The organism is Paenibacillus humicus NBRC 102415, assembly GCF_004000905.1.
Taxonomy (GTDB): domain Bacteria; phylum Bacillota; class Bacilli; order Paenibacillales; family Paenibacillaceae; genus Paenibacillus_O; species Paenibacillus_O humicus.
In genome coordinates this window covers 1-57,671 of the sequence record NZ_BIMD01000025.1, presented here as the reverse complement: position 1 = coordinate 57,671, position 57,671 = coordinate 1, and the positions used below count along the sequence as shown (strand labels likewise).

The 57,671-nt window shown below is 55.6% G+C and carries 49 protein-coding genes (1 of these 49 running past the window's edge); 8 read left to right on the top strand and 41 right to left on the bottom strand.

The features are described from left to right. Positions 1–763, top strand: partial view of an amidase domain-containing protein gene (locus PHU01S_RS15570; protein ID WP_127508362.1) — the 3' portion only. Its footprint begins 335 nt before the window's first position; the window shows 763 of its 1,098 coding nt (coding positions 336–1,098); the start codon falls outside the window, past its left edge; its stop codon occupies positions 761–763. A 63-nt stretch (positions 764–826) separates the two neighbouring features. On the opposite strand, the gene PHU01S_RS15565 is transcribed toward PHU01S_RS15570, so the two are convergent. From PHU01S_RS15565 to PHU01S_RS15530, 8 genes are all read right to left on the bottom strand, one after another. Further along, positions 827–1,795, bottom strand: coding sequence for an S-layer homology domain-containing protein (locus PHU01S_RS15565; RefSeq protein ID WP_127508359.1), 969 nt, complete (start codon positions 1,793–1,795; stop codon positions 827–829). A 2-nt stretch (positions 1,796–1,797) separates the two neighbouring features. Continuing rightward, a complete protein-coding gene (locus PHU01S_RS15560; protein WP_127508355.1) occupies positions 1,798–2,502 on the bottom strand; it encodes a winged helix-turn-helix domain-containing protein in 705 nt (234 codons plus the stop codon). A gap of 39 nt (positions 2,503–2,541) precedes the next feature. Continuing rightward, positions 2,542–2,820: a hypothetical protein gene (locus tag PHU01S_RS15555; RefSeq protein WP_127508352.1), complete on the bottom strand. Its 279-nt coding sequence runs from the start codon at positions 2,818–2,820 to the stop codon at positions 2,542–2,544. A gap of 148 nt (positions 2,821–2,968) precedes the next feature. Beyond that, complete coding sequence (locus tag PHU01S_RS15550; protein ID WP_076359504.1) at positions 2,969–3,400, bottom strand: SET domain-containing protein; 432 nt, start codon at positions 3,398–3,400, stop codon at positions 2,969–2,971. A 185-nt stretch (positions 3,401–3,585) separates the two neighbouring features. Further along, positions 3,586–5,244 carry an alpha-amylase family glycosyl hydrolase gene (locus tag PHU01S_RS15545; RefSeq protein ID WP_127508349.1) on the bottom strand — a complete coding sequence of 553 codons (1,659 nt, stop codon included), beginning with the start codon at positions 5,242–5,244 and terminating at the stop codon, positions 3,586–3,588. Beyond that, entirely contained in the window at positions 5,241–6,083 is an 843-nt protein-coding gene (locus PHU01S_RS15540) for a sugar ABC transporter permease (protein ID WP_076359363.1), read from the bottom strand. The genes PHU01S_RS15545 and PHU01S_RS15540 overlap by 4 nt, the downstream gene beginning before the upstream one ends. After that, the gene (locus PHU01S_RS15535) at positions 6,080–7,414 is read right to left on the bottom strand and encodes a carbohydrate ABC transporter permease (RefSeq protein ID WP_076359503.1); all 1,335 of its coding nucleotides are present in this window, start codon (positions 7,412–7,414) and stop codon (positions 6,080–6,082) included. Before PHU01S_RS15535 ends, PHU01S_RS15540 begins: the two co-directional genes overlap by 4 nt. Before the next feature lie 134 nt (positions 7,415–7,548). After that, the gene (locus tag PHU01S_RS15530; protein WP_127508346.1) at positions 7,549–8,883 is read right to left on the bottom strand and encodes a sugar ABC transporter substrate-binding protein; all 1,335 of its coding nucleotides are present in this window, start codon (positions 8,881–8,883) and stop codon (positions 7,549–7,551) included. Between the two features lie 448 nt (positions 8,884–9,331). Here PHU01S_RS15530 and PHU01S_RS15525 point away from each other — a divergent pair, with 448 nt between their 5' ends. Both PHU01S_RS15525 and PHU01S_RS15520 read left to right on the top strand, forming a co-directional pair. Then, the gene (locus PHU01S_RS15525) at positions 9,332–10,366 is read left to right on the top strand and encodes a LacI family DNA-binding transcriptional regulator (protein WP_127508343.1); all 1,035 of its coding nucleotides are present in this window, start codon (positions 9,332–9,334) and stop codon (positions 10,364–10,366) included. A gap of 141 nt (positions 10,367–10,507) precedes the next feature. Further along, positions 10,508–11,878: an MATE family efflux transporter gene (locus PHU01S_RS15520; RefSeq protein ID WP_307721809.1), complete on the top strand. Its 1,371-nt coding sequence runs from the start codon at positions 10,508–10,510 to the stop codon at positions 11,876–11,878. Positions 11,879–11,953: 75 nt separating this feature from the next. On the opposite strand, the gene PHU01S_RS15515 is transcribed toward PHU01S_RS15520, so the two are convergent. Then, positions 11,954–12,364: a winged helix-turn-helix transcriptional regulator gene (locus PHU01S_RS15515; protein ID WP_076359360.1), complete on the bottom strand. Its 411-nt coding sequence runs from the start codon at positions 12,362–12,364 to the stop codon at positions 11,954–11,956. A gap of 116 nt (positions 12,365–12,480) precedes the next feature. On the opposite strand from PHU01S_RS15515, the gene PHU01S_RS15510 reads away from it, so the two are divergent. From PHU01S_RS15510 to PHU01S_RS15500, 3 genes are all read left to right on the top strand, one after another. Further along, entirely contained in the window at positions 12,481–13,494 is a 1,014-nt protein-coding gene (locus PHU01S_RS15510) for a zinc-dependent alcohol dehydrogenase family protein (RefSeq protein ID WP_127508340.1), read from the top strand. Between the two features lie 377 nt (positions 13,495–13,871). Further along, a complete protein-coding gene (locus PHU01S_RS15505) occupies positions 13,872–15,323 on the top strand; it encodes a serine hydrolase domain-containing protein (RefSeq protein WP_127508336.1) in 1,452 nt (483 codons plus the stop codon). 226 nt (positions 15,324–15,549) lie between these two features. Beyond that, entirely contained in the window at positions 15,550–16,110 is a 561-nt protein-coding gene (locus PHU01S_RS15500; protein ID WP_076359357.1) for a hypothetical protein, read from the top strand. A 95-nt stretch (positions 16,111–16,205) separates the two neighbouring features. Here the strand turns inward: PHU01S_RS15500 and PHU01S_RS15495 are convergent, their stop codons facing one another. From PHU01S_RS15495 to PHU01S_RS15410, 18 genes are all read right to left on the bottom strand, one after another. Further along, complete coding sequence (locus tag PHU01S_RS15495) at positions 16,206–17,072, bottom strand: glycerophosphodiester phosphodiesterase (RefSeq protein WP_127508333.1); 867 nt, start codon at positions 17,070–17,072, stop codon at positions 16,206–16,208. Further along, positions 17,069–17,905 carry a carbohydrate ABC transporter permease gene (locus PHU01S_RS15490; RefSeq protein WP_076359501.1) on the bottom strand — a complete coding sequence of 279 codons (837 nt, stop codon included), beginning with the start codon at positions 17,903–17,905 and terminating at the stop codon, positions 17,069–17,071. The genes PHU01S_RS15495 and PHU01S_RS15490 overlap by 4 nt, the downstream gene beginning before the upstream one ends. Before the next feature lie 103 nt (positions 17,906–18,008). Further along, a complete protein-coding gene (locus tag PHU01S_RS15485; protein ID WP_083688668.1) occupies positions 18,009–18,884 on the bottom strand; it encodes a carbohydrate ABC transporter permease in 876 nt (291 codons plus the stop codon). After that, positions 18,881–19,981, bottom strand: a complete 1,101-nt coding sequence (locus PHU01S_RS15480; protein ID WP_127508330.1) for an ABC transporter ATP-binding protein — start codon at positions 19,979–19,981, stop codon at positions 18,881–18,883. The genes PHU01S_RS15485 and PHU01S_RS15480 overlap by 4 nt, the downstream gene beginning before the upstream one ends. A gap of 65 nt (positions 19,982–20,046) precedes the next feature. Beyond that, on the bottom strand, positions 20,047–21,378 hold the full coding sequence (locus tag PHU01S_RS15475; RefSeq protein ID WP_127508327.1) for an ABC transporter substrate-binding protein: 1,332 nt from the start codon (positions 21,376–21,378) through the stop codon (positions 20,047–20,049). 212 nt (positions 21,379–21,590) lie between these two features. Next, on the bottom strand, positions 21,591–22,208 hold the full coding sequence (locus PHU01S_RS15470) for a glycerol-3-phosphate responsive antiterminator (protein WP_127508324.1): 618 nt from the start codon (positions 22,206–22,208) through the stop codon (positions 21,591–21,593). Then, positions 22,205–23,053 carry a metallophosphoesterase family protein gene (locus PHU01S_RS15465; RefSeq protein WP_234993092.1) on the bottom strand — a complete coding sequence of 283 codons (849 nt, stop codon included), beginning with the start codon at positions 23,051–23,053 and terminating at the stop codon, positions 22,205–22,207. The genes PHU01S_RS15470 and PHU01S_RS15465 overlap by 4 nt, the downstream gene beginning before the upstream one ends. A 167-nt stretch (positions 23,054–23,220) precedes the next feature. After that, positions 23,221–24,876, bottom strand: coding sequence for a hypothetical protein (locus PHU01S_RS15460; RefSeq protein ID WP_127508320.1), 1,656 nt, complete (start codon positions 24,874–24,876; stop codon positions 23,221–23,223). Then, entirely contained in the window at positions 24,876–25,625 is a 750-nt protein-coding gene (locus PHU01S_RS15455) for an ABC transporter ATP-binding protein (RefSeq protein ID WP_076359499.1), read from the bottom strand. Before PHU01S_RS15455 ends, PHU01S_RS15460 begins: the two co-directional genes overlap by 1 nt. Before the next feature lie 173 nt (positions 25,626–25,798). Further along, a complete protein-coding gene (locus PHU01S_RS15450; RefSeq protein WP_127508317.1) occupies positions 25,799–27,151 on the bottom strand; it encodes a D-arabinono-1,4-lactone oxidase in 1,353 nt (450 codons plus the stop codon). Next, positions 27,139–28,326: an amino acid deaminase/aldolase gene (locus PHU01S_RS15445; protein ID WP_127508314.1), complete on the bottom strand. Its 1,188-nt coding sequence runs from the start codon at positions 28,324–28,326 to the stop codon at positions 27,139–27,141. Before PHU01S_RS15445 ends, PHU01S_RS15450 begins: the two co-directional genes overlap by 13 nt. Positions 28,327–28,868: 542 nt before the next feature. Further along, entirely contained in the window at positions 28,869–29,600 is a 732-nt protein-coding gene (locus tag PHU01S_RS15440; protein ID WP_127508312.1) for a CTP synthase C-terminal region-related (seleno)protein, read from the bottom strand. A 395-nt stretch (positions 29,601–29,995) separates the two neighbouring features. After that, positions 29,996–32,068, bottom strand: coding sequence for a beta-galactosidase (locus PHU01S_RS15435; protein WP_246029249.1), 2,073 nt, complete (start codon positions 32,066–32,068; stop codon positions 29,996–29,998). Between the two features lie 202 nt (positions 32,069–32,270). Continuing rightward, the gene (locus tag PHU01S_RS15430) at positions 32,271–33,851 is read right to left on the bottom strand and encodes a DUF3502 domain-containing protein (RefSeq protein WP_127508309.1); all 1,581 of its coding nucleotides are present in this window, start codon (positions 33,849–33,851) and stop codon (positions 32,271–32,273) included. Positions 33,852–34,379: 528 nt separating this feature from the next. Further along, the gene (locus tag PHU01S_RS15425) at positions 34,380–35,246 is read right to left on the bottom strand and encodes a carbohydrate ABC transporter permease (RefSeq protein WP_246029250.1); all 867 of its coding nucleotides are present in this window, start codon (positions 35,244–35,246) and stop codon (positions 34,380–34,382) included. Positions 35,247–35,331: 85 nt separating this feature from the next. Continuing rightward, positions 35,332–36,198: an ABC transporter permease gene (locus tag PHU01S_RS15420; protein ID WP_127508393.1), complete on the bottom strand. Its 867-nt coding sequence runs from the start codon at positions 36,196–36,198 to the stop codon at positions 35,332–35,334. A gap of 182 nt (positions 36,199–36,380) precedes the next feature. Further along, on the bottom strand, positions 36,381–37,958 hold the full coding sequence (locus PHU01S_RS15415; protein WP_127508304.1) for a response regulator: 1,578 nt from the start codon (positions 37,956–37,958) through the stop codon (positions 36,381–36,383). Between the two features lie 21 nt (positions 37,959–37,979). Next, positions 37,980–39,707, bottom strand: coding sequence for a sensor histidine kinase (locus PHU01S_RS15410; protein ID WP_246029248.1), 1,728 nt, complete (start codon positions 39,705–39,707; stop codon positions 37,980–37,982). A gap of 331 nt (positions 39,708–40,038) precedes the next feature. Here PHU01S_RS15410 and PHU01S_RS15405 point away from each other — a divergent pair, with 331 nt between their 5' ends. Next, positions 40,039–41,088: a glycoside hydrolase family 53 protein gene (locus PHU01S_RS15405; RefSeq protein WP_127508300.1), complete on the top strand. Its 1,050-nt coding sequence runs from the start codon at positions 40,039–40,041 to the stop codon at positions 41,086–41,088. A gap of 175 nt (positions 41,089–41,263) precedes the next feature. On the opposite strand, the gene PHU01S_RS15400 is transcribed toward PHU01S_RS15405, so the two are convergent. The 14 genes from PHU01S_RS15400 to PHU01S_RS15335 form a co-directional block, all read right to left on the bottom strand. Further along, positions 41,264–42,295 (bottom strand): Ldh family oxidoreductase, encoded by a 1,032-nt coding sequence (locus PHU01S_RS15400; RefSeq protein ID WP_164763082.1) that lies wholly within the window; start codon positions 42,293–42,295, stop codon positions 41,264–41,266. A 32-nt stretch (positions 42,296–42,327) separates the two neighbouring features. Continuing rightward, positions 42,328–44,088, bottom strand: a complete 1,761-nt coding sequence (locus tag PHU01S_RS15395; protein WP_127508296.1) for an ABC transporter ATP-binding protein — start codon at positions 44,086–44,088, stop codon at positions 42,328–42,330. Further along, positions 44,085–45,863, bottom strand: coding sequence for an ABC transporter ATP-binding protein (locus tag PHU01S_RS15390; protein ID WP_127508293.1), 1,779 nt, complete (start codon positions 45,861–45,863; stop codon positions 44,085–44,087). The genes PHU01S_RS15395 and PHU01S_RS15390 overlap by 4 nt, the downstream gene beginning before the upstream one ends. After that, positions 45,857–46,324 carry a hypothetical protein gene (locus tag PHU01S_RS15385; RefSeq protein ID WP_127508291.1) on the bottom strand — a complete coding sequence of 156 codons (468 nt, stop codon included), beginning with the start codon at positions 46,322–46,324 and terminating at the stop codon, positions 45,857–45,859. Before PHU01S_RS15385 ends, PHU01S_RS15390 begins: the two co-directional genes overlap by 7 nt. Positions 46,325–46,345: 21 nt before the next feature. Continuing rightward, positions 46,346–47,641, bottom strand: coding sequence for a phenylacetate--CoA ligase family protein (locus PHU01S_RS15380; RefSeq protein WP_127508289.1), 1,296 nt, complete (start codon positions 47,639–47,641; stop codon positions 46,346–46,348). Between the two features lie 14 nt (positions 47,642–47,655). Then, positions 47,656–49,152, bottom strand: coding sequence for a Gfo/Idh/MocA family oxidoreductase (locus PHU01S_RS15375; RefSeq protein WP_164763081.1), 1,497 nt, complete (start codon positions 49,150–49,152; stop codon positions 47,656–47,658). 43 nt (positions 49,153–49,195) lie between these two features. After that, the gene (locus PHU01S_RS15370; RefSeq protein ID WP_127508284.1) at positions 49,196–50,515 is read right to left on the bottom strand and encodes a radical SAM protein; all 1,320 of its coding nucleotides are present in this window, start codon (positions 50,513–50,515) and stop codon (positions 49,196–49,198) included. Positions 50,516–50,560: 45 nt separating this feature from the next. Continuing rightward, a complete protein-coding gene (locus PHU01S_RS15365) occupies positions 50,561–50,833 on the bottom strand; it encodes an acyl carrier protein (protein WP_127508282.1) in 273 nt (90 codons plus the stop codon). Positions 50,834–50,836: 3 nt separating this feature from the next. Beyond that, positions 50,837–52,369, bottom strand: coding sequence for a class I adenylate-forming enzyme family protein (locus tag PHU01S_RS15360; RefSeq protein WP_127508280.1), 1,533 nt, complete (start codon positions 52,367–52,369; stop codon positions 50,837–50,839). A 10-nt stretch (positions 52,370–52,379) separates the two neighbouring features. Then, entirely contained in the window at positions 52,380–52,826 is a 447-nt protein-coding gene (locus PHU01S_RS15355) for an NUDIX domain-containing protein (RefSeq protein ID WP_127508278.1), read from the bottom strand. Further along, entirely contained in the window at positions 52,804–53,460 is a 657-nt protein-coding gene (locus PHU01S_RS15350; RefSeq protein ID WP_127508276.1) for a histidine phosphatase family protein, read from the bottom strand. The genes PHU01S_RS15355 and PHU01S_RS15350 overlap by 23 nt, the downstream gene beginning before the upstream one ends. Positions 53,461–53,475: 15 nt before the next feature. Beyond that, positions 53,476–54,468, bottom strand: a complete 993-nt coding sequence (locus tag PHU01S_RS15345) for a hypothetical protein (protein WP_127508274.1) — start codon at positions 54,466–54,468, stop codon at positions 53,476–53,478. A 237-nt stretch (positions 54,469–54,705) separates the two neighbouring features. Continuing rightward, positions 54,706–56,334, bottom strand: a complete 1,629-nt coding sequence (locus PHU01S_RS15340; protein ID WP_127508272.1) for an ABC-F family ATP-binding cassette domain-containing protein — start codon at positions 56,332–56,334, stop codon at positions 54,706–54,708. A 253-nt stretch (positions 56,335–56,587) separates the two neighbouring features. Then, positions 56,588–57,274: a putative endonuclease domain-containing protein gene (locus PHU01S_RS15335; RefSeq protein WP_127508270.1), complete on the bottom strand. Its 687-nt coding sequence runs from the start codon at positions 57,272–57,274 to the stop codon at positions 56,588–56,590. Positions 57,275–57,299: 25 nt separating this feature from the next. On the opposite strand from PHU01S_RS15335, the gene PHU01S_RS26365 reads away from it, so the two are divergent. After that, the coding region (locus PHU01S_RS26365; protein WP_218032458.1) for a hypothetical protein at positions 57,300–57,671 on the top strand (372 nt) is incomplete at its 3' end.

Genomic DNA, 57,671 nt, shown 5'->3' with positions numbered 1-57,671 from the left:
CAAAGACCGAAACGCCGCTCGAGCCGCGAGCTACGTGGAACAGCGGAAAAAAGAATTTCAGGAATACATCGGCGCCAAGCAGGAGCAGAACGACTCCTTCCTGCTCACGGCTCAAGTAAATGATGGGGCTATGGAAGCTTCCACGTTGAAGCTGGAGTTCCAGAACGTAGAGGAATGGATTCCGGCATCTGCATTCGTCCCGGCATCGCCATCCGCCCTCGCGCTGAGCGGAGTGCAGGATCTGTCCGCAGCCGCCTCGGATTCCATTTCCGTCAAGCCCTCGGCAGCCGTGGCGGCCGTCTCCTACGACCGTCTGGCCGCCCGGGATTACGCCAACAAATGGACTTCCGAACGATCGCCGGGAGACCCTGACCCCACCAAATACAATACCAAGGAGTACGGCACGTATTACGACAACGACTGCGCCAACTTCGTCTCGCAAGCGCTGAAAGCGGGCGGTATCCCGACCGATGCGACTTGGAAGCCTTACACGATCGCGTGGATAAATACGGGACAAAACAGAGATGACGGGCTTATGGATTACATGGTCGGAACGAAGGGGTATTTCAAGAAAGCGACAAAAACGACCACTGCGGCCGGAGGAATCATCAATGATGTTCAAGAAGGCAATTCCCATGTCATGATGGTTGTCGCCAATGACGGGACGACCATGACTTACAGCGCCCACACGACGGACCGGTTGAAGCATTCCTTCGCCACTTTCTCAACTTCTGCATATGAATTCTATGTTTTCAATTCCTAAGCGGAAACGGGCCAAGGGGGGAGGCGAAAAGCCTCCCCCCTTGGCCGTACGCCCGCCTGCAGCCTACTTGATGAACTCAAATGTCGACCAGAAACGGAAAGCTTCCTTGGCCATTTTTTGATAGGCATCCGTTTCTGTCTTGTCCTCTGGATCCCACTCCACATCCGTTGGAGGCGCAAAGACATATACCTGACCCTCCAGCTCGCCAAGAACATGAAGATTGGCATATTCGCCGATCACATTTTCTTTGTTGGCTTCCCATTCTTCTTTCGGCCTTGTGGAGATGGCAAAAACAATGCCTCCAAAACGGCTTTTAGGCACTCTTGTAAAGGATAAGATATCCTTATCAGCAGCCTTTTCGACCTCAAATGCATTCTTCCAGCTCAGCGGCATCGCCAGAGTGAACTTGTATGGCTCGTTTCGATAGACAAACACGTTTTCGCTCCGGTCATAGCTTTGCTTGTCCTTCGGCGCCGCTTTCAGCTCCGGCAGCTTCTCCTTCAGACGCTGGATGAACGTGACGGCCTCCGCCCGCGTCAAAGGCTTCTCTTTGCCGTAACCGGCTACCGTTTTCCGGCTCTGGCCGCTGGCCAGATCGGTGTCGAGCAGGTACTGCACGGAGTCGTCCTCGCCATAGTTCCGGCCGATAGCATTCACCGCCAGGCCTGCTGCCTGACCGCGGCTAAGGACGCCTCCTGCCGGGAGCAGCTTCCATCCCTTGCTTTTGGCATAGGAGACATAAGCGGCATCCCACGGGGAGCCGGAGCCGGGCTGCTTGAAGTCCGCCGGCTCATAAGCCCGCTCCAGCATCGCCAGCCACTCGCTCTGGGTGACGCTTTGAGCGGGGTGGAAGCTATGGTCGGGATACCCCGTTACGATTCCTTCTGCGACTGCCTTCTGAATGCTGCCGAAAGCCCAGTGGCTTTGCTTCACATCCGCAAAGCCTGCTTCCGCCGCCGTGACTTGACCCGCAATTGAGGCGCAGACGCTGAATGCGACCAGCGCCGCCAGACGTTTCTTGTTGAGTTTCATCCTTAACCCTCCATGGATTGGATTTGGGCCATTGCTCCTGGACCGGATGGCTCCCGGGTATACAGACAACCTCCCGATTTGCGTGATGAGATCGTGGCGCTTGCCGGACCGAGCTTGATCTTCAAACGCTTGATGAGCTTCAAGACTCCGCTCGGCTGAATGAATCCGCCCCAAAGCTCGGCGGCAAGAGCATGCTTGGTGATAAGCTTCCCTTCATGCCGAATGAAGTACGAGAGCAGGCAGGCTTCCTTCTCGGAGAGCTCCACCCGGATTTCCTTGCCATCGCCTACCCAGCATTGTTCGGGATGAAAAACGATTCCGCAGCCTACATCCAGGATACGGCCGGCAAACGAAGCCGGGGACTTGCCGACCTGTTCAGCCTCAGCTCGATGCTCCTCAAGCAAAGGCTGATCGTGGGGAGGCGGCTGATGAAGAATGTGTCTGACTCCCGCAACATGGGCCATGGCGGCCTCTTCCTCGGACAGCGTCTCGGGGACCATCAAGTAGGTTTCGATGCCAAGCTCCAGCAAACTCTTGAGATGAATCCATTCCTCCTCCCCCATGCGGTCGACGACAAAAATGACCAGGGTGTACTCTCCATCCTCCAGCAGCTTGCTGGCGGAATAAAGCATGCAGACGGCCTCGCGGAACAATCGGCACAAAAACTGTCCCTTCTCGAATCGGTCCGTGACCACGGCGATGGGCATCTTGCGACTCCCTTCTTCGGCTCGCCGGCGCTGTCCGTACTATTGACGCCGCAGCGGCCATCTATGTTTCTCTCTCAACTTAAATTTTTTCCCTAATAATGTTAATAGGACCAAAAAATCAATTTCATCAAAATCAAGTTCTAAAGTAGTAGAGGATGATACAAATAACATATTGTTAAATAATGGATGTCCAATTAAGGCCCGAACTCCCCCGATATCGAGATCGGCGGCAGCGGCGGCAGCTGCATTCGCATCGCGTTCTTGTTCTTCTCCGCGCGCCGCAGCATTCCATTTCCGGGCGGGCGGAGTCCGAGGCACCGCTGCTTCCTGCCATCAACCGGAACGAAGCACGCCGAAAAAGGCGCAAAGCGGCGATGTTCGCCAGCCGTGCACCTTGCCGTAAAATACGATCTGAATGGTCGAAGTGGATATTTCGAGCCGCGGGACTTGCCTGCCGCTGACGTTCTTATTCCGCTTCTTTGCCGTCGGCTTCGCTATCCTCATCCGCTTCGCCTTCATCATCCTCTTCCATGAACCAGAGCGGATCCATATTGTCCTCTTCGCCATTGTAGTTGATGAAGACCTCGTCGCCGGCCTTGATGTCCGTATAGGCGAAGAAATCGAAGCTGTGCGTGTCGAAGTTGATGTCATACGTGGCGTTGGGCGTATACGAGTGGTTGAACAGACTGCCGAACCCGAGCAGGATCGCCGTATGGTTGGCGCCGTAGTTATAGACGTAATCATCGAGAATCGTTTTTTCGATATGCTCGTGATCTTCATTGGGATAGGGAATGACGGGCGCGACATGGATCAGCTCGCCCTTCTTGATATCCTGCGTGGCGAATACGCCGCGCCGGAATTCTCCCCCGCTGATCGGCGAGGTTTTAACTTCGAGCATGCCTGTCACCTGAGCCTTCCAAAATGGATTGATGCCGGACGCCAGGCGCGATGGGACTGCGATATGGCGATGAGAGCGGCCGGCCTGAAAGCCTAATTGTACCTTATGGTCCCTATGATCGGCAAATGCGAACAGGACCGCAGGCGCCAAGCGCCTGCGGTCCTGTCTGTGCCCTTCAAGGCGGTTTATTTCAGCACTACGGTGCTGTAAGGAGCCATATCCAGCAGGCCGCCGGACAGCGCGCTATCCGGCGAGGTCGTGTGCGCGACGGCGGCAAAAGCCGCAGCCGTCGCCTCGTCCAGCTGCACCTTCTGGGCGGTGCCCTTCAGGTTGTGGACGACGAGCACGCGATCGGCGGCTGTCAGCCGCATGTACGCTTCGATGCCGTCCCCCTTTACGGTCGACGGCGCGATGCCGCCATCCCGCAGAGCGGGCTCGGAGACGCGCCACTGGATCAGCGTCTTGTACAGGCTCAGCAGCGAGGAAGGATCGTTCTCCTGCTCCTCGACCGTGACGCCCGAGGAGGCAGGATTCGCCAGATCCTTCTGCCAGTCCGTCTGGCCCTTGCCGCTGCCGGCCGAATGCCAGCGCATCGGGAGCCGCTTGAATTCGTCCCGCCCGGCGCCCTTCATGCCGAGCTCGTCGCCGTAGTAGATGAACGGGTTGCCCGGCAGCGTCAGCTCGATCCCGGCAGCCATCCTCGCATGCTCCGGACTGCCTGCCGTGCTGGCCAGCCGGTCGAAGTCGTGGTTGCCGATGAACAGGCCGTCCACAAAGGAGCCGCCCGAGCTTTTCTCGAACGCCTTGTAGACCCGATCCAGGCTGCCGGCGATGCCGGGCGCCCGCTCGGCGGCGACCGCGCTGCGGATGGAATCGTTCAGGTTGAAGTTGAAGGAGGAATCGAAGGCATGATCGAGATAAGGCGCGATCGTTCCCGGTCCGTCCCATACCTCGCTGATGAGATAGGCGTCCGGGTACTTCTCCATGATGCCCGTCCGGAATTCCTGCCACCACTTCTTGTTCTTCGCCGCTGTCTGCGGATCGGATTTCGAGGTGTTGAAGTCATCGTAGATATGCTTGGCCGCGTCGATGCGGAAGCCGTCCACGCCGGCGCTGAGCCAGAAGTCGGCGATCGAGATCATCTCGGCGCGCACTTCGGGATTGTCGTAGTTCAGGTCGGGCATGCCTTCCCAGAATACGCCGAGATAATGGCTGCCGTTCTTCTCGTGCCAGGCTTGGCCGTTGGTCGCGCTCACCGCCGCGGGCTTCTCGATGCCCTTGTCCTCGGCCCAAGTATACCAGTCCCGATGCTTGCTGGACTTTCCTTGGGCGGAGTCGATGAACCATGGATTGTCGGTGCTGCTGTGGTTCGCGACGAGATCCATGATGACCTTGATGCCGCGCTTGTGGGCTTCGTCCAGCAGGCGCTTCATATCGTCCATCGAGCCGTAATCCTTGTTGACGGCGCGATAGTCGGTCACGTCGTAGCCATGGTAGCTCGGGGACGGATTGATCGGCATGAGCCAGATGCCCTCCGCTCCAAGCTCCTTCACATAGTCCAGCTTCTCGGTGACGCCGTTCAGATCGCCGATGCCGTCCCCGTCGCTGTCATAGAACGAGCGGACGAATATTTCGTACCATACCGTGGAGGGCTGCTCGTCAACGGCGGCGGCAGCGGGAGAGGCCGGCGGAGATGCGGCCGGCGCCTTGCTTGGAGCGACGGCATTCTCCGCTTCCTTGCCGTTGTTGGCCGGATCGGAATCGGTGCCGGACCCGGATTCGCAGCCGGACAGCACCGTTGTCGCCAGGATGCCGGCGGCAAGCCATTTCGGCCAGCTCCTCATCCTTTGCTCGCTCCTGCGGTGAGGCCGTCGACGAAGAAGCGCTGCATGAACATGAACAGGATGGCGATCGGAGCCGCGATCAGGACGGAAGCAGCCGCGAACAGCGTGAAGTTGCTGTTCTGCATGGAAGAGATCTGCTCATACAAGCCGACCGCCACCGTGAAGTTTTCCCGGGTGCGGAGAACCATTTTCGCGAAGATGAAGTCAACCCAGGGACCGACGAACTGCGTCAGAGCCAGGTAGGCCAGCATCGGCTTCGAGAGCGGCAGCATGATCCGGAAGAAGATGGTGATGTTGTTCGCTCCGTCGATTCGCGCGGCCTCGTCGAGCGATCTTGGAATCGTATCGAAGAATCCTTTGGCCAGGAAGGCGCCCATGATGGGGGCTCCCATGGAGTAGACGAGCACGAGCGCGAAATGCGTATCCATCAGGTTCATCGACTTCAGCAGGATGTACAGGGCGATCAAGCTCATGAAGCCCGGGAACATGCCCAGCACGAGGACGACCGACAGCACGTTCTGGCGCCCCTTGAACCGGAACCGCGAGACGGCGTAGCCGGTAAGCAGCACGAGCAGCGTGCCGAGCACCATCGTCATCAGCGCGATCTTGAGCGTGTTCATGTACCAGTCCGCGAACAGGAAGCTCTTGGAGGTGAACAGCTCCCGGTAGTGGTCCAGAGTGAATCGTTCCGGAATCAGCGTTTTGCTGTACAGGGATTTGCCCGGCCGGAAGGAAGCGAGAACGACCCAGACGGTCGGGTAAAGCACGCATACGCAGGAAATGACGAGAAACAGGTAACTGAGGGAAAGCCGGAAGATTTTGCTTGTTTTACGGTTCATTGGATCATATCCTCCTCCCGGAACGAACGGGTTCTGCGGTAATTATAGATCGAGATCGACGCGACCAGGATGAAGATGATGATGCCGATCGCCGAAGCGAAGGCGTATTGGTTCTGATTGAGAGTCAGCTTGTAGAGCCAGGTAACGAGCAGGTCGGTCGCGCCGGCATACTGATAGTCGCCTTTGACCGGGTTGCCGTCGGTAAGCAGGAAGATCGCGTTGAAGTTGTTGATGTTGCCCGCGAACTGGGTGATCAGGATCGGCCCTGTCGAGAAGAGCACCATCGGCAGCGTGACGATGCGGAACTTCTGCCACATGCTCGCTCCGTCGACCTCGGCGGCTTCGTACATGTCCTTCGGAATGGTCGTCAGGATGCCCATGATCAGCAGCATGGAGACCGGGATGCCGACCCACATGTTGACGATGATGACGGTCGCCTTGGCCCACATCGGATCGGTCAGCCACGGCACCCTGCCTAGTCCGAAGTAGCCGAGATATTGGTTGATCGGGCCGAACTGACCATTGAAGAGGTTGCGCATGACGAGCAGCGAGATCATCTGCGGGATGGCGTACGGGAGAATCAGGATCGTGCGCCACAGTCCCTTGAGCTTGATATCGGATTGCTGGATGATCAGCGCGACGAGGAAGCCCCCGAAGTAGGTCGTAACCGTCGAAAGCACGGCCCAGATGATCGTCCAGATGAAGACGCCGTAGAACGTATGGCTCCATGTCTTCAGCGTGACGAGCTTCTTGAACGTGTCGAAGCCCACCCAATCGACCAGGCTCGCCGGCGGAAGGTGGTTGGGCGCGGAGAAGTTCGTGAAGGCGAGCATGATCATGAAGATGATTGGCATGACGGTGAGGAACAGGACGCCGATGCCGGGAATGACCAGGAACGCCTCGGCGAACTTGTTGTCTCGGATATAGGCAAGGGATTGGATGAAGCTGTTCGGCTTGCGGCCGGCTTCGATCTGGGAACCCACTTTGTAGGCGTCTTTGATATTGAGAACGTAGATGAGCAGGAACAGCGCGAACAGCAAAAGGACAATCAAGCCATCGATCAGCAGGATGGTCGAGTTGTCTCCCATGATTTTCTTTCCGATGTTGCGTTTGGTTTCGCCCAGCGTCCAGATTCCCCAGACGGCATGGCCGAGCTTGCTCGTAAAGAACGGCACAGCTGCCGCTTCGACGGCGAGCAGAATGAGTCCCTTGATCCATTGCCGGTTATAGAGCTGGCCGAGGCCCGCGCACAGCAGAGACAGCAGGGCTGCCATTCTTCCGCGCGTAGACGCCTGCGGCTTCTCTGTTTGTACAGCCGGTTGATAAGACATCATGCTTCTCTCCTTCTCCTAAAATGAAGGTTCACGCCTTCCGCGCGCACGGATGCGCGCGGGGCGGCGTGAACCTTTCTTTTGTGTATTTCTATATCGGTCTGCTTGGTTCCGGCGGTCGCCGGGGGAGAGCTTTAGCCGTTGCTTGCGATGAGCTCTTCGATTTGCTTTTTGGCATTGTCGAGAGCGGCCTTAGGATCTTTGTTGTCATTCCATACCGTCGTGAAGGCGGCTTCCATCGGAGACCACACGTTGTTCATTTCCGGAATGTTAGGCATCGGCTGCGAGTTCTTGAACTGCTCCATGAAGCCGCTCACGTACTCGTCGCCCGTGATTTGCGGATCGGCCTGAGCTTCCTTGTTCGTCGGAATGGAACCGACCTTGGAGTTCAGCAGCAGCTGGGCCTTCTTGTCGGAAGCGAATTCCGCGAACAGCTTGGCTGCGTTCGGGTACTGGCTGTAGGAGCTGACGTACCAGGCTTTGATGCCGGAGAAGGATACGGCCGGCTTGCCTGCGACCATAGGGATCGGAGCGACGCCGAGCTTGTCGCCGAGCGCTTCTTTGTACGTGCTCAGTTCCCAAGGACCGTTGATGTCCATCGCCACGTCGCCGCCGGTGAACAGGCCGCGCTTGATGTCGGGGTTCACGTCGCCGGTTTTGATCGGCAGGATCGCCTTCAGGCTTTGGTAGACCTTCATGCCTTCCAGGGCGCCCTCGTTGTTCATGCCGAGATCCGCCTTGTCGGTGCCGTTGTTGCCGAACAGGTAGCCGCCGGTGGAGGCGATGAACGGATAGTTGAAGTAAGTATTGCCCGCTTCCCACATGAGGGCGTATTTGTTTTTAGCCGGATCGTTCAGCTTGGAAGCCAGCGCGATGACGTCGTCGAAGCTTTTCGGAGCATCGGGAACGAGCGATTTATTGTAGTACAGGGCATAGGTTTCCGCAGCGCGCGGGTAGCCGTACAGAACGCCGTCGTAGCTTACGCCTTGAATGGAGTTTTCCGTATTGTTCGCGGTCGTTTCCGCACCGAACTCTTCGTTCGGCAGGATCATTTGTCCCGTCACCGCGCGGCCGAGGTGGTCATGCGGGAAGACGATGACATCGGCGCCGACGCCGGTGGGACCGTCCGTCTGGAGGCGCGTGACCTGATCCGTCGAAGCGACTTCGTCGATCTTGACCGGAATGTTGTATTTCGCCGTGAATTCCTTGGCGATCTCGTCGGTGAAGGGTCTCTCTTCTTTACTTTCCCATACGAGAAGGCTCGCTCCTTCTTCAGGCTGGATGGCCGGAGCATCGGCCGCGTCTGCGCCTGTGTTTGCTGCAGCGTTGGCTGCCGGTTCGTTGACGGCTCCCGTATTGCCGTCCGTGCCTGCATTGTTGCTGCTATCGTTGCCGTTGCCGCATGCGGCCAGTGATACGGACAAGGTGCATACCGTCGCGAAGGCGGCGAGTTTTTGCCATCTGTTCATTTTTTACTGATCCCCTTCCAGCTGGTTCGTTGATATTCCGATTGCGTCCTCCTGCACTCCACAGAAAAGGCGTCCATACGCCGGCATTTCCCTACAAAAGCGCAAACGTTTGTACGGAAGAAGAGTCTCGTTATCTTTAAAATGCCGTTTTTCGAACGATCGCCTGTTTGAAAGCGCTTCAAGTCAATCGGATTGATTCCATCATACCCGCCGCCTCATTCTCTTGTAAAAACGTTTGCACTCTTGTTTTCGGGCAATTTCGTTGGGAAACCTTTGGGAAACCGGTTTTTCGCTCTCTTATTCTTAGGTTTCCTTCTATTTGCTCCAAATTGCTGCAGTGGGATAACAATCCACCACTAACAGGAAGAACCTCGCTTGCATTTTTTTTGCTTCACGCTTACAATTTGCTTGATCCTCACACACAAACGTTTGCGCAGGTGACAAGGTAATGAACATAACGATCATTGATGTGGCCAAAGCGGCCGGAGTGTCGCCTTCGACCGTATCGAGGGTCATATCCGGCAGCACGAGAATAAGCGCAGCGACGTCGAAAAAGGTCAAGGCAATCATGGAGGAGCTCGGCTATCACCCGAACGCCATGGCCAAAAACCTCGTCTCCCGGACGACCATGACGATCGGATTGCTGCTTCCGCGCAATGCCGACGAGGCCTTCCTCGACATCTTCTTCCCGGAGGTTACGCGAGGAATTCTCAGCCAGGCGAACCGCTCCGGCTACGATCTGCTGCTCAAGACGGGCATGACGGAATGCGAGAAGGTCGAGGCCGTGACCAAGCTGGTCAAGGGCAGGCGGGTCGACGGCATCATCCTGCTGCAATCGCGCAACAAGGACGCGGTCGTCCGCTTCCTTCACGAGGAGAAGTTCCCGTTCGTACTCATCGGGCGCACGCCTGAATTCCCCGATATCATGACCGTGGACAACGACAACCGGCAAGCCGCCTATGACGTCACCAGGCATCTGCTGCAGCAGGGCCATACGCGGATCGGCTTTGTCGGGGGGCCGCTGGAGATGGTCGTCTCATCCGACCGGTTCGAGGGCTACCGTTCCGCCATGCAAGAGGCCGGAATCGAGCCGCGTCCCGACTGGTACCATATCGAAGCCTCCAAGCTCAAGGATGACGGCTACCGCGTCATGTCCATGCTCATGGGCACTCCCGAGCGGCCGACCGCGCTCGTCGTCATGGACGATCTCGTCGCGTTCGGCATCCTGAGCTCGCTCAGCGAGCTCGGCTACAGCGTGCCTCAGGACATGGCTATATTCGGCTTCAACAACAACCCGATGTCGCCGGTATCCTCGCCGCCGGTAAGCTCCGTCGACATCGGCGTCTACCAGCTTGGATTCACGGCCGCGCAAGCGCTGGTCGGCTCGCTCAAGGGGCAGCCGCAGGAGCGCCGCAGGACCATCGTCCCGCATCGCCTCATCGCCCGGGAATCTTCCATGCACTGGATCAACCCCAAATCCTGATTATTGTGGTACAATACGAAGACCTGCCTTTTCATGGCAGGTCTATTTTTATGAGCAGACACTTTTCCACCAGGCTGTTAAGTTGGTATCGGCAACATACGCCCCCGTGTCGCAAGGCTCCATCGGAGGTTACGAATCGCTATGATGCACCATGCTCCAACCCTTCGCGGCAAAATCCTTCTCTTCCTGACCATTCTCGGACCGATTGTCATTACGCAGGTCAGCTACACGGCCATGAGCGTGCTCGATACGATGATGTCCGGACGGGCCGGCACGAACGACCTGGCCGGCGTGGCCGTCGGCTCCAGCCTGTTCATGCCGATCATGACCGGGATGAACTCCATCCTGTTCGCCGTCACGCCGATCATCAGCCAGATGATGGGCCGAGGCCAATCGGACGGCATTTCCCGGCCTGTCGTGCAGTCGCTGTACTTGTCGCTGCTGATGACCGTTCTCATCGCGATTGCCGGCTTCCTCGCCGTCGAGCCCGTGCTCGGCCTGATGGGGCTGGATGCCGAAGTCCATCGCATCGCCCGGCAGTACCTGATCGGGCTCTCCATCGGGCTCGTGCCGCTGTTCGGCAGTTATGTGCTCCGTTACTTCTGGGAGGCGCAAGGTTATACCCGGCTGACGATGGCGATCATGCTGACCGCCATTCCGCTGAACGCCCTGCTGAACTACGGCCTCATCTTCGGCCACTTCGGACTGCCCCGGCTCGGCGGAGTCGGCTCCGGGTACGCGACCGGAATCACCTATTGGTTCGTGTTCGGCGTCAGCGTCTGGATGACGTTCCGGATGGAGGCGCTGCGGATCCACCGGTTGTTCGCGCGCTGGTACGCTCCATCCTGGAAAGCCTGGAAGGAGCTGCTCGGCATCGGCGTGCCGATGGGACTGTCCACCTTCTTCGAGGCGAGCATCTTCTCGGTCGTCACGCTGCTCATGGGCGGCATGTTCAGCACGGCAGCCATCGCGGCGCATCAGGCGACGCTCAACTTCTCGTCGCTGCTGTTCATGGTTCCGCTCAGCATCTCCATGGCGCTCACGATCATGGTCGCCTATGAAGCCGGAGCCGGCCGGCAGAAGCATGCCCGCCAGTATGCGATGCTCGGCGTCAGCCTCGCTGTCGGCTTGATGGGAACCGTAGCGGTCCTTCTCTACTTCTTCCGCTCGACGGTCGCGAATCTGTACACCCAGGAGCCGGAGGTCGCCTCCATGATGGTCACCTTCCTGCTGTTCGCGATCCTGTTCCAGCTGTCCGACAGCTCCCAGGCTTCGCTGCAGGGAGCCCTGCGCGGGTACAAGGATGTGACGATTCCGTTCGTCGTCGCGTTCGTCTCCTACTGGATCGTCGGCATACCGCTCGGCTACGGCTTGGCGAGATGGACGGAGCTCGGGCCTTACGGCTTCTGGGTCGGCATCACCGCCGGCCTCACGTTCGCCACGATCGGCTTCGCGGTCCGCTTGCGGCATATCCAGAAGCCGGGCAGGCTGGCGGCTGCTGCGCAGTCTTGATTCAGGCATGAAAAATAAGCGGCAGTTCAGGACGCTATCGTCCCGGCTGCCGCTTTTTGCCGTCCATCGGAGGCGTCATCCGTCGCCTTCCGCCGAATGGAGGCGGTCGTAATCCTGCCGCGCCTGCTCAACCGTCGAATAATGCTCCCGGGTCCATTTCTTGAGCTCCTGCATGGGCAGCAGCATCGTCCGGCCGAGTGCCGTCAGCTCATAGGTGACCACCGGAGGGATCGACGGCTCCAGTTCCCGCCGGACCAGCCCGTCCCGTTCCAGCTGCCGCAGCGTCTGAGTGAGCATTTTCTTGGAGATGCCCTCGATTCTCCTGCCCATTTCCCCGTAACGGACGCTTCCTTCCTCCAGCGCATAGATGACCAGCGCCGACCACTTGCTCGCGATGATCTCCAGCACCTTGCTGTAGGAGCAAGCCGTGACGGATATGTCGGGCTGCTTGGCCTGGTTGGCCTGGTTGGCACTCTCGGCTGCCACAATCTTCGCCTCCCATGCACTTTTTTGTTCCCAGCACACTTTGAAGTGCCTACTTTCTTCATTGTATTTCTTGCCTTATGGTATGTCTATCCCACTTCAAAAGGAGCGACTGCACCATGAAAACCTATGAGATCCAAGGCGGCTTCGGACTTCAGCACCTGCAAGCTGCGGAGCGCGGGCTGCCTGCGGCCGGACCCGGCGAGGTTCTGGTCAAAATCAAGGCCGCCACCCTCAACTCCAGAGATATCGGCGTCATTGAAGGCTATTACCATCCGGATGCTCAGCTTCCGCTCATCCCGGTATCCGATGGCGCAGGCGAGGTGGCCGCGCTCGGAACGGGCGTGTCCGCCTTCAAGCTCGGCGACCGGGTTGCAGGCATCTTCACCCAGAGCTGGATTTCGGGAGAGCCGACGCGGGACAATTGGAGCAGCACGCTCGGGAGTCCTCTGAACGGCATGCTCGCCGAGTACGTCGTGCTCCCGGAGAAGGGGCTGGTGCATGTTCCTGCCCATTTGTCGGACGAGGAAGCGGCCGCCCTGCCGTGCGCCGGCGTCACGGCCTGGCAGGCAATCGTCGTGGAAGGCGGGGTGAAGGCAGGGGACACCGTCGTCGTGCAGGGAACCGGCGGCGTCTCTCTGTTCGCCCTCCAATTCGCCAAGCTGCAGGGAGCCGTCGTCATCGCCACCTCGGGCAGCGATGAGAAGCTGGAGCGGGCTCTGCGGCTGGGAGCCGATCACGGAATCAACTACAGGCGGAATCCCGATTGGGACCAAGCGGTGCTGGAGCTGACGGACGGCCGCGGTGCCGACCATATCGTCGATGTCGGAGGCTCCGCCACGCTCAACCGGTCCATCTCCGCGCTGCGGGTCGGAGGCCGGATCAGCATCGTCGGCCTGCTCTCCGGCGGCAAGGTGGAAGGGCTGGAGCTCGTGCCCGCCATCCTGCGCAGGGCGCGTCTGCAGGCCATCAATGTCGGCAGCCGCGAGCATTTCGAGGCGATAAACCGCGCGATCGCGGCCAGCGGGCTGCGTCCGGCCATCGACAGGGTGTTCCCTTTCGGGCAGGCGCCTGAAGCGCTGCGGCATCTGGCCGAAGGCTCCTATTTCGGCAAAATCGCCATCAAATTCTAAGAACGGATATGCCGAGACGGCGATGAAGAGCCTATCCGCACCCCGCAATGGGAGAGCGGCATCGGCGCAGCCGGATCGGCTTTATGGGCATGCCGGGCAAGCAGCGGCCGTTCGGGACGGAATCGTCCCGGCGGCTTTTTTGGCTCCCCGCTTCTGCCGAGAGACGATAGCCGCACTGCCTTCCGGTCGGCGCATACCCGTTCCGGAGTCCGCTTTACACGATTATCCAATTGAGATACCATTCATGCTAGGACCCGCAAATGCAGTCATCGCCGCCCGGCATGAGGCATGCCGGAACCGCTTGGATCACTCGGCTTGAAAACGCATCCATTTCCGCGTCATTCGTTTTTCATTCTCGCTCGGGGAGGAATCGAACCATGGAACATCAAGCTCGTCTGCCAAGAACGACACCGGAGGCGCAGGGCATTCCGTCCGCTGCGGTCATCGGATTTCTGGACGCCGTTCGCGAACGGCAGCTGGAGCTGCACAGCTTCATGCTGATTCGGCGCGGACAGGTGGCCGCTGAAGGCTGGTGGGCGCCGTATCGGCCGGAATACCCGCATATGCTGTTCTCGCTCAGCAAGAGCTTCACGTCGACTGCGATCGGATTCGCGGAAGCGGAAGGACTGCTGTCGGTCAACGACCCGGTCATCGGCTTCTTTCCGGACGAAGCGCCTGAGACGGTGCCGGACAACCTCGCCGCGATGGAGATCCGCCATCTGCTGATGATGGGGACGGGGCATGCCGCCGACGTGACCGGCAGCGTGCAGAAGGACGACAACTGGGTCAGAGGCTTTCTGCAGGAGCCGGTGGAATACGCCCCCGGCACGCACTTCGCCTACAACAGCGCGGCGACTTACATGCTCGCCGCCATTCTTCAGCAGGTCACCGGCCAGTCCCTGCTGACGTATCTGAAGCCGCGTCTGTTCGCTCCGCTCGGCCTGTCGGAAGGAACATGGGAAACATGTCCGCGCGGAATCGCGGCCGGCGGCTGGGGCCTGAGCCTGACGACCGAGGACATCGCCAAGTTCGGCCAGCTGTATTTGCAGCGCGGGGAATGGCAAGGCGAGCGGATATTGCCCGCAGCTTGGGTCGAGAAGGCGACGGGCTTCCAGATCGGCAACGACGACGGCCGCGCCAACGACTGGACGCAAGGCTACGGCTATCAGTTCTGGCGCAGCCGTCACGGCGCCTACCGGGGCGACGGCGCATTCGGCCAGTATTGCCTGGTCATGCCGGAGCAGGAGGCGGTGCTCGCCATCACCTCCGGAGTGGCCGATATGCAAGCCGTGCTGGACATCGTATGGGATAAGCTGCTGCCTGCCCTGTCCGGCAGCAGCCTGGAGCCGGATGAATCGGGGCAGGCTGAGCTTGCCGAGCGGCTGAAGGAGCTGCGCATCGATCCGCTGCAGGCTGGAACGTCCTCCCCGAATGAAGCCCAGCTGGAAGGGAAGGTCTTCCATCTGGAGCCGAACGAGCTGGAGCTCGGAACGATCGGGCTGCGCTTCGCGGAGCAAGGAGCCGAGCTCGTGCTCGGCAGCAGCAGCCGCGATGATCAGGCGGTCCGTTTGGGACGCGGCAAGTGGGAGGCGGCCCGCATTTGCCTCGGCCAAGTCAAACAAGGCGCCGTACAGCGCGTGGAAGGCAGCTTCGCATGGAGGGATTCCGATACGCTGCGCATTGAGCTGATGCTCGTGGAGACGCCGTTCACGTATGTCTTTGAATGCCGGCTGGACGGGGAAGCGCTCGAGCTGCAGTTCTCGGCCAACGTCGGCTGGGAGCCCGGCAAGGTTCTGAAGATCGCCGGACATGCGGCTGCGATTGCCTGAGCGGAGTGTGCAGCCGCTAGGTTTTGACCCACAAGCTTCTAGCTGAGCCCTGATATCCTTGGCAGGCAATCCATTCTCGAGAAAAAGGCAGCCGTTCATTCGGCTGCCTTTTTCGGCATCTTTTTCAGTTCGGGGAGCGGGATGCCCGAACGGCCCTTTCAGCTGTTGTCCCTTGCCGATAAGCGCCCGAACGCATATCCTTTAGCACAACAACCGAAGGAGCAGGATGATGGCAAAAACGGCAAGGAATTCAGATCGGCTCACTCTAATCCTGCAAAAAGGAAATCGGCGCATCGTCGCCAAAGCTCCGCTGGCCGGCATCGGCCGGCTCGTATTCGTGTTCAACCGCCAGTTCACCAACGCCCCCAACACGACCCAGATCGCGAGCGGAGCCGGACGGAGCAGCGCGGCAGGCAGCAATGCCGCAATCAATTCGCCCTACACCCGTCAGCAGCAAAGCGTAGGCGCCGGCGGAAAGGCCATCAACAAAGGGGCTGCGGGCCGCTCTTCCCGAGTGTACTCCCCGCCATTCATGCAGCAGGCGCGCAGCATAGGCGGCAAGGAGGTCGTCATCATCGTCAACGATCAGGTCGTCAGGCTGCCGAAAGGATCCCCGAGTTCCTCGGCTACCCAGATCGCGAGCGGAGCCGGAAGGTTCAGCACCGGCGGCACCAACTCCACGATCGAGAGCCCGGGCTCATTTCAGCAGGACGCGGTCGGAGGCGGCGGTACAGCGGTCAACAAGGGGGGCGGCAAGCGCAAGCGGAGCCGGTCCAGGAAGTCCTGACCGCAGCCTGCATGCCAGGTCCGCAGATGCGGTCTCCCCAGTATCAGAAAGAGCCCTGCGGCGGAATCTTTCCGCGGCGGGGCTCTTTCTCTTGCTCACAGGGAAGGATCGTTGGCAATGACGCCGTCAACTCCCTTTCCGATCGCCTGTTCCATTTCCCTTCTGCCCGATATCGTCCAGACCATGACGCGGCCGCCGGCCTCGTGGATTTCCTTCACGACTGCGGCATCAGCCAGGCCCGACTGGATATTGACGGAGCTGAACTCCGTTCCCAGCGCCTTCCAGTCTATTTTGAACCCAGCTGGTGGCTTCTCCGCCTCCGGCTCCCGTACGAGAGCCGCCGCCGGAATTCCCGGGAGCCGTCCGTGCACGCGCCGCAGCGCCTCGAGGTCGAAAGACTGGAGCGCGAGCTCTCCGCGTCCTTCATAAGGCTCAAGCAGCCGGACCAGCTCATCTTCCATGCCGGGATAGAGCTCCGGATCCTTCAGCTCGACGAGCAAGCCGATTCGGCCGAGGAAGCGGTCCAGGACATCCTTCAGCTCGGGAATCCGCTCCCCCGCGAATTCCTTGCCGAACCAGCGTCCGGCATCGAGCTGCCGAAGCGCAGCGAGGTCATGGTCCTGCACTCGGCCTTCCGCGCCGGTCGTCCGCTTCAGCGCTTCGTCGTGGATGACGACGAGCGCTCCGTCCCGGCTTTGGCGGATGTCGAGCTCCAGCCAGTCGGCTCCATGGCGGCGGGCCAGCTCGAAGGCAGCCATCGTATTTTCCGGCGCGCCGTGCGAGGCGCCCCTATGGGCGACGACGAGCACCGGGTGGCGCTGCGGAACCGTGGCGGAGATGAGCAGAAGCGAGCAGGACGCCAGCAGGGCAAGCCTCGGCCCTCTGCCGGACAGCCAGCCGGACAGCCAGCCGGGCAGCCGCTCCGGCAGCCGGCTCCATGGAAGCCTGCGCTCCCGTTTCATTTGACCCCGTTATAGACGAAAGCCTGGATGATATGCCGCTGAGAGGCAATAAAGACCGCGAGAATCGGAGCGACAAGGATGAGATTGCCCGCCATGAGCACGTTCCAGGTCGCGACTCCCTCTACTTCCCTGATTTTGGCGATGGCCAGCGGCAGCGTGCGGGCCGTCTCGTTCGTCGTCATGACGAGCGGCCAGAAGTAATCGTTCCAATGCGCGATGAAGCTGAACAAGGCGAACGTCACGAGCACCGGCTTGACCATCGGCAACATGAGACGCAGGATGATCCGGCCCTCGCTGGCCAGATCCAGCCGCGCCGCCTCGATCAGCTCGTCGGGAATCTGCATGAACGCTTGGCGCAGCAGGAAGATGCCGAAGGCGCTGGAGGCGAAGGGCAGGATGAGGCCCAGATGCGTGTTGAGCAGGTTGAAGGCGCTCAGCTCCAGATAGACGGGGAGGAAGATCAGCTGCGCCGGAATCATCAGCGTGACCATCACGATGCCGAACAGCAGCCTCGAACCGGCGAACCGGTACCGGGCGAACGCATAGGCGGCCGGAATGATCGTCAGCATCTGGAGCAGAAGGATGCCGACGGCGATGACGATGCTGTTCGCTGCATAACGCAGGAACGGTCCCGTATTCCAGGCGGCCGTGTAATTCTCCCAGATGAGATTCCGGGGAATCCATACGGGCGGGAAAATCATCGTTTCCGGCAGCGTCTTGAACGACGTGGAAATCATCCATGCGAACGGCATGGCGAATACGAGCACGAGCAGCAGCATGCAGGCCCGGTTGAAGCCGGCGAGCAGCAGCCTGCCGGACGCCGCCAGCCGCATGCGGGCACGCGGCTCCGACTTGGCCGCTCCGGCCCCGGGCTTGCCGAGGCCCAGCTGGGCCTGCTGGATTCCTTCCTTCATTGGATGCCGCTCCTTTCTCTGTTCAGCGATAGTGGACTTTGGCGGACAGCAGGCGGAAGTACAGCAGCGTCAGGACGCCGACGATGAGCAGCAGGATGACTCCCGCGGCAGAGGCGTATCCGATCTTGAAAAAGCGGAAGCCGTATTCATAAATGTAGTACACGAGCGTATTGGTCGCATTCACGGGACCGCCTCCGGTCATGATCGCGATCGTCTCGAACACCTGGAACGATCCGATCATGTTGATGACGACCAGGAAGAATATCGTCGGCGACAGCATCGGCAGCGTCAGCCGCCGGAACGTGGTCAGAGGCCGCGAACGGTCGAGCGAAGCGGCTTCGTAGATGTCCGCCGGAATGCTCTGCAGGCCGGCGATGAACACGAGAGCGTTGTAGCCGATCCCTTTCCAGACAGCCACCAGCACCAAGGAAAGCAGAGCCGTGTCGGGATGAGACAGCCACGGAAGCCCGCCGATGCCCGCCCAGCCCAGGATGCCGTTCAGCAGTCCGTACTCCGGATCCATCAGCCAGCTCCAGAGCAGCGAGATCGAGACGAGCGAGATGATATGCGGCGTGAATATCGCTCCCTGCACGAAGCCATGGAACCAGCCGCTGCGGTTCAGCCACAGGGCGAGCAGCAAGGAGATGCCGGTCGTCAGCGAGACGACAAGCGCGGTGTACAGCGATGTGTTGCCGAGCACCTTGCGGAAATCCTCGTCCGCCAGCAGCTCCCGGAAGTTGGCCAGGCCGACGAAGGCCTTGTCGGGGCTGACGAAGTTCCAGTCGAAGAGGCTGAGGTAGATCATGTAGAAGATGGGATAGATGAAAAACAGCGAAAACACGAGGATGGCCGGCGCGACCATGCCATAGGGGCGAAGCTTGTCCCAGGCGGTCGTCATGATCGTCCTCCGGCTCCGGCCGCTGTCAGGATTCCGCCGCCAGCGGCCTCCCTCCACTCGTTCAGGCTGCATTCGACCCGGTTCCCTCGGACATCGAAAGCATGCAAAGCCTCGGCCGGGATGGCGGCGGCCGCCCATTCCACCGTTTCCATCGGCCTCAGGAACGTTTTGACGGAAACCAAGGCGCCGCTGGCAAGCTCAAGCTGGTAGATCTGCTCCGCTCCAAGGCTTTCCCGCGTCGCGATCCGCCCCCTCAGCATGATGCCCTCCGTGCCGTCCGGCGGATTCAGCACCGCATGCTCCGGGCGGAATCCGGCATAATGGACGCCCGGCATGGCCGGAATGCCGAGAGCATGCATGTCTTCCTGCAGCAGCACATTCATGGGAGGCGTCCCGATGAACTGCGCGGTGAACAGATTGGCCGGCTGCCCATAGATCGCCATGGGACCGTCCGCCTGCTGGATTACCCCCTTGTCCATCACCACGATCTCGTCTCCCATCGACATCGCCTCGACCTGGTCATGCGTGACATATACAAACGTCGTCCCGAGCCGCTTGTGCAGCTGGATCAGCTCCGTCCGCATCTGGCTGCGCAGCTTGGCATCGAGATTGGACAGCGGTTCGTCCAGAATGAACACCTTCGGCTGCTTCACCATGGCGCGGGCGAGAGCGACGCGCTGCCTCTGTCCGCCGGAGAGGCTCTGCGGCTTCTTGTCCAGATAGGGTGTCAGCCCCACAAGCTCGGAGATATCGCCGATCAGCCGCTCCCGCTCCGGCTTCGCGACACCCTTGTTCTTGAGTCCGAACTCGATGTTGCCGCGCACGCTCATCGTCGGATACAGCGCATAGTTCTGGAATACCATGGCCACGTCCCGCAGCCCCGGCGGCGTGTCGCTCACGCATTTCCCGTCGATCCAGATCTCGCCCTCCGTCTGCCGCTCCAGCCCGGCAACCATTCTCAGCGTCGTCGACTTGCCGCAGCCGGAAGGTCCGACGAGCACCGTGAACGAACCGCTTCGGATCGTCAGATTGAGATTCTCGATGACGGCTTCCTGCTTGAATTTCTTGCCGATGTTCCGCAGCTCGATCTGCGCCATAGGCCTCTCCCCCCTTATCCTTGCCTTCAATAGCCGATTGCTGCTCCGGTTTGTCTAAGCCCGGCCTATTTCGACAGCAGCTTGTCCGCCTTCTTGGCCGCGTCGTCCATCGCTGCCTGCGGGGTCGTCTTCGGATCGAGGATCGCCTTCTCGATGGCAGTCCGTACGATTCGGGCCACCTCCGGATACCCGTTCTCCATCGGGCGCGGCCTTGCATATTGAAGCTGGTCGACGGCCACCTTGAACTGCGGATACTCCTTGAAATGCGTCTGCAGCTCTTCGCTCTGAACGGCGGACACACGGGTCGGGAGATAGCCGACATGCTTGTGCTGGTAGATCGTATTCTCCTTGGAGGTCATCCACTTGAGGAATTCCCAGGCCGCTTCCTTCTCTTCCCCGCTGCTCTTCGAGGTGATGACGAGCTGGCAGCCTCCGGTCGGCACGCCGTAGGATTTGTTCGCCGGCATGAAAGCCGTCTCGAGCTCGAAGCCGTTGCCCTTGGCGATCTCCAGGCTGCCGGTGACGCCTGCCGTGGAGCCGAACTTGAACGCGGACAGCTGGTTCGCCCAATCCTTGTCCGCCGTGGCGCCCGCTTCGTCGCCTACCGGAATTTTGATCAGCCCTTCGGCAACAAGCTTTTTCCAGAATTCTACGGGCGCTACGCCTTCAGGAGAGTTGAACGCGGCCTTCTTGCCGTCCTCGCTCAGCATCCGGCCTCCGCTCTGGGCGACAAGCGCCTCGTAGAACCAGATGTCGGCCGGCACCGTCATGCCGTTCTTGCCCTTCTCCTTCAGCACGCGGGCATACTGCTCCAGCTCATCCCATGTCTTCGGCCCTTGCGGATCGAGTCCGGCGTCCTTCAGCATCGTGACGTTCTTGTAGAGGATCGGCGTGCTGCGCATGAAGGGGAGCCCGTACAGCTTGCCGTCGACATAGGCGTTGCCCATGAGGCCGGGATTGAAATCGTCCAGCTGCAGCTGGTCCTTGTCCCGGTCCGCATAAGCCGTCAGCTCCTCCAGCATGCCGGAGCGGGCGAATACTCCCGTGGAGGCGATCTCCAGATCGGTGACGGCGGGAGCATGTCCGGCAGCGAAAGCCGCCTGCACCTTGGCATGAAGGTCGTCGTAATTGCCCTGATGCTCCGCCACGACCTCGATCCGGTCCTGGGAAGCGTTGAATTCCTTGACGAGATGCTGCTTGGCTTCTTCGATCTTGTCTCCGAAGGCGTACCAATATCTGATCGTGATCTTGCCTTCGGATGCAGCCGATCCCGCCGCTGCCGCATTCGAGCCGCCTTCCGCCTCGGCGGTTCCTTTGTTGTCCCCGCCTGTGCCGCAAGCGGCAAGCGCCGCGGAGAGCAGGATGGACATCGCTGCGGTCATCGTTTTTCTTGCCATGATACGGATCCCCTCCAAGATATGGTTTGATCCGGCCGGAGCGCAGGTGCGCAGAAAAAGAGACCTTAACCGTACCGCGGATATCGATCCGCGGCGGGTTAAGGTCTCTCCAGAGGTTCCGACCGTTTCTATTTACTTGTACAAGCCCAGTATAGGCCCGGTATGTCAATTGAACGTCAACGCCATGCGAAGAATACGTGAAGAGGCCCGGCCTAGCTCGATCGTTCCCATCCGCTGCCCGAAAACCCGGAATAGTCGGCCCGCCACAGCCTCGGATCGGAGGACGAGATCGCGGCAGCTCCATAGTCCAGGCATAGCCGGCCTTGACAGGGCTCGCTGAGCAGCCCTCCGGTAATGATCGGCACGTCCGCGAACCGGCGTACGCGCGCGATCATTTCCGGAATGCGCGCAGGCATCAGCTCGACGACGTCGGGCATCGTCTGCTCCAGGCTGCCGGATATATTGCTCAGTCCTTCGCTGTCCACGAGAAAGAAGCGCTGCACGGTGAGCAGGCCCCGTTTCTTGGCGGCCCTGATTACGCTCGTCTTGGTCGAGACGATGCCGGCCGGACGTATCGTCTTGGCCAAATAGTCGATGCCGTGGGAATCCGTGCTGAGCCCGCCGATCTTCTCCAGATGGAGAAAGACCGGTATGCCGTGGCTGCGGAAAACATCGACGTACGAGCCCAGCACGCCGATATGCCCCATCAGCAGGAACACGCCGGACAACCGGCTGCGCAGCTCCAGCGCATGCTCGATATGCTTGGGCTGCTTGAGCGAGGCGATGATCCTGCGTTCTTCGAGCAGGCTGCGGAACTGTTCGGCATTCATCCCGGCAGCACGGAATCCTTGAGGGGGATGGCGAGCTCGCGGTCCCTGTGCAGTCCCTTGGCTCCGAGAGTCGGAGTGAAATGCCTCATGTGCCGGTGGATGATCGGCAAGCCCCCGATGGCTTCTTCATCCGTCACTTCAACGGCGCGGACCGCAATCATTTCCGGCTCGACATCCACGATGCGGAAGGACGGAACATCCAGGCATGCGGACAGCTGGACGAACGACCATTGGCCGCGGACCGCGATGGAATCGACATGGGTATGCCCGTTGAAGTAGACGCCGACGCCTTTCTTTTTTCGCAGGATGCTCCACATGTCGATATCAGGGTGAATGGAGCCTTTATCCGTTTCGGAGCGTGCGGTCGTGGCGTAGACGGGATGATGGCCGAAGACGAGAAGAGGCCGGTCTCCCGAAGCGATCACGATCTCTTCCAGCCAATCCAGCTGCTCCGGATCGACCCAGCCTCCCCAATCCTCATAATCCTGCTCCTTGGCCGTATCGAGGAAAGCGAGGACGGCATGGCCGGCGTCGAAGGCATGATACCGCTGCTGGCCGGATAGGTCCAGCACCTCGGCCCGCGTCTGCGCGTACAGGTCGTGATTGCCCAGGACATGGATGAAGTTCCGCGGCTTGCTCCTCAGCAAGCCGTATATCTGCCGAAGCTCCTCGGCCGTTCCATAGTTGGTCAGATCCCCCAAGGAAATGTGCAGGTCCGCGTCCGCTTCCAGAAACTCGTCCAACAAACCGCTGTAGAAAGCAGCATGCGCATCGTGCAGTCCCGGTACCGACCTGTCACATTCATGATAATGAAGATCTCCCATCACGATCAATCTCACTGTCATCCGCTCCTCCCGGCAATGCATGATTGATTTCCAATTTAAGGGTAACGGTTGAGTGTCCCTTATTCGTCAACGGGAGGTAGAGATTTGGTAAAGGAAACCATCGTGAAATCCCGGCACCGGCCGGCCTGTCATGCAGGGAAGGAAGAGAATGGCTGATGCCGTGCGGCTCATTTCGCGGATGCCGCCTTGCCGGTAGAACGGCCGCGGAACCCGTATTTCCAGGCCGCGTAATTCAGGCCGATCAGCGCCGCGGAGAATATCCATACCGAATACGGCCATCCTGCCGCACGAATCCCGAAGTGGATGCCCCCGAACGCCGCCAAAATGACGAAGAGCAGGAATGCCTGCAAGCCGTTCTGGCTGGAGCTTCCCGCCGGAAACGGCTCCGAGAACGGCAGCTTGCGCGGAAGGATGAGGTAGCAGACGACGGCGAACAGCAGCAGCGAGAGGAAGACGGCAATGAGATCGGGAACAAAAGCCTTGCCGAACAGCAGCAGAAAGACAACCGCTGCAACGGCGAATACGGGAAGGAACAGCTTGATGAGGCTGGCAAGCACCGCGCCGCGGTGGACGGCCCCCGTCTCCTCCATCGGAGATGTCGAGTAGATCCAGGCCGCCTTATGGCGGGAGGAGAAGGACAGAAGCGTCAAGAGCGTCGGAATCGCGAGCCCGGTTCCGTACAGCATCAATCCCCAGACGACGGACAAGCTGTCCAGTCCTGCCTTGAGCTGGCTCGCCATGAAAATGAACGGGACGACCATGGAAAAGCCTACGGACGGGTAAACCTTCAGCTTGAACTCTCTTTCCTTGCCCATCATGGCGCAGGCGAACCGATAGAACGCTCTCTCCCGGGGGTTTCGGATCAGCAGGTCGCCGATAAGCTCAAGCGGACGGAACGCCGACCTGCGCTTGCCCGCTCCTCCTCCTTGCGTCAGCTTCTGGACCTGCTGCTCGAATTGCGGCAGCATGAGGACATACAGCAGCACGGACAGCAGCGGAACAAGCAGGGCGCAGGCTGCAAAGACGTAGGAGATGCCGCCGTTTCCCTGAAGCAGCCCGAAAGGAGCGCCGAACCATACAGGCGGCGCCAGCAGCCACCATCCTCCCGGCTCGAAGCCGGCTCCCAGGGCAGAGAAATCAAAGATGCGGATCATGATCTGGTATCCGACCATCAGCCCGACCGCGAGCGCGATCTGGATGTAGTTGATCATATCCTTGAGCCGCTCCCCATCCCATAGGCGGAGCACGGCATAATAGACAGCCGCCGTGAGGGAGATGTCCAGTCCGGTCACCAGCATGATCTCCAGCAGGAACACCAGCCCCGCGGCCGCTCCCTTGAAGACGAACACCGCCATCAGCGGCAGCGCGACCAGAGAGGCGGTGAGCAGGAAGAGATAAACGATGATATGGACGGTCTTAGCCATCCCGAACGTGCGTCCGTCCACCGGCTTCGTCCTCAGGATCGACCGGTCCCGGGTATCCAGCATGACCGATGAGAAATCCGCTATCATCGCCGTCCCCTGGAAAAACATCAGCAGCGTGAACACGAAGGTCATGCCGGCCAGGCTATCGTTCAGAAAAAGAAAGGGAATCATCGCCAGGCTCATGAGGACGTACAGCCAGTTGACCGCAAACGGCGACTTCTCCGGCTTGTCCGCGGAAGGCTTCTTGGATTTCCCTATCGCTTCCAGGACGCCGTTCGGCTTGCGCCCGTCCATCGTCAGCTTGATCCTTACGATCGTGCGAAGCGCCGGGTAGTCGATGCCTGCACGGCGGAACATGCCGCTGAACCTGTCCAGCAGCTTCATTATGAATTCATGCATCAGCTGTAGTCCTCTTGAACCGCCTGGACGATCCTCCCGGCGATCTCGGCATGCTCGGTGAAGCCCGTCAGGTCGTTGAAGATCTGCTCCAGCGAGCCTTCCGCTCCCTGCGCCTTGAGCTCGGCGAAGCTTCCGTCCGCGGCGATATGCCCGTCATGGAGGAGCACGATGCGGCTGCTGATCTTCTCCACGACGTCCATGATATGCGAGGAATAGAAGATCGTCTTGCCTTCGGCGGCAAGCTGAGCGAGGATCTCCTTGACGATCATGACGCTGTTCGCGTCCAGTCCGCTGAGCGGCTCGTCCAGGAACAGCAGGTCAGGATTGTGGAGCAGGCTGGCGACGAGCATCACCTTCTGCCTCATTCCTTTGGAATACGAATCGATCCGGGAATCATACACCTCTTCCATCCCGAACAGGCGCATCAGCTTGGCTCCCTTGTAATCGGCGTCCTCCGGCTTCAGTCCGTACAGCTCGCCGCAGAAGGTCAGGTATTCCCTCGCGCTGAGCGTATCGTAGATTTCGGCCGTTTCGGGCACATAGCCGATGCGTCCTTTGTAAGCCGACGAGCCGTCGGACAAATTATGTCCAAGCACCTCGATCTTGCCGCCGTACCCGGTTTCAAGTCCGAGCATGAGCTTGACCGTCGTGCTTTTGCCCGCGCCGTTGGGGCCGATATATCCGATGATCTGGCCGGGATAGACTTCCAGGTCGATGCCCTTCAAAACAAACTTATTGCCGTAATTCATCCGCACGTCCTGCAGACGGATGACGGCTTCTCCAAGCTCATTGGCCACTGCAATCAACCGCCTTTTGAGAATTTTGGGATGGAAGCTTATGCTTGCGTGTGCGCCTCGGGACGGCGATCAGGCCATTCCCGACAGACAGCGCGATGAGCTGCGGAAAATACGGGCAAGCCGCCTCATGCCCGAATGGCATGATCGGCCGTTCCGGCACCGCCGCCCGATCCGAACAGCTGCTCCATATAGCCGTTCAGGAAGATGCCGCCGGGATCCAGCTCTTTGCGGACCGAGAGGAACGAGTCCCAGCGGGGGTACAGCCCCCGCAGCCCGTCCGCGTCCAAAAAATGCATCTTGCCCCAGTGAGGCCTGCCGCCATGCCGCAGGAAAATGGCTTCCATCGCCCGGAAATACGCTTCATGCGGCATGCCTTTGTACATATGGACGGCGATATAAGCGGAATCCCTTCCGTAGGCCGGGCTCAGCCAGATGTCGTCGCCTTTGGCGTAGCGGCATTCCACCGGAAAATGAACGTCGTACCGGCTGCGATCCATCTCCTCCCGCATCTCCCGGATGACGGAAGCCATCGCTTCCGCAGGCAGATTGTATTCCATCTCCACGAAGCGGACCGAGCGCTCCGTCGAGAACAGGCGGTGGCTGTAATTGACCTTGCGTCCGACCGGGACCTGGGAGGCGGAAAACCGGCTGACGGAAGCGCTGACTCGAGGACGCTTGCGGCACAGCTCCGACACGAGGCCGAAAAACGTATTTTCAATCAGCACGTCGCTGATATAATCCTTGACCGGGCTGCTCGTGATTTCCTTGTCGGACGGGTTCATCACCTTGATCTGGCACGGATCCGCATAGGGGAACCAGAAAAACTCGAAATGCCGGTTGTCCGCCCTCAAGGCGGGCAGCTGCTTCAGCGCTTCCCCAAGCGGAAGCTTGCGGCTGACATACTCCATTTTGTACGCAGGCTGCAGACGCAGCTTGACCTGCACGATGACGCCGAGCACGCCGACCGATATTTGCAGCGCCTTGAAATGCCGGGGATGGGATTCCGGCGTGCATTCCATCACCTCGCCCGTCCCCGTCACGACCGTCAATTCCAGCACCTGCGTCGACAGATTGCCGAATTCCCGGCCCGTGCCGTGCGTACCCGTGGAGATGGCTCCCGCGATGGACTGGACGTCGATGTCGCCGAGGTTCTCCTGGGCGAAGCCATGCTCATGCAGCAGGCTGCCGAGCTTCTTCAGCTTCGTGCCCGCCCAGACGACAGCAGTGCCGGCAGCCGGATCGATGGAGACGAGGCCTTGCATGCGGTCCAGCGACAGAAGCATGTCGTCGGAGGCCGCGATCGGCGTGAAGGAGTGGCCGGAGCCGACCGTACGCAGCTTCCGCCCTTCCCGGCGGCACATCCGGACGGCTTCCGCCACCGCTTCGACCGACTCCGGATAAAGGACGGTACGCGGAGACGCCTGAACGCTGCCTGACCAGTTGGACCAATGCGATGACGCTGTCTTCATAAGAAACATTCCCCCGCTCCGCGATAAGTGGCGTACTGTCCGACAATCTTGCCTTGCGACACCGCATGCAGCACCTTGAACCGCTCGCACAGCTCGCCCGCCTTGGCATGCCGGAAAAAGACCGGATCCCCGATGGCGAGAGACTCCGCCGCCGGTCCCGTCAGCGGAGTCTGCACTTCGCCTGCCGCCTCCAGAGGCAGCAGCCGGAGTCCCTCCGGCAAATACGGCTTTGCCAGCTTATCCCTCCCCGCGGGACCGGAAGCCGTATAACCTCCTCCCATGCAGGTGACGATGCCCGCACCCGGCCGCCGCACGACCTCGACCGCGTAACCCGCCGACGGCTGGTAGCGGAAGCCCTCGTAATTGTCGAACAATCCCGGGGAATAAAAGCCCGAGCCCGCCGTAATCTCCGTCACGCCCGCCTCCGCCCGGGAGCTCGCCATGCTGCCTGTGCCTCCGGCGTTGACGAAGCGCAGCCGGGCTCCGAGGTTCTGCAGGCCCTCGACAGCCTCTCCTCTGCGCCGGGCTATTTCCCGGATTGAACGCTTCTTCAGCTGGCGGACAAGAGCGTTCTTCAGCCCGCTTCCGGGAACCTTGTCTCCCACGCCCGCAATCTGGGCTTCGTAGCCCATGAGGCCTTCCAGCTTCAGCCATCGGGAAGCGAGGATGCTCTCGGCAAGCGGCCTCATCGCTTCCCATCCCGCCAGAGGAGAGCGTCTCACTCCGAAGTGGAGGCCCGGATAGCTGACGGACATATCGAGATCGATGCAGACCGATGCCTGCACGCACCGCTCCGCAGCGAGCTCGGCGATCCTTTCGGCATGCTCCCGGCAGTCGACCATGAACGTGATTATGCGGCCTTCCGCCGCCAGCAAGAGCAGGTCCCCGATCGCCTCCGGCTCCCACTGCGGATAACCGAGCAGCAGATCGTCGAAGCCTTCCCGGGCGAGATAGGCCGCTTCCGCGGCTGTGAAGCACATGATGCCCTGGAAGACCGGGCTGGAGCGGAGGATCCGCCTCAGCACCTCGACGCAGCGGATCGACTTGCTGGCGATTCTTACCTTCTTGTCCCCGGCTTCCCGGGCGATGGCCGCCGCATTGGCGTCCAGCAAATCCAGATCGACGAAGGCGAACGGCTTCGGAAGCGATTCAAACATGCCCTTGTAATACGCGTACCTGTCCATTCCAGCCCTCCGCTCCGCGGCGCAAAGACTCGCCATAATTTGAATCCCCGACGATGTGAGCCACTGTTCCTACAGTTAAATCCTAGCCCCCTCGGAAGATTCTGTAAATACGCTTTCAGCAGAAAAATCGCTGCGTGTAGAATTTCTTTCCCATTCGATCACCCTATCGGACATTGGTTCCGTTATTTCCCCGAAAATGCCCATTCAAAAAAATTTAACGGACAAGAGTTCCGCTATTTCACAGATTCACCTCCAAAATGGAGGCATCAGCCTAAAATAACGGATCGTATGTCCGATACGCAGCAAATATGAGGATTTGATCGAAAATAACGGATCGTATGTCCGATACGCCTTGGATATTCGGATATTCACGTCCAAAACGCTTTAGATTCTAGGATATTGACGTCCGCTGCCGGCAAGCATCCCGTCCTGCCACGCAAAAAAAGCTTCGCACGTCCTGCGTGGCAGTTCGGCGAAGCTTCTATGTCTTACTCCATCCTGCCGGACAATCGTTCAGCCCTGGCGATGGCGGTCCGATCCTTCTATGTCTTTAATCCACCCATGCCATCGTATCCAACAACGCTGCGGACGAATTCCGTAATGAGCGGATGGACAAGCCCCTGCAAGGCGGAACGCTCCGGCTGGAACAAGGTTCCCATAAAAAAGGGATGTCCGTTCAATTCCATGATGCGGATTTCGCCGTTCAGATCGGTTCCGGATACCTTGAAGCCCGCTGCTTCCAGCCTATCGATATAGATAGGATTGGGACCGTAATTGCAAATGCCGTAAGGCTCGGAAATTTCGTCGCTGTCATAGATTCCTTCCACCCTGGAGCCTGTCGCCAGCTTGAAGCGATGAGACTGATTGCTCACGGAGCAGGTCAGTGGAGCGACCAGCAGCACCTCCGCATCCGGGTTTTCTTCCGCATGATCCGCTGAGGCCATCCCTAGCCGGTTGCGGGCGAACTCGATTACCATGTGCTGGAAGCCTCCGCAGCTGCCGATTAGCGGAATGGAATGCTCCCGGGCATGCCGGATCGCGTTCAATGCGCCCTGCATGCTCCGGTAAGGACTGCCTGGAGTGATCCACATGCCTTCATAAGTTGCCAGAACATCCGCACTGTCATCTGCCTGCAAAGAATCCGTCGAAACCCACTCCGGCTCCACGGCGGCTCCGATGGCTCCGGCAGATAGCCGCAGCGCTTGCGGTATCGCCCCGTGGGCCACAACTTCCTCGTTGAAATCGCCGATCAGAGCTATTTTGACCCCGTTCATCCCCGCACCTCTTCCGCAGATAAGATTTGTCCTACGGAATTCAAGTATAAGTCGGGTGCTGCTGTCGGGAAAACAGGAAGGAAGCAACGGATTGCTGCATCAGGTTCCCTCTTTTCCCGGATCATGTCCGAAGAGGCTGATCCCAGCTCACCGCTGCGCATTCCCAAGTCACATTGCCCTGCAAATAATAGACTGGCCGACATCTCGGCATGAAAAAAGCAGAAACGGCCGAAGCTTTCGCCGTTTCTGCTCTTTGTCCTGCTATCTACCTGCTATCTACCTGCTATCTACCTGCTATCTACCTGCTATCTACCTGCTATCTGCCTGCTATCTGCCTGCTTTCTGCCTGCTAGCTGCCTGCTATCTGTCCCGCTCTCTTCGCCTTACCAAACCTTCTAGCCGATCTCCCTCACCAAGATGCTCGCGCCGTTGACCGGCAGGAAGATCTCTCCCACCGCCGCATCCCCCGTCGAGGAGTCCGACCATCCGGCCTCGGATTCCTCCAGCCGCACGACCGCTTCCTTGGCGGAGAAATTAAGCAGGAACAAAAACGCCTTGCCGCCGCCGCAGCGCAGCTGGGCCGTCACTCCCGGAGGCAGCTCCGCCTTCACGGCGCGCCTGGCTCCGCTCTCCTCGACAAGCCGCTCGTAGTATGCGCGGTAGAACCCATCGTCCTTCACTCTCGCGGCCAAATAATAAGCTTTGCCGGCGCCGAAGGCGTTCACGGTCAGAGCCGGCCTGCCGGCATAGAAATCGTCGCCGTACACCGCCAGCACCTCGGCTCCTTCGGCATGGATCAGCTCGCACAGCTCATGCACTTCATGCGAGCCGCCAAGCCCGAGCGCGTTGCCGTCCCGCATGACGATAGCGTTGCGGTCTCCGTCGTGGAGCCCTTCGATCTCTTCCGCCCAGATGCCCGCCACCTCGCGCAGCGGACCCGGGAATCCGCTCAGATAGCACAGATCATGCTCGTCCACGACTCCGCTCCAGTAGGTGATCGCCGCCGTGCCGCCTCCGCGCACGAACGCTTCGATCTTCCTTCCCGCTTCTTCACGCAGCAGGTAGGCCATCGGCACGACCAGCAGCCTGTAGCCGCTCAGATCGTCCTCCGAACCGACCACATCGGCCGGAACGCCGAGCTCCCACAGGGCGCGATAATGCTGCACGACCGTATCCTCGTAACGCAGGCCGCCGTTGCGCGGACCTTGGGCATCGTTCACCGCCCAGCGGTTGTCCCAGTCGAACAGGATGGCCGCCTCCGCGGGCACATTCGTCCCAACTGCATCCGCCAGCCCAGCCAGCTCGGCGCCGAGCCCGGCCACGTCCCGGAACACGCGTGTATGCTCATGCCCGACGTGGTCCACGACCGCGCCGTGGAACTTCTCGCTGGAGCCCCGGCTTTTGCGCCACTGGAAATATTGCACCGAATCAGCGCCGTGCGCGACCGCCTGCAGCGAGCTGAGCCGATGCATGCCGGGACGCTTCAGCTTGCTCACCGGCTGCCAGTTCGTCAGGCTCGGCGTGCTCTCCATGAGCAGGAACGGCTTCTTTTTGAGCGAGCGGAACAGATCGTGGTTGAAGGAGAACCAGGCCGCCATATGCGTGTCCGAGGCATCCTTATGCCACATCGGATAGGCATCCCAAGAGATGACGTCGATGGCTTCGGCCAGCTTGCGGTAATCCAGATCGTAGAACAGGTCCATCATATTGGTCGTGCATGGAAGCTCTGGATTGACGGAGCGCAGAGGCGCCATTTCGTGCTTGCAAAAATCCGTCGTCCGGTCCGTCACGAACCTCCGCCAGTCCAAATTATGGCCGTGCACCATGTTCTCGCCATGCGGAGCCGGCGACTCTACCTGCTCCCAGCCCGTGTACGTATGGCTCCAGAAGGTCGCCCACCAGGCTGCATTGAGCTTGTCGAGCGTGCCGTACTTCTCCTTCACCCATTCACGGAATGCGTCCTGGCAATACTCGCAGTGGCATTCGCCGCCATACTCATTGGAAATATGCCAGCCGACGACAGCCGGATGATGGCCGTATCTCTCCGCCAGCTTGCCGTTCATGATCGTTACCTTCTCCCGGTAGACCGGGGAGCTGTAGCAATGGTTATGCCGCATGCCGTGCAGATTGCGCACCCGGTTCGCCCCGGTTCGCAGCACCTCGGGGTACTTCTGCGACATCCAGGCGGGGCGGGCGCCGCTCGGCGTCGCCAGCCAGGCATAGATTCCGTTCGCCGCGAAGCGGTCGAGCAGGTCGTCCAGCCAGCCGAACTCGAACCGCCCTTCCTCCGGCTCCAGTGCAGCCCAGGCAAAGATGCCGACCGACATGACATTGCAGCCGGCCAGCTTCATCAGCCGGATGTCCTCCTCCAGCACGGCCGGATCATGCAGCCACTGATCGGGATTGTAGTCGGCTCCATGCATGAGCACGGGCAGCCTGCTGCTGACGGGGGGATGTTTTGGACTCAACGTTACCACTCCTTGATGAAATGAAATAATGGAAGCTTCGCCGCCTTGTCTTGGCGGCTGCAATGAAATCGGAATTCGGAGTGCCGATTTCGAAGATTTCCTCCCTCATAGAGAGAAGCGAAGCTCAAGCACGGCCGGCAGTCCGCGATGGTTTCAAACCGATGCAAACGGGAGAAGACGACAGGGTCTCCTCCCGCTTGGCTTATTTTTGCTGGGCCAGGAACGCGTCCACTTGGGCTTGCATTTCCGTCATGACCTTCTCGATGCCGGCTGCCTTCAACTGCTTGATCAGATCGGCCTGGCCTTTGTCCAGGTCCTTGACCAGACCGTATTCCAGCGGAATCGAATAGCGCAGCATGACGTTGCTGATGCTGGCTACTTCCGTCTTCACCTTGGCATCGTCGAAGACGAACGTTTCCAGCGGGAAGTGATAGATGCTGGACTGCCATTTCTCGAAAATATCGTCCGCTTCCTTCGGATACGAGGAGTCGCTCCGGTTCAGCTGCGAGTTCCAGCCCCAGTTGGAGAAGCCGGTGTAGTTCGCTGCGGCGGGGCCGGCGCTGTACTTGTCGTCGCCTTCCGGCACATAGTTCGTGCCGCTGATGCCGTACATCGTGAGATCATGGATTTCCTTGTCGTTTTGCAGCAGGTCGATCAGCATGAGCGAGCGCTCCGGATTTTTGGATGTCGCATGGATCGCCATGCCGTTCTGCGTCGAGATGGCCGCGATTTTTTTCTTGTCCGGCGTGATGTCCGCGATGGCGACCTCCAGGGACGGGTTGTCCCGGCGCATCTCGGCGAGGTTGGAGCCTGCGGTGCCCAGATTTTGCGCAGCGTAGGAAGCGACCTTGCCGGCTTTGATATCCTGCCAGACGTCGTTTTTGTTGCTGACGACGTTTTTGGACCAGACGCCGCTGTCGGAGAGATCCTTGTAGTAAGTCAGCAGCTGCTTGAACTCGGGCGTATCGTAAATGTTGAAGATCTTGCCGGAGGCATCGTCCATCTTATACGCGAGCGGCAGCGTCATGTCGACCAGGTTCCAGTCGTTGTGCTGCTCCAGCGTCGCCTGGTCCATCTCATGCCATTTCCAGCCGTCGCCTGCTTTGGCGCCGTAGGCGAGCATGCCTTTTTCGTTGGCGGCGATCGCCTTCAAATACGTTGCGTAGGATTCAAGGCTGTTGATCTCCGGCAGATTGTATTTCTTGCGCAGATCCTCTCGGTAGAGGATGACCTTGTCATTCACTTCAACGTTGTTGTTCGGCACCATGAACAGCTTGCCGTTCACCTTCGCCTGGTCGAAGGAAACCGGAGGCATGTTCTTCACCGTCTGCGGCGCATACTTGTTCAGCATGTCCTCTGTAAGCTCCAGGAAGCCGCCTTTCAGCGCCTGGTCGTTGTAATAAGCCCAGTTCGCCGTATAGACAAGGTCGAAGTCTTCGTTGGCCGCGAACTTCAGCGGGTACTTCTGGTTCCAGTCGGACCAGTCGAGGAATTCCGCCTCGACCGTCGCATTGATGCGCTCCTTGAGCTTCTTGTTCAGCTCGCCGAATACTTTGTCATAGTCGGCCGGCTTCCCGCCGACGAGCAGCATTTTCAGCTTGACCTCCTTGGAGGTGTCGGGCTCGTTGGAAGCGGTTGCGTTTGTCGGCGCAGCGGTTGAGTTGACCGCCGGCGTTCCCGTATTGGATGCTGCGTTATTGTTGTTTCCTCCGCAGGCTGCCAGCACCGCGGACATGGAGAGCAGCGCCGCCATCGGCAGCAGAAGCGATTTTTTGGCTTTCATGGTTTTTCCCCCTATGAGTGGATGGATGATATTGGACTTCATGCAGGCGGATGGACGAAACTTCCGGCACAGCGAAGCTGTCGGGCTTCTCCCTCCTAGTAAAGGAGGCGGAGCTTCGTGCAGGCGGATAATACGTAGAAAGGACGAATCTTCTGGCAGAGTGAAGCTGTCCAGGGTTTCTCCCTCCTAGTAAAGGAGGCGGAGCTTCGTGCAGGCGGATAATACGTAGATGGACGAAACTTCTGGCAAAGCGAAGCTAACCAGGCTTCTCCCTCCGAGTAAAAGAAGACGGAGCTTCGTGCAGGCGGATAATACGTAGAAAGGCGAATGAGCTCTGGAAAAGCGGAGCGTTCGCATTTGAAGGCCGGATTTCCCCATTAAGGGGATAGAAATCAAGAAATCCGGACTTCAACAGCGATTGGAAGAGCCATTCGTTTTTCGGAGTATTTGGTTTGCCGCATTGCCCCATTGCCACATTCGTTTTTCGGAGTACTTGATCTGCCCCATTGCCGCATTGCCACATTGGAGTCAGCCCTTCACCGACCCGATCGTCAGCCCCTGCACGAAATAGCGCTGGATGAACGGATAAGCGAGCAGAATCGGGCCGATCGCCACGACCGTCATCGCCATCTTGAGGCTCTCCGTCGGAAGGCTCGTGTTCACCACCGCGCCGGAGCTGATCAGCGCCTTGCGCATGCCGTCCATGTTGCCCAGCATCTTGTACAGATAGTACTGCAGCGGCATGAGGTTCTTGCTCGAAATGAACAGCAGCGCATTGTACCAGTCGTTCCAGTAGCCCAGCGCGATGAACAGTCCGATCGTCGCCAGCGCCGGCTTGGCCAGCGGCAGGATCAGCCGGGCGTAAATGAGGAAGTCGCCTGCCCCGTCTATCTTGGCCGACTCCACGATCGCCTCCGGGATGCCGTTCATGAACGACTTCATGACGATGATGTAGAACACGTTGAGCAGCATCGGCACGATGAGCACGATGAGCGTGTCCTTGAGATGCAGGTAGTTGACGACGAGCAGGTACCAGGGCACGAGGCCGCCGCTGAAGAGCGTCGTGAAGAAGAAGAAGAACGAGAAGGAGCCGCGCCACTTGAAGTCCTTGCGCGAGAGCACATAGGCGGTCATCGACGTCAGGAACAGTCCCAGCAGCGTGCCGATCGCCGTCACTCCGATCGTCACCCCGTAGGCGCGGAGCATCTGCTCCGGGTAGGTGAACAAGAGCCGGTAGGCCTCGCCCGAGAAGGCCGTGGGGAACAGCTGAAAGCCGTTCTCGATGATGGAGCTCTCGCTCGAGAGCGAGGCTGACAGGACCAGCAGGAAGGGCAGCAGGCATGCCGCCGCCAGGACGGTCAGGACGGAGTAGCCGATGATCTGGAACAGCAGCAGATCTCCCTTGAGGGCTCTGCTCCGGCCTCTTCCAGCCGAGGCGGCTGTGGTTGCTTGGGTTTGAGTTGGCAAGTTCATGACCTCCTTAGAACAGCGCCCGGTCTTTGTCGTATCGGCGCACGGCGTAGTTGGCCAGCAGGATCGTGACAAAGCCCAGAATGGATTGGTAGAAGCCTGCTGCGGAGGACATGCCGATATCGTTGTTCGTCGTCAGGGAGCGGAATACATAGGTGTCGATGACATCCGTGGACGAGAACAGGATCCCGTTGTTGCCGACCATGTTGTAGAACATGCCGAAGTCGCCGCGGAAGATGTTGCCGACCGCCAGCAGTACGAGGATAATCACCGTCGGGTACAGGTTCGGAATGGTGATATGCCTCATCCGCTGGAAGATGTTCGCCCCGTCGATCTCCGCCGCCTCGTACATTTCCCGGTCCATGCCGGTGATGGCGGCCAGATACATGACCGAGCCGTAGCCGAGCGCCTTCCAGGCCGAGATGAGCACCAGCAGCAGCGGCCAGTAGGATGCCGTGTTGTATACGTCCTGTGGCTGCATGCCCATCGCCTTCAGCAGCACGTTGACCGTCCCGTAATCATAGTTGAACAGATTGTAGGCGATCGCCCCGACCACGACCCAGGAGATGAAGTAGGGCAGGAACAGCATCGTCTGGAAAATCTTGCGGAACCACGGCCGGGCCGCCTCGAACAGCAGGATGGCGGCTGCGATCTGCAGCAGGTTGTTCACAATAATGAACGCAATGTTGTACAGCGCCGTGTTGCGGGTCACCCGCCAGGCGTCGCCGGACTGGAAGAAAAAGCGGAAGTTGTCCAGGCCGTTCCACGGACTTCCAAATACGCCGCCGGCATAGTTGAACTGCTTGAACGCCAGGACGACTCCAGCCATCGGAATATAAGCGAACAGCAGGAAGAACAGGACGCCCGGCAGCAGCATCAGCAGCAGCGTCCGGTATTTAAGGACGTCGCTCCAAAAATTCAATGTGTCTCCACTCCTCTCGATGTCCTCATGAACCAAGTATAGGACTTCGGACCGAGAGCCTGTCAGTGCGGGGAACAACTAAAACCGATACTATTTCCACGATGTTGGGAGCCGAGCTGGAAGCCGCATGCGGCGGCTCAGATCTGTTGCTGCTTGCGGTATTCCCCCGGCGACATGCCGGTCGACAGCTTGAACTGGCGGTTGAAATAAACGATATTCTTGTAGCCCATGCGGTCCGCGATCTCGTAGATCTTGAGAGAAGGGTCCTGCAGCAGGCCGCAGATGCGGGCCAGCTTGCGCTCCAGCAGCAGCTCGCTGAACGTCTGGCCGGTCTCCTCCTTGAACAGATGGCCCAGATAGTTGGGAGTGAAGTTGAAGCGCGCCGCCGTCTCCTTGAGCGTCACCCGCTGCTCCAGCCGCTCGTCGACATAGGCGATGATGGCCTGGATGAGCTTGCGGTTCTGCCTGCGGCTCTTGACCAGCAGCAGCTCGGACAGCTCAAAGAGACGCTTGCGCAGCCAGGAGAGCACGTCGACGACCGTCTCGAACTGGAACAGCATGGCAGGCTCATGGCTCTCCCAGCGCAGCAGCTCGTACAGATTCTCATTCATCGCCTGCAGATCGGCATGGAGCTTGGAGGTCATGCGGATGATCAGATGGTAGGCATCGCTCCGGCGCAGCTGGCTATGCTTGCCGAACAGCTCCATCAGTCCGTTGTCGATGCAGACCAGGTCATAGCTCAGGATTGCCTGCAGCATCTCCCCGACCGTCCGATCCAGCTGCACCTCCGCCGCCTCCTGTCCTGCCGGCACGGCGGCTTCCGTGATGACCCGGTTCTTGCCGAGCAGCCACTTGGCGCTCAGCGCCGCCTCGGCTTCCCGGTACGAGGCCGGCAGCTGCTCCCAGGTGTCCACAGTTGTGCCGCAGCCGATCGTGACTGTGAGCGGGAAAACCGCGGCTACGCTATCGACGAGCTGCTGCAGCTCCGAGCCGTCCTGCTGGCCGCCATCTGCGCGGAGCAGCAGCGTCCTGCCTCCCGGCAGGCCGGGGAGCAGCAGTCCCATCCTCATGCGCTGGATGAATGAGGCGATATGAGCCCGGATGCCTTCCATCAGCGCATCGCGCTGCTCCGCCCGCAGCTGGCTCGTCTTCCACTCGATATCATCCACCTCGATGAGAGCCGCCGATGCCTGCGCAGGCAGGGCAGAGGCGATAGAGGGACGCAGATGTCCCTCCAGCCAAGGCGCCGCATCGCCGCTGAGCCAGCGGAGCATCAGCTCCTGCGACGCGAGCGTGACCGTCTCCGTGACGCTCCGGCTGTCCTGCCGCTCCCGCTCGATGGAGGCGCATTGGCCGGCCAGCATGCCCAGCAGCTCGCCGTCGTCCACTGGCTTGAGCAGATAGCCGGATGCTCCGAGCTCCAGAGCTTGCTTGGCGTATTGAAAGTCCTCATATCCGCTGATAAAGACGATTTTCACGCCGGGGACCGCCTCCCTCGCCCTCCGGGCGAAATCCACTCCAGACATGATAGGCATCCGGATATCGGAGAGAATCAGATCGACCGGCTTCCCCTCCAGCAGCTCCAGAGCGGCAAATCCGCTGTTCGCCGTGCCTGCGATCTCAACCGGAAGTCCGCTTGCGGCGACGCGGCGCCTCAGCCATTCCAGATCGACCTTTTCATCGTCCACGAGAAGAACCTGAATTGCGTTTGTCATGCTGCCACCCTCCTCGCCTTCTCATCCGCTGCTGTTCCGCTCATCGCTAATTCCTTTATCATTGATAGGGAGCCTGATCCGCGCGGTCGTGCCGCCTCCGTAGATGCTGAACACCTCGGCTCCATATTCACTGCCGTAGCGCAGCTTGATCCGCTCGTCTACATTGCGGATTCCGTAGCCGCCGTCACTCCTCAGTTCTCCCGATTCGATGCCGCGCTTGGTCGCCTCCGTCATGCCGATTCCGTTGTCGATGACCTTGATCTCCAGCATGCCTCCGCTGCGGCAGGCCGTGATGACGATGCCGATGGAATCCCCGAACCAAGCATGCTTGAAGATATTCTCGACGAAAGGCTGGAGGATCAGCTTCATTACCCGCAGCTCGCTGATGCCGGCCTCAATGTCGGTATATACCGTGAAGGAGTCCGCATACTTTACCCTCTGGATGTCCAGGTAGGTCTGGATCTGCTCCAGCTCCTCTCCTAGGGAAAGGCTGGCTTGTCCCCCATTGAGCGACAGGCGGTAGAATCTCGACAGCCCCTTCACCATCTCGGTCACTTCCCTCGTCTGCCCCATGTTGGCCAGGCTGCTGATCGTCGAGAGCGTGTTGTAGAGGAAATGGGGATTGATCTGCGCCTGCAGCGCCTCCAGCTCCGCCTGCTTGCGGCTCTGTCCCTGCATGTAGACGCTGTTGATCAGCTCCTTGATATGCTCCGCCATGGAGTTGAAGGCCTCCGCGATCTGCACGAATTCGTCGCTGCCGCCGAAGCGGATCCGCTTCTCGAAGCTGCCGTCCTGAAAGGATTGCAGCAGCGTCACGATCTTGCGCATCTTGCGTCCCGAGAGCCTCGCCACCAGCAGGCCGATGAGCGCCATGACGGCAAAGCTCGCGGCGCAGACGCCCACGATGAGCATGCCGAGCCTCTTGGCATCCTCCCGCAGATAAGCCTCCGATACGAGCGCCTGCAGGGAGTATCCCGTGCCTGGAATGCCTTCATTGAGCTCCAGATAGTCTCCATCGTCAGCAGCCGGCTGTCCTCTCTGGTAGGTGACCCCTCCCGTGGCGTCATCCAGCATCCTCAGCGTGATGCCCTTCTCCGCAGGAAGCGCCTCGAACTGGCCCAGCAGCTCGTCCAGCGACGCCGTGATGCGGATATAGCCAATGACCGTCTGGTAGTCGTTGTAGGAGATCAGCCTCGTCAAATGGGACAGATTGTCGAGAGAAGCGTCGCTGTCGACCTGCATCCACTTGGAACCTACCGCTTCGCTGACTTGGCGTATCCAAGGGCTGTCCGCGATCCGATCCGCCGATAGGACGTAATAATCGCTGCCTTTGATGGGGCGGTTCAGATCGTCGCCGTCGATTTCATACAGATCCGGATTGACGGTATAGAGGATGATCCGCAGGTCGCTGCCGAACAGCTGCAGAGGGGCTCTCAGCTGGGGCACGATCTCGTCGAGCATCGTCAGATAGGCGTGCAGATCGTCGCCGCGCTTCTGCAGAGCCTTCTGAAAAGGCACGCTCCCGAACAACGAGTCGGAGATCCGGGTGATCTCCTCCATCTGATACTGCATGCTGCTCCTCGTCTGCTTCATCGCCGCCCGGATATTCGTCTGGGCGATCTCGGTTCGGGACTCCACCAGCATCCGATAGGAGATCGTCCCGATCAGCGCATCCGTGAGCAGGACGAGCAGCAGATAGGGAATCATCATTTTATAGGAATAGGGAATATACCTTTTCTTTCCACGCATCACATTCAAGCCTCCTGCTGGACCCTCAGCCTCCGTCCAATACCCCATTGTACCTTGGGACAACAGCATTGCCTATGGAGCGAGACAACGCTTTCTTATACCTTTTCCACTTTCTCCAGATCATCGCTGGCGGCTCATCATCCACGTGCTCCCCGTGGTCGTCCATCCTCCCCGCGCCTCAGGTAAGATCGTTGATTGAGGCTAAGAAATCATTGCCTACCTCAACTTACAGCTCTTATTGATAGCGTTTACAATCGAGCTGAAGGAGGGTGCTGGATCAACGGAAAATGTTCAAACAAAGAATTGAACCCATCAAAAGGAGGAGATGTACATGAAGAAATGGAAATCCAGAGGCCTGCTGGCTCTGCTGCTGACGGCAATGATGCTGCTCTCTCCGCTGTCTGCCGAGGGCGGAGTGGTCGAGGCTGCTCCCACCTTCGCCAAGGGCGCAGATATCAGCTGGGTGGCGGGCATGGAAGCGCAAGGCTACAAGTGGAAGGATAAAAACGGAACGACGAGGGATATCCTCGACATCCTGAAAAAGGATTACGGACTCAATTCTGTCCGCATCCGGGTCTGGGTCAATCCGAACATGAGCGACTACGGCAATGGGTATATGAACGCGGACAAAGCGGCCGCCCTGGCCGCCCGCGCCAAGGCTCAAGGGATGAGCGTCATGCTGACGCTTCATTACTGCGACTCCTGGGCCGATCCCGGCAAGCAGACCAAGCCGGCGGCCTGGTCCTCCTTCACCTTTCAGCAGCTGATGGATGCGGTCTGGTCCCATACGGTCTATGTGATGAACACGATGAAGGCTAAGGGAGTGACGCCGGACTGGGTGCAGATCGGCAACGAGACGAACAACGGCATGCTCTGGGAGGACGGCAAGGCGTCCGTCAGCATGAAAAACTACGCCTGGCTCGTCAATACAGGCAACAACGCCGTCAAGAGCATCTTCCCCTCCGCCAAGACCATCGTCCATCTCTCCAACGGCTACGACAACTCGCTCTTTGTCTGGAATATCGGCGGGCTGGTGAGCAACGGAGCGTCCTTCGACATCATCGGCATGTCGCTGTATCCAACCGCCTCGGACTGGCAGACCAAGGTCAACCAGACGATCGCCAACGCCAATGACATGATCAGCCGCTACGGCAAGAGCGTCATCATCTCCGAGATCGGCATGGATTACAGCCAGGCGGCCGCCTCCAAGAGCTTCATCTCCGACATCAAGACGAAAGTAAGGAATATCGCAGGCGGCAAAGGCCTCGGCGTCTTCTACTGGGAGCCTCAGGCGACTCCGGGCTACAACTCCGGCTACAACCTGGGAGCCTGGCAGGCGGACGGCAAGCCGACGGTCGCTTTGGAGGGGTTCTTGAACTGAGCAATTGAAACCGGATTTATTAAATCTATCAGCAACCGAAACCGCTGTTCTACGGACCGATTGATCCGTAAAACAGCGGTTTCGGTTGCTGGACACCTACCCTGCGACATACATGCACTCGCGCATCACCTTAACCTCCTCTTCGCGATTAATGTTTCGTCTCATCAGGCAATCGTTAAGGCTTAAAATCTTGGAGTGTCGAAAAAATGGAGTCATAAACAGCCGTCGACAAGGTGATCTCGCCGGAATCATGAGGTAGTTTTGATCCTGGCGTATAAAAGCTCTCTTCTTCTTCATAACATTGAAAAATATAGGAGCAGTGTTGGATAAGAGCCTCTACACCGACAAAAAAATCAGGATTGATGACCATGAAAGTATGACAACTGCTTGTATCGTCCCTTTCCATTTCGACGCTTGCAAGTCCCCCCGACAGGAGCGCGCAGAACAATTCGATCGCAATGGACAAGCCTAATCCTTTATAGGCTCCCCCTGCCGCCTCTATTGGCAACAACGCTCCGCCATCTAAAATTTTTTTCGGATCCGTCGTAGGATGACCGGTTCTATCAATTCCCCAGCCCGATGGCACGGCTTCTTGATTGTTTGCATATTGCTTAACCGTATTATGGGACACCACGCTTGTTGACATGTCCAGCAAAAATCTATCTCCGTTTTCCAGATTTCTTGGAAATCCTATACTGATTGGATTTGTACCGAGGATAGCTCTCCTGCTTCCGCTCGGTGCAACAAGCGGCCTAGAGTTGGACATGCTGACGGCTACCAATCCTTTTCGCACGGCTAGGGAGGTGTAATAACCCGCTGAGCCAAAATGGGAGGAGTTTTTCACGGTAACGATGCCAATACCGAACTCACATGCTTTATTTATACATCTCTCCATGGCTATGTTTGCGATATAGTAGCCCATGCCACACAGTCCGTCTACCATACAAACCGCTCCATGATCGGAAATGATTCTGTAATTTGCCTTGCCCGATATTAGGCCTGCTTTCAATTTGTCTAATATAACGGGAATCTGAATTAGACCATGGGAACTATGGCCTCTCAGTTCGGTATCCATCAAGTTTTCCAAAATACAAGCGGCGACTTTATGCTCAATTCCGTTCCCATGCATCAGCGCTAAAAGATTCTGTCGCAGCTCTTTCGTTTGTACTTTGATGACGGAATCGAAATCGCCTCTGCGTTTTGTCAACGGTTCGTTCATCCTTTCATGTACGAGGTGCCTTAGGAAACATTTGATGTATCATGTTGCCCCTTGAATAGAACATCGTATGCTGGGTTGGATCCGAGAAGTCTACCATGATTTCCGTCCCCGACCACTTTCCCGTTATCTAAAACAATTACCCTGTCAGAGGCCAAGATGGAAGAAAGCCGATGCGCAATTACGATCACTGTCGCATCTTCGGCTACGCGTTCAATGGCTTGATGGATCATCCTCTCCGAATCGTGGTCCAGTGAAGAAGTTGACTCGTCAAAAATAATGATCCGAGGGTTGGTCAGAAGCACCCTGGCAATGGCAAGCCGTTGTTTTTGTCCACCTGATAGCTGGACACCCTTCTCACCGATTTTTGCATCGAGACCTTCGGGCAGACTATGAATGAAGTCGCTTAAACAAGCCCGGGTGCACGCATGCATCATTTCATCGTCCGTAGCAGAAGGCTGAGCAAGCAAAAGATTTTCCTTTATCGTCATGTCAAACAATACGCTATCCTGCATGACGATGCCTATCATTCGATGTAGGTCAACAGGGTCGATTTGCTTCATATCATATCCGTCGACTGTTACCCTTCCTTGTTCAGGAGAATAAATTCCGGTAACCAGTTTAGCAAGCGTGCTTTTTCCGGAACCGCTTTTTCCGACAATCGCTATTCTTTCCTTTGGCCGAATACGGAGGGAAATCCCATGGAGAGCATGCCGGTTCGAGGATTCATAACGGAATGAAACGTCATGCAGCTGCAGATCGCATTTAAATGAAAGCAGCTTGCAATTGCCCAACCTAGTCCGCGGAATCTGAACATTCACAACCTCAAGAACTCGCGTGATGGCAGGTATGTCACCTGCCATTTGAACATCCAACTGGTTGATAGCAGTGATGGAATTAAACATTTGCTCGAAGTATTTCATAAAAATGAGCAAGCTTCCAATTGTTAAATTTCCGTGAAGAATAAATAGACCACCGACAAAATACAGGTTCATGCGGGTAATAAAGAAATTTTTGAAGGAAATGAAAGTCATATTGCTACAGGCGTAGATTTGCTTCATAAAAAAATAATTACTTAGTTGATGCCAATAATTCGTAAATATTCGGGTTTCGCGTTTTTCAGTCGTCAGTGCTTTGATTTCCTTCCAGCTCTGAATACTGCTCCTTAGCCAGTTCTCGTAGCGCCCCCACAAAGATCGGTAAGCCTCTGAACTGTTTCTGACACCTTTGCTCAGCCAACGGTTCATCCAGAACGAGAGCGGAACCATAAGAAAGGCGAACACGGCAAGCTTCCAATTCAGGACGATCAGAATCAAGCCGATAATGGCGACCAAGAGATAATTAAAGTAGTATTCAATGATTTGCTGCCCCAGAAAGGTTTCAACGACGTCAGCATCCCGATCGATTCTGTTTTTCAGGTCTCCGGGGTTATAGCCCTGGTATTTCTTAAGCGGCATTTGCAAGTAATGGTTCAGTACATTTCGACGAAAATCAAACAAGATTTTCCCGAACAGCAGGTTGCCTACGTAGACTTGGCTGAATATAAACGCGGTCTCTAAAACGTAAATGCCGGCATACCCCGCACAGATCCGTGCAAGCATCTGCAGATTTTTTCCAATCATGACATCGTCTACCAAAATCTTGAAAAGGTAGGGAGCCGCAAGACCAAGAATCAGCAAAGCCCCCTTCAAAAAACTGAGCAAAGCAATCTTGCCCAAATGAGGAGAAAAGAAAGGAGATAACCGGTCAAGAACAATTTTCCGATCCCCAAGATAAATTTTCATCCCACGGCTCCTTTCTGTTCGCTCCCATACTGTTCCTGAAACAAGCTCCGGTAATGGGCAGAGCTCTCAACCAATTTGCTGTGATGGTCGCAATGAGATATAAGACCGTCTTGTAGAACGGCAACACGATCAGAATCCAGGAAAGTAGAAAGGCGATGCGCGATGATGATGGCCGTTCTACCCTTGCAAAGCTCCTTCCACGAATGTCGGATGATTTCCTCGGCTTCATAATCAAGAGCGGATGTGCTTTCATCAAAAACAATAATGGCAGGATCCTTCAAAAATATTCGCGCCATGGATATTCGTTGCTTTTGACCGCCGGAAAGCCCGATTCCTTCCGAACCGATAAGCGTATCCAGCTGTTTGGGCAGTTCCCGAATAAAAGGACTTATAAACGCCTTCTCGCATGCGGCCCAAATTTGATCATCCGTGCATCCCGGCATGCCTCTTTCAAAATTTTCTCGGATCGTTCCGTCGAAAAGGATTGCCTCCTGTTGCACAACGCCTATGCTTTTTCTCAAGGAGCGCAACTTGCAGTCCCTTATATCCTGACCGTCTATTTGAATAGATCCCTCTGTCACCTCATACAGTCGAAGCAAAAGATGGATCAGCGTGCTCTTTCCTGCGCCGCTCTTTCCGATTAACGCAATCTTCTCGCAGGGATTTATTTCCAGTTTTAAGCCTTTCAACACCTTTTCATTGCTGCTGTAGCCAAAGACAACATCGTTGAATAGGATTTTCCCATGCTCGACCTTCAAATCTAACGCAGTTGATGCATCTCTTTCCTCATCATACTGTAGCAAGGAAAATACCTTGCGGATCGAGACCATGTTTTGCTTAGCCTTCAGAACAGTATCACTAATTCCTTTTAAGCGGTTCGAGCAGACCGCAAAATAATCGATTACAGCGACAAACTCTCCAACGGTCAGATTTCCTCGCACAACAAAAAATGCGGCTAAAATGTTCAAGGAGGTTCCGACAGCTAAAAGCACCAAGGAATTAGCCCGTTCGGCACTTACTTGAATCATTTTGGAAACGTTCCGAATCCGAGTCAGATTGAACCAGAGACCGGTAAATCGTTTGTAAACCGGCCTCTGTCCGGACATCGCTCGAATCTGGACCATTCCGTCCAGCAAATCGAACAACCAGCTTGAGCTGTTTCCATATGCTGATCTTTCTTTTTGAGTAAACCCTTTAAGCTTCCCAGCGAAAAAGCGGGATATATACACGACAATCGGCGTCGTAATGACCATTAACAAAGCCAGCTTCGGCTGAATGAACGTCACCATTGCGATAGCCATAGTCAAACGAATCGAATCCGCGAACGTTCCGAATATATTGCTGTGGACCAGTTTTAAGACTAGCTCGGAATCCTGATTGATCCGGATCGTTAAATCCCCGGTCTTCGCCTTGTCTAAATAAAACGCCGGCATACGAAGAATTTTCTCGTATAATTTTTTTCGGATATCGAAAAGAAATCGTGTCGATAGATAGGACCATGTCAAATTCAAAATAAAATGCAAGGCCTGCTCCCCTGAAAAAATCAAGCCATATACAAGGATAATGATGACAAAGAAATCCATGTTGCCATTATAAAAAACCTCGTCAATGAGCATGCCGAAGATATAGGGGTAGAGCATGCCAATAAAGGAAGTTATGAGGACACAAGCAAACAGATTGATAAAGGACCATCGATAAGGCTTGGCAAAACTCCATATCCAAGTAGCCACCTGTGAACTTTCGACTTCTCCCTTTTCCACAATCTCATTTACCATGTGTCCTCCTGCTTGCTCTCCATGAACTTATCCAACACTTTTTCTTTGCCGGCCAAGGCCCTGACGTAGACCTTTTCATGCCCCACAGAGTTCCGAGCGTCGGCGGGAAGACCCTTTTCTCCTTTAAGCTCGATAGCCAGAACATATACGAGTTCATCAGATCCCGCCGTCTTTTTCATAATCACTGCATTGTATCTACTCTTTCCTCGCTCCGTGTCCCAGCCTATCTTTTGTCCTATGGACAGCTCGTCTGCAACCGACTTGTGCGCATTAAATTGAACGACAATCTCCCCTTGATTGTAAGAGACTTCGCCACCCATATCGGTATATACACGATCTATCGAAGAGATATTGACCAGGAGCGCAACCGCGCAGACAGTCGTCAAAACGACCAATAAAGAGACAAATGGAGTCTGGACGGTATAATAGAACCCTTTTCGTTTTAAAGATTTTTCCGACACGTCCGAAAACCACCTTTGATCCTATAACTGAAGGGTCAAGTCAATAAAATCTCTGCATTTCCCTGTGCGCACATCCGGATTTATGACATCGACAATTTCATAACAGATTTTGATTTCGCTTCCTATTATCTTCCGTAATTCCTCATCGAAACGACCGACAAGCGCTTCTTCGTCAAGCAGGCTTTCCTTATTGAGGCATAACTTTATCGTCAGCAAATTATTGGATTCTTTAATGGCCTGATATTGGGATACCGCTGATTTCCCCTGCATGCCGCTGACAGCTCGAGCGATGCCCGAGAAAAGGATGGCGTTAATCATTAGGCCCCCTTGAAGTGTAAAATAATCCGCTCGTCTACCTCCGTGCATGTTTAGGGTAAATGGTTCTTTGGCTCCGCAATTCAAGTCTTCAGGATGATGCAGATCGGCCATATCCCCTAGCCTATACCTAACAAGAGGCCAGGCTTTATTCGTCAGTGAGGTGACAAGAATCTCGTTCGTTTGAAAATTGGCGTTGTATCTCGTCTCGATGAATACCGATCTGTCCAATGCATGAAGATGTCCATCCACCTCACAGCTGAATCCAAGCGCCCAGAATTCCCTGGAACCATAATGGTTTGCAACCTTACAGCGAAAACTTTCTTGGATAAGTCTTAACTGATCTTTGGTTACTATCTCTCCATTTAATTCAATAAATTCCATCTGATGAAATGGAAGTTCCATTTGATTGATATGAAGAGCCAGCCTTGCAATCGCGGTTGGAGGTCCATGCATCCAGCGTGGTTGGAAGGCCACGATGTGAGCCCAATATTCCGAAAGCTTGGACGAGCTCATATCATTCAGAGGGATATGAATATCGTTGCCCTTATAGATAACGGAGTTGATAATAAGTGATTTGTCCTCTCCGCTTCGGAACGTGTAGAATCTCGCAAATTTGTCGCCGGGCGAAAGATCCCGCAACCATTCCCTCCGCTTTTTCCATAATGCATTTGAGCAGCGAATTCTCTCTTCTTTGGATTTATAGCAGATTAGCGGCGTGCCTTCCGTACCGCTGGTGATATCAACGAGCAATTCCTCTTTTCTGTACCGGTCTGATATAAGCATATCCGTAAATTGCTTTGCCTCGTTCTTCTCCAATATAGGCACCGCTGCCGTAAAGCTGTCGTAATTGAATTGATTCTCGGCTAAAACCAAATTCCATCTATTCCTATAAAAAGGAACATTTTCAATGCAATTTCTATACATTTCGTAAATTTGCTGTTTTCTGTGTTCAAAAAAAATAACGTTAGCTTCATTCCGAACAGCAAGATTTTGCTTCATTCTCATTCCTCCAGCTATTGACACTTTAAATGCTCATCCAATGGAAATGTTACGGTTGGTGTCCCCCCGCTATTGCGGCTGCATATGGATTTATATGCATTCGACAAAATTTTGATGGACAATTCATGATCCAACAAATCGGAATGTCTGTTCTGACCGCTAAGGAATTCAAGCAAGCAAGTTTCGCGGGATTGTTCGTTGAAACCGATGAATAATTCATTATTAGAAGGGCATGACAAATCATCTATAGTAATTTTCTCGAAGGGCTTTCCACCGATGATATCGGTATTGCGAAATATATAGATTTCAAAATGCTCCAGAGATCCCGTTAGATTATCCTTATCCCAACATCTATCTTGAATTTGCTTCGATTGATAACTATGTACCTGAATGTTCATCAACGGACCAACCTGAATGTTAGCCCGTTCATGACGCACTCTTCCGTTCGATTTATATGTATCGCTAGGAAGCTCTGTCCAGGCTCTCCGCGAGAATCCGTTTTGAAGAAGATTTAGGCTGCAGGTTGTCATCACTTTTCCTTTTCTTGTAAATTGCAGCAGGCTATAGAAATCAATCTCTCCGAACTGACTCAGACGCCCGTTCGCTCTTTCATTGAATACCTCTGTAAATTTTTCCGTTTTAAAGATCCGCCGGTAATCCTGATGATTGATGGCTTCCATAAAATCGTCCGGCCTTGTTATCATGCTATACATCTCGACGTGATCGGCTGCCTTCTCTTCCAAGCTGAAGTTGAGTTTGAGCAGCCAGCTCATCAGATCAATGAAATGGTAACCGCTGTGAAACAGCTTGCCGTATCCGTATTTGTATGGATGGTTCTCCCTCGTAAGAAACTCATCCGGCATGTTCCACATTCCGTCGCAATGGTAGATTTCTATTCCAGTAATCGGAATCTTGAATTTCTCTAAGCAGGCGCGAAGCGTCTCACGGACATAAAGATATCCTTGATGCCAGCGTCTCTGGCATTGAACCTCACACAATACACCGTCTATTTTAGCTTGCCTGTAAAGAGCGGCTAAGTGCTCATATTGCTCTAGAATTCGTTGAGCACTTTCAGCCTGTGTGCTGACATGGAGCGGCGAAGTAATCGGCTTGTCTGTCAGCGTATGAATCCGGTTACTAATAAAAAATTTCAAATAGGCGTAATGCGCCTTGGGTTCGGTTGAGATCACGGCATGGGTGATTCCATGATCTCGTATCCGCTTAAGCAGTTTTCTCTGGTCGTACTCGGAGATCTCTTCTTCATCGCGGCACTCATCTGCGATAAACAAAGTATCTATATTAAGACCGTGTAGTTCCAAATACTCCATAACCAATTGTCTTTGTGATTCCAGTTCGACAATGAGTTTCGGCGCCAGTTTGTATTTTTTGAAATAATGCATATAAATTCTTTTTGCATGAAGTCCAAGACCAACCAGTACAAGTGGTTTGTTCCACGTAAATTGTAACGTTTCTCGCTTATTTGGCAGGGAGCTGGAAAGGACCTCAACCATGATAAGTTTCACACCCTTTGCCGTTCATGTCGTTCGCAGGTCCTCAGGCATAATGGACCGTTTCAAACATTTCATGGATTCCTTTGCTCCAGAATATGGTGCCGGCAAGATCCGTATATTTGCGTCCTTTTGTCGTGAGATGCATTTTATCTCCTTCCGTGTAGACGAGGTCGTTATGGATCAACGCTTCAAACTCTTCAGGGAAGTCCTCATACGGCGAGGAATGATATCTTTGATAATAAGCAGCGGTATCCAAAACGCCCAGAAACCAGGCATATACAATTGTTCGCCGCTTGTTTTCTTCCTCATTCATTTCAAAGCCATACCACGACAATTCCCTAAAATCTTTAGTCATGTAATCTTCAATGGCTTTCTTAACAAGCTTGGCGTCTTCCCAGCTTGAAGTCCCATAATGAATCAGATTGCTGTAAGATCTGGACCCACTGCCGATTCCCAACGTTTCTGTCCCTAGATATTCATAAATTTTTTGCTGATGGGTGGAGTTTTGATTCTTCTTGATGAATTTCACGTGGGATTCGCAGTCATATCCGTTATGGATGAGATAATCATAATAGAGTTCGTACAGTTGGTACTTCTCTTTGGTAGTCATTATAGCCGAGGACGTTTTAAACATGCTGCTTTTCTTGCCAGAGAGCGGATAAATTGAAATCGTTTCAGGACCAAACGCGACAACTTCTTTCAGTGTTTCCATGAAACTATCATTGTCTTGTCCAATGATGCCATTAATCAGGTCAATGTTGACGTTAAGCCCGTTGTCGCGAATGGACTGGATCACTCCCAAAATATCGAGAGTTTCATCGCGGTTAACTCCTTTTCGCAATTCCCCTTTCAAACTCTGTACACCGAGGCTGAGTCTTTTTATTCCAATCTTGGATAGATCGGAAATGTACTCCTTGGTAATGATTTCAGGCGAAATTTCCATGGAAGGCTCGAGATCCTTATCGAGGCTTACATTACTTTTAACAAGCGTATCGAAAAACTTTTCATAGTCCGAAACGGATACCGTATTAGGAGTTCCTCCACCAAAACAAATCGATTTGATATTTACTTTTTCTTCGAAGAAAGTGTTGTAAAAAATAAATTCCTCATTCAATCTCTGCATATATCGCCTGTAGTACTCCTCATCATCCTTGACAACCTTGAAAAAGGTGCAAAAAGAACAGCTCCATTTGCAAAAAGGAATATGGGCATACAGATTCAATTCCTTCACATGCTGCCACGTTCTTCTAAAGTCCACTTCGATTGGCTTATATGCGAAGTGGCTGGGGTACATTCCGATGATAAATCCAGGCCAATAGCCTACTTGAATCATTTTTTGAAGCCTTCTTGATAACCTGTTCATTCGAATTGCCTCCCCATTTTGATCTGACTTCCTTTCCTGAACGGGCTAGGACATATTTCCTATCGTTTCATCCGACGTCTTGGACAAAACAAGATCCAAAAAAGCTTCATAGCGCTTCACGATGTCAAAATCTAGATCTTCATCATCAATCTGAATATTGAACTCAAGCTCCGTATCTATAATCAGTTCGATCATTTTGATGGAATCATAGCCAAAATCATCTGTCAAACTCGAATGGATAGAGATTTCTTCCATCGACAGCGCTATGTTGGCATGATTGCTAATTAGCTTCCTCAACCTGCGGTCTATATCGTTCATTGTCTACATCCTCTCTAGACAGGGGTTGAACTCTGCATCCCTATCATTACTATTACGTCTAATCTTGCCTGTAAGGGTTTTAGGTAGATCACTTACCAGGGTTATTCTGTGCGGCACTTTGAAAGAGGATAGTCTTTCCATGCAGTAGCGAATAATTTCGCTTTCGCTCACGGAATTAGCTTCTTTGTAAATAACGATTTTTGCAGCAATACCTTCGCCCATTAATTCACTTGGGTAGCCTTCGACGCATGCCTCCTTGACTGCAGGATGGTCCAAGAGTATTTCTTCAATTTCTTCGGGGTAGATGTTCATGCCGAGGCTTATAATGATGTTTTTCTTTCTTCCCACAAGATATAAAAAACCCTCTTCATCTTTAAAGCCAAGATCACCGGTATACAGCCATCCGTTCTTCAGCACCTTTGCCGTTTCCTCGGAAGCACCAAAGTACCCCTTCATAATGTTGGTGCCGCGGACGATAAGCTCCCCTATTTCCCGAATTCCGGCTTCCCCTTCGAAATCGCTTACAATTTGGACCTCGACTCCAGGAATTGCTTTTCCTATAGAGCCCAGCTTACGCCTGGCATCAACCGGCAAGAGGGCTGATATCCGCGGTCCAGCCTCAGTTTGGCCATAGGTATGAACCATTCCGGCGGAAGGGAATATATCCATGAGCTCTGCTATTCTTCCAGCCGGCATGACTCCTCCACCAAAGCATATATATCTCAATGATGTCAGGTCATAGTTGACTATTCGATTGCGGGCCCAAGCCGCAATCATATAAAGCATGGAAGGTACGGCTGTAAAGTTTGTTATTTTTTCTTTCTGGATGGTTTTGTACCACAATCCTGGCAAAAAAAAGCTGTCCATAATGACAATGACCGCACCGAGGTAAAGATGTGTAAGGAACTGCGCCGTGTGGCAATAGCCAAAAATCATCGGAAGCGCTATGAGCACCCTATCTTTCTGCGTCAGCTGAAGGGACTCGACATTTGAGCGGATATTGACCAAGAGATTATCATGTGTCAGCATGACTCGCTTGGGATTGCTTGTAGACCCCGATGTATGGAGCAATACCGCGACATCATTTAAGTGGGATTGGCAGCACGTCGTTGGAAAGGAAGTCAATTCGTTCCGACCTGCCATCTGCACACTATTGGTCTCGATATCGACGATCATAACGCTTGCATCCGAATTGCTAAGTTCCTTGAAGAGCAGTTGCCCATATTCTTTATTGGTCAGAATAATCCGTATACCGCAATATTTAATGGTGCTGAAAAGCTCCGGCTGCTTGGCATGCACGCTGATTGGTACGATAATCCGGTCCAAGTAGGACAAAGCGAAATATGCAACGGCAAAATCCAAGGAATTGGGAAGGAATATACCTGCGAAATTACTTTTGTCAGATAGTTCTCGTAAAATCGCCGCTTTCTTTTCAGCCAATAGATGAAGCTGCCGATAAGAGGTATTTATCCCTCTATATTGAATTGCGACACGCTCCTCATTTCGTCTTCCAAACAATAGATCCTTTACCTTCATGAATAACCTCCTATGCCGTAATTCTCTTGTCGAACAATTCAAACAATAGACGTTTTAGCGTGGAATGAATCGAGAAGTAACGGGAGTTGGACAGGTCTTCCTTAGACACCCAGGTATATTCTGAATGCTCTTCATTAATTGATAAGTGGCTTAAGCTCCCGGGCTTCGGCACGACAAGATAGGTGAATACGAGACGAAAAATATCCCCCGCAGCACTTTCGCCCTTGAAAGTGCGCTGATCCAGCTCTTCGAGGAAGACGACATCCAGGTTCGTCTCTTCCTTAGCTTCCCGATAAAGAGCCTCGATGGGCTTCTCCTCGTATTTGACTTTGCCGGACGGAACACACCATACGTTCGGATACACGAGGGAATTTCCAGAGCGCTTGGTCAACAATATTTTACCTTCATGCCAAATGACAATTCCCACAGCAATTCTATAATTGGGATAGTTCGCCATGAAGTGCCTCCCCAGAAATAAAGCTGGCATCCTTAAGATGCTCTTGCGAATTGGTCATCAGGATATATTTATACCCTTCATGAAACCTCCAATGATGAATTCCAGTATCAAGTCCATGAAAACGGACTCCGCCACGGCTGATCGGCAATCCGAGGAAAGCATCAAAGAGCTTATTAATCGTCATCGTATGAGCGACGAGTAGTACGGTTTTATCTTGATAGGCTGGAGTATGGAGCAGCTTGGAAATGAAAGTTTCAGCCCTTGCCCGCAATTCTATGTCTGACTCGCCTCCTTCAATTGCCTCATGCGGTTTGCGTCCTCCTGGCACCTCAGGATATTTGGTTGCGGCTTCCGACCGGAGCATACCCGCAAGCACGCCATGGTTCCAGTCAAGAAGATTGTCATCTTTAGTTACTTTTATGCCGACAGTTTTGGCGATAATTTCGGCACATTCGACAGCACGACTTAACGGACTCGTAAAAACCGCGACCGGCTGAAAATGGGTAGCTATCCACTGAGCGGCTCTTACAGCCTGCCCTCTTCCCTTATCGGTAAGAGGATAATTCGCTCGACCCTCCATTCGTTCTTCAATATCAGCAACCGACTCTCCGTGTCTGACTATCAAAATATCCATAGACAACCTCTCTCCTCATGCCTTCATGATATCCTCGATAAACCGTTCTTCCATTTCTCTCATTTCTTTGCATTTTTCTGAAATTGCAATCGTGGAGATGGAGCCGGATACGACCCTCGCTCTAATTGTAAGGTTCCGGATGATCTGCGCTTTATTTAAAATGAGCTCAGCTTGATGCAGCAGAGATTGATTATGATCAGCAAAATGGTTTAGATACATATAGCGAAGGCGGTCATTCATAATTTTCTTATGCTCCCAAATAAGGTAGAACGCCCTGTGATCCAGCTTGACACTGTGTTTTTCGACCATTTGGAGATGCTCCAGCAAAGAATCGTAAACATTCATTCCGAATATGTAGTTGTCTTCCGTCTCGAAAGCAAATGATTGGGATTTTTGATGGCACTTTAGCAAAAATTGAAACCGATTCCTATCGAAAGGAATCGAGACATTTTCGTTAAATTCATAGATCCAATCCTTTTTCATATAAAAGGGAAGCTTGTTGTCTTCTAAGGCGTTATTTGTGCTGCGATAGGCTTCAATAAGGTCGGAAAAAGCCAGTTGTTGACGGGATGGGTAGCCTCTGCCGTCAAAGCCCAACACCTCAAACTGACCCTCAGAACTATCAAAGCCATAAATCATGAGATCATGGTAATAATCCTCGGAAAAATTCCGGTAGGGCACATAAAAATCATTGAGGTAGACTGCAATATACCGTCCTTGTTCGATGTGATCCAACAGCTTGTCCACAATTTGTGCTGAAGAACAACGGTCTTCGGAATAGTTGCTTACGAACGGAGAGCCTTCATAGAACGGATATTGTTGATCATAGCTGAAATAGTTGACGATTTTATCGAAATCACTAGGGAATGTCTCGGGGCAGGATAAGGCTGCGAAATGGCTGTAAAACCAGTCGAGATAGATACTGTTCCGGCTAAGTATGGAAAACAAATTGGTATGTTGCGGATAAGTCCTGACAAGAGGCTCTCCTAATTCCAATATGTATTTCAACTAACCCCTCCCCTCCCCTGCTATCTATGGATAATAATCCAAAATCTTGAAATACAATATATTTATGATACTTCCTGCCCCGTCAAAAATATAGGTGCATAATTTCGGAATAGGTGTATTTTTTTAGTAATTGTAAAAATCGGAGCCAAGTAGGGACCTGCTCGAATCAAAAAAACCGCCATCCCCAGTTCAAAAAGATCTGGATAATAGCGGTTTTAGAGGAATTGTAAAAAGCGGCTAGATGCCTTGAACACCATACATGCGGTCGCGCAGAGCTTGAATGTCTTTGTTCTCGAGGTACTCGTCGTAGGTCGTCATCCGGTCGATGATGCCTCCCGGCGTGATCTCGATGATGCGGTTGGCGATCGTCTGCACGAACTGATGGTCATGCGACGTGAACAGGACGGTGCAGTCCGTGTCGATGAGCCCGTTGTTGAGCGCCGTGATGGACTCGAGGTCCAAGTGGTTGGTCGGTTCATCCATGATGAGCACGTTGGAGCCCGAAAGCATCATCTTGGAAAGCATGCAGCGGACCTTCTCTCCTCCGGAGAGGACGTCGGCTTTTTTCAGCGCTTCGTCGCCGGAGAACAGCATGCGTCCCAGGAAGCCGCGGATGAACGATTCGTCCTGATCCTTGGAGTACTGGCGCAGCCAATCGACGAGGTTGTCCTCGACGCCGTCGAAGTACTTGGAGTTGTCCTTAGGGAAGTATCCTTGGGTCGTCGTAATGCCCCATTGGAACGAACCCGCGTCAGGCTCCAGCTCGCCGGTGATGAGCTGGAAGAACACCGTCTTCGGCAGGGTGTTCGGGCCCACGAAAGCGATCTTGTCGCCCTTGTTCACCGTCAGCGTCAGGTTGTCGATCAGCTTCTCGCCGTCGATCGCCTTGGTCAGGCCGTCGATCAGCAGAAGCTGCTTGCCGGCTTCGCGCTCGCCCTTGAAGTTGATGAACGGATATTTCCGGCTGGAAGGCCGGATGTCGTCCAGAGTAATCTTATCGAGCATTTTCTTCCGGCTCGTCGCCTGCTTGGACTTGGACTTGTTGGCGCTGAAGCGCTGGATGAACGCCTGCAGCTCCTTGACCTTGTCTTCCTTCTTCTTGTTGGCGTCGCGCTGGAGCGCGAGGGCCAGCTGGCTGGACTCGTACCAGAAGTCGTAGTTGCCTACGTACATCTGGACTTTGCCGAAGTCGATGTCAGCGATATGCGTACATACCTGGTTCAGGAAGTGACGGTCATGGCTGACGACGATGACGGTGCCTTCGAACGTGGAGAGGAACTTCTCCAGCCATTCGATGGACTGCATATCCAAGTGGTTGGTAGGCTCATCGAGCAGCAGGATGTTCGGGGTGCCGAACAGCGCTTGCGCGAGCAGGACGCGGATCTTGGCGTTGCCGTCCAGCTCCTTCATCAGCTTGTCATGCAGGTCCGGCGTGATGCCGAGGCCGTTCAGCATTTCGGCTGCTTCGGATTCGGCTTCCCAGCCGTTCATGTCCGCGAACTCGGCTTCGAGCTCGCCCGCGCGCATGCCGTCCTCGTCGGTGAAGTCGGCTTTGGCGTACAGGGCGTTCTTCTCGTTCATGACTTCATAGAGCTTTTTGTGGCCCATGATGACGGTCATGAGAACCGGCACTTCGTCGTATTCGAAATGGTTCTGCTTCAGGACGGCCATGCGCTCGCCCGGGGTGATGTGGACCTCGCCCGTGTTCGGCTCGATCTCGCCGGAGAGGATTTTCAGGAACGTCGACTTGCCCGCTCCGTTCGCTCCGATGAGGCCGTAGCAGTTGCCCGGCGTGAACTTGATATTGACGTCTTCAAAAAGCGCTCGCTTGCCGTACCGAAGCGATATTCCGCTCGTACTGATCATTGGTGTGAATCCCGTCCTTCATCTATAGTTTGGCGGATAGCCGCCTGTAGTCAACGGTGTTGTGCAAGTCAATGGAAATTGCGGCATTCGGCGCCAAGAGGAAATGGTGCTTAACCTCTGGCGTGGGTGACCAAGAAGTGAAACACGTATGAATCGCCTCATGAACAGTAGAATACAGACTGCCGCAAGACAGACTTTCTTAAGTATAGCATAATTCCCGAGTTGTAGGGAGACCTTCAAAGTTCCTTGCTTGTCAGTCAACTCGACCCGTCATAACCCTTAATCCCTTTTCCCCAAGACGGTAGACGTGATGCCTTCTCACCCCTTCCCCCTCCGAAACGATCCAGCCATCCGCCATCATCCTGCGCAGAACCGTGCGCGCCGTATCTTTTCCTACCTGCAGCCAGCGGCAGGCGTCGGTCAGTTTGAATGCCTTCCCATAAGCCGCATTTCTCAGCAATTCCCTCTCACGAGGACCTATTGACTCTAATCCTTCTCTTGCCCGACCGCGCCTTCCAAGTAGTTCAAAAAGCGATCCCCGGCATGCATCCGGCTTTTTGTCCAGCTCATCCCAGCTGAAAGGCATGTAAAGATAACCGGCAACAGCCATGCATCTCAAGCGCTGGCGGTCCATGGAAAAGCGCTCCCTCGTCATTAATTCTACATGGGGCACGTAACCGTCGCATTCGATAATCAGCCGCATCGGCTCGTAGTAAACGTCGGCATAATACTTGTACCCGCCAGGACTAACAAACTCATATTCCAATTGAAACCCCTCGAAGGAGCCGAAGACAGGCATGATTAGAGTTCGGAGCAGCTTGATCGTGCCATGCAGATCCCTTGCCAGCATCTCCAATCTTTGACCTTTCGCCGACGTCCGCTGATCAGCGATGAAAGCCTTCATATCCGTATCAAAATTTCTTTCCGTTAATGACTTCATATTACAGCTTTACACATCCTTGTCCTTGAAAATAGAAAAAGCCGCTTGCTCCAAAGGAGGCAAGCGGCGTGTGCTTCACGCTCTAAAGTATCCATGGTTTCTCGTTGATGTTTTCATCGGCACTAATCCGATGATAGACCGCAGACTGGAGAATGACAAGCGAGCAGATGATTGTAAGACGGTTTTTTCTGCTTATTTCGCTGCTTCGGCCGCTGAAGCTCCGTGTAAGACGGTTTTTTCTGCTTATTGGGCCGCTTCGGTCGCAGAATCTCCGTGTAAGACGGTTTTTTCTGCTTATTTGGCTGCTTCGGCTTCAGAAGCTCCATGTAAGACGGTTTTTTCTGCTTATTTCGCCGCTTCGGCAGTAGAAGCTCCTTGTAAGACGGTTTTTTCTGCT

What these genes read in the sequence shown, in the direction of transcription:
- PHU01S_RS15565 (WP_127508359.1), bottom strand. Translation starts at nt 1,795, where the DNA reads ATGAAACTCAACAAGAAACGTCTGGCGGCGCTGGTCGCATTCAGCGTC.
- PHU01S_RS15560 (WP_127508355.1), bottom strand. Translation starts at nt 2,502, where the DNA reads ATGCCCATCGCCGTGGTCACGGACCGATTCGAGAAGGGACAGTTTTTG.
- PHU01S_RS15550 (WP_076359504.1), bottom strand. Translation starts at nt 3,400, where the DNA reads ATGCTCGAAGTTAAAACCTCGCCGATCAGCGGGGGAGAATTCCGGCGC.
- PHU01S_RS15545 (WP_127508349.1), bottom strand. Translation starts at nt 5,244, where the DNA reads ATGAGGAGCTGGCCGAAATGGCTTGCCGCCGGCATCCTGGCGACAACG.
- PHU01S_RS15540 (WP_076359363.1), bottom strand. Translation starts at nt 6,083, where the DNA reads ATGAACCGTAAAACAAGCAAAATCTTCCGGCTTTCCCTCAGTTACCTG.
- PHU01S_RS15535 (WP_076359503.1), bottom strand. Translation starts at nt 7,414, where the DNA reads ATGTCTTATCAACCGGCTGTACAAACAGAGAAGCCGCAGGCGTCTACG.
- PHU01S_RS15530 (WP_127508346.1), bottom strand. Translation starts at nt 8,883, where the DNA reads ATGAACAGATGGCAAAAACTCGCCGCCTTCGCGACGGTATGCACCTTG.
- PHU01S_RS15525 (WP_127508343.1), top strand. Translation starts at nt 9,332, where the DNA reads ATGAACATAACGATCATTGATGTGGCCAAAGCGGCCGGAGTGTCGCCT.
- PHU01S_RS15520 (WP_307721809.1), top strand. Translation starts at nt 10,508, where the DNA reads ATGATGCACCATGCTCCAACCCTTCGCGGCAAAATCCTTCTCTTCCTG.
- PHU01S_RS15510 (WP_127508340.1), top strand. Translation starts at nt 12,481, where the DNA reads ATGAAAACCTATGAGATCCAAGGCGGCTTCGGACTTCAGCACCTGCAA.
- PHU01S_RS15505 (WP_127508336.1), top strand. Translation starts at nt 13,872, where the DNA reads ATGGAACATCAAGCTCGTCTGCCAAGAACGACACCGGAGGCGCAGGGC.
- PHU01S_RS15500 (WP_076359357.1), top strand. Translation starts at nt 15,550, where the DNA reads ATGATGGCAAAAACGGCAAGGAATTCAGATCGGCTCACTCTAATCCTG.
- PHU01S_RS15495 (WP_127508333.1), bottom strand. Translation starts at nt 17,072, where the DNA reads ATGAAACGGGAGCGCAGGCTTCCATGGAGCCGGCTGCCGGAGCGGCTG.
- PHU01S_RS15490 (WP_076359501.1), bottom strand. Translation starts at nt 17,905, where the DNA reads ATGCGGCTGGCGGCGTCCGGCAGGCTGCTGCTCGCCGGCTTCAACCGG.
- PHU01S_RS15485 (WP_083688668.1), bottom strand. Translation starts at nt 18,884, where the DNA reads ATGACGACCGCCTGGGACAAGCTTCGCCCCTATGGCATGGTCGCGCCG.
- PHU01S_RS15480 (WP_127508330.1), bottom strand. Translation starts at nt 19,981, where the DNA reads ATGGCGCAGATCGAGCTGCGGAACATCGGCAAGAAATTCAAGCAGGAA.
- PHU01S_RS15475 (WP_127508327.1), bottom strand. Translation starts at nt 21,378, where the DNA reads ATGGCAAGAAAAACGATGACCGCAGCGATGTCCATCCTGCTCTCCGCG.
- PHU01S_RS15470 (WP_127508324.1), bottom strand. Translation starts at nt 22,208, where the DNA reads ATGAATGCCGAACAGTTCCGCAGCCTGCTCGAAGAACGCAGGATCATC.
- PHU01S_RS15465 (WP_234993092.1), bottom strand. Translation starts at nt 23,053, where the DNA reads ATGACAGTGAGATTGATCGTGATGGGAGATCTTCATTATCATGAATGT.
- PHU01S_RS15460 (WP_127508320.1), bottom strand. Translation starts at nt 24,876, where the DNA reads ATGCATGAATTCATAATGAAGCTGCTGGACAGGTTCAGCGGCATGTTC.
- PHU01S_RS15455 (WP_076359499.1), bottom strand. Translation starts at nt 25,625, where the DNA reads ATGAATTACGGCAATAAGTTTGTTTTGAAGGGCATCGACCTGGAAGTC.
- PHU01S_RS15450 (WP_127508317.1), bottom strand. Translation starts at nt 27,151, where the DNA reads ATGTTTCTTATGAAGACAGCGTCATCGCATTGGTCCAACTGGTCAGGC.
- PHU01S_RS15445 (WP_127508314.1), bottom strand. Translation starts at nt 28,326, where the DNA reads ATGGACAGGTACGCGTATTACAAGGGCATGTTTGAATCGCTTCCGAAG.
- PHU01S_RS15440 (WP_127508312.1), bottom strand. Translation starts at nt 29,600, where the DNA reads ATGAACGGGGTCAAAATAGCTCTGATCGGCGATTTCAACGAGGAAGTT.
- PHU01S_RS15430 (WP_127508309.1), bottom strand. Translation starts at nt 33,851, where the DNA reads ATGAAAGCCAAAAAATCGCTTCTGCTGCCGATGGCGGCGCTGCTCTCC.
- PHU01S_RS15420 (WP_127508393.1), bottom strand. Translation starts at nt 36,198, where the DNA reads ATGCTGCTGCCGGGCGTCCTGTTCTTCCTGCTGTTCGCTTATATTCCG.
- PHU01S_RS15415 (WP_127508304.1), bottom strand. Translation starts at nt 37,958, where the DNA reads ATGACAAACGCAATTCAGGTTCTTCTCGTGGACGATGAAAAGGTCGAT.
- PHU01S_RS15410 (WP_246029248.1), bottom strand. Translation starts at nt 39,707, where the DNA reads ATGCGTGGAAAGAAAAGGTATATTCCCTATTCCTATAAAATGATGATT.
- PHU01S_RS15405 (WP_127508300.1), top strand. Translation starts at nt 40,039, where the DNA reads ATGAAGAAATGGAAATCCAGAGGCCTGCTGGCTCTGCTGCTGACGGCA.
- PHU01S_RS15395 (WP_127508296.1), bottom strand. Translation starts at nt 44,088, where the DNA reads ATGAAAATTTATCTTGGGGATCGGAAAATTGTTCTTGACCGGTTATCT.
- PHU01S_RS15390 (WP_127508293.1), bottom strand. Translation starts at nt 45,863, where the DNA reads ATGGTAAATGAGATTGTGGAAAAGGGAGAAGTCGAAAGTTCACAGGTG.
- PHU01S_RS15380 (WP_127508289.1), bottom strand. Translation starts at nt 47,641, where the DNA reads ATGAAGCAAAATCTTGCTGTTCGGAATGAAGCTAACGTTATTTTTTTT.
- PHU01S_RS15375 (WP_164763081.1), bottom strand. Translation starts at nt 49,152, where the DNA reads ATGGTTGAGGTCCTTTCCAGCTCCCTGCCAAATAAGCGAGAAACGTTA.
- PHU01S_RS15370 (WP_127508284.1), bottom strand. Translation starts at nt 50,515, where the DNA reads ATGAACAGGTTATCAAGAAGGCTTCAAAAAATGATTCAAGTAGGCTAT.
- PHU01S_RS15365 (WP_127508282.1), bottom strand. Translation starts at nt 50,833, where the DNA reads ATGAACGATATAGACCGCAGGTTGAGGAAGCTAATTAGCAATCATGCC.
- PHU01S_RS15360 (WP_127508280.1), bottom strand. Translation starts at nt 52,369, where the DNA reads ATGAAGGTAAAGGATCTATTGTTTGGAAGACGAAATGAGGAGCGTGTC.
- PHU01S_RS15355 (WP_127508278.1), bottom strand. Translation starts at nt 52,826, where the DNA reads ATGGCGAACTATCCCAATTATAGAATTGCTGTGGGAATTGTCATTTGG.
- PHU01S_RS15350 (WP_127508276.1), bottom strand. Translation starts at nt 53,460, where the DNA reads ATGGATATTTTGATAGTCAGACACGGAGAGTCGGTTGCTGATATTGAA.
- PHU01S_RS15340 (WP_127508272.1), bottom strand. Translation starts at nt 56,334, where the DNA reads ATGATCAGTACGAGCGGAATATCGCTTCGGTACGGCAAGCGAGCGCTT.
- PHU01S_RS15335 (WP_127508270.1), bottom strand. Translation starts at nt 57,274, where the DNA reads ATGAAGTCATTAACGGAAAGAAATTTTGATACGGATATGAAGGCTTTC.